The sequence below is a fragment of the uncultured Microbacterium sp. genome (assembly GCF_963528945.1).
In the GTDB taxonomy this organism is placed as follows: Bacteria; Actinomycetota; Actinomycetes; order Actinomycetales; family Microbacteriaceae; genus Microbacterium.
In genome coordinates this window covers 508,567-565,595 of the sequence record NZ_CAURWX010000002.1, presented here as the reverse complement: position 1 = coordinate 565,595, position 57,029 = coordinate 508,567, and the positions used below count along the sequence as shown (strand labels likewise).

Here is a 57,029-nt window from a genome sequence, read left to right as displayed (position 1 = left end):
CGTCACCTCCGCCGCACAGCTGGGTGTCGGCGGCACGGTGACCGGCACGGGCCCCGCGAACACGACGCTCGTCGTGACCCCCGCGGGCGGTACGCCGTTCGAGGTCGCCATCGGCGCCGGCGGCGCATGGTCGTTCCCCGCACCGGCCGAGGTGGGCGAGACCTCATACACGGCGTTCGCCCGGTCGGGATTCAGCGAATCCGCCGTCACCCCGTTCGACGTGCAGGTGCTGCCGCCCGCGCCGGCGATCACGTCGCCGGCGAACGGCGCCCGCATCGTCTCGGAGGTCACCAAGATCGGCGGGACCGGCGTGGCCGGCGCGACCGTCACCCTGAGCGGAGACGTCACCGGAGACACCACGGTCGAGCAGGACGGCACCTGGTCGTTCCCCGTCAACCTCGGCATCGACGCCTACTCCGTCACTGCGGTGCAGGAGGTCGACGGCGTCGACTCGGCCACCAGCACGTCGGCGTTCGCCGTCATCCCCACGGCCCCCGTCGTCGCCGCTCCTCTCGCCGGACGCACGTATTCCCTCGCCGAGTCCCCGGCCGCGGCCAACGGCACGGGCATCGAGGATGCCTCGATCAGCGTCGTGCGTAACGGTCAGGCCGTCGGCTCGACGATCGTCACGGACGGCGCATGGAACGTCGCGCTCACCGCCCAGGCCGGCGACACCGTGCTCGAGGTTGTGCAGACCGTCAACGGCCAGAGCAACAGCACGGTGGTGTCGTACGCCGTCGCGGCCGCACCGGTGGCCGGTGGCGGCGCGGGCGGCGCCGCGCCCGGCGCGGGAGCAGGATCGGGCGACGCGCTCGCGCAGACCGGCGGTGGCGACACGACCCCGTTCGCGGCGCTCGGCCTCGGGATGCTCCTGGTCGGTGCCGCTCTCGTGACCGCGCGCCGACTGCGCACGCGCGCCCGGGTCTGACCGGAAGGGAATCGTCGGCGGGCGGTGCGGGCTCCGGCCCGTACCGCCCGCCGTCTCCGTCTTGGGGAGCCGGGGAGGGTCGTGGGCGGCTCGGTCAGTCCTGGTGCTCGTGCCCGTCGATCATCTGCTTCCGCATGTCGGCCTCTCCCCCGGGCAGCGTCTCGCCGCTGACCTGTACGTCGGGCTGCGCCGCCGTACCGCCGATGCCGCACACCGCGACGCTCGGGGCGCCGTCGAGCGTCTTCGGAACGACCACGAACCAGAGGCTCGCCTCGTCGAGCCATTCGGTCGTGGCGCGCTCGGGCTGATAGGCCGCCGCGGGAGCGAGCGCCTGGGTCTCGGCGGTGCACAGCGCGACCAGTTCGTCGGCGGTGAATCCCGGATCGACGGGAGCCGGAGCGGGTGCAGGGGCATCCGTCGTGGCCTCGGCGGTGGGCGACGGAGCGGGACGGGGCGAGGCGGTCGTCGACGACGACCCGCTCCCGGACGTCGCCGTGGGTTCGGGGGCGCACGCCGCCAGCAGCAGAACGAGCGGGAGGGCGACGACGAGAGACCGGGCAGCACGCATGCGTGCAGAATACCGATCGCCGCCGCGTTCGCCTCGGCGCCGCGCGCTCACTCGAGTCCGGTGTACGAGCCGTAGCCCTGCCCGAACGGCACACGCGCCGAGAACGAACCGTTCCCCGCGCCGACGAACAGCACCAGTTCCCCGCTCGGCATGCGGGCCATGAGATCCGCGACACCGTCGCCGTTGTAGTCGATGCCGCCGGAGAGGGCCGTCAGATTCCACTCCGTGCCGACGATCTGCCGGTTACCGAATCCGCCGAGACCGCCGGGGTAGAAGTAGGCGAGGCCTGCGCGGTCGACGACGATCAGGTCGCCGCGGCCGTCTCTGTTGAAGTCGCCGCCCACCATTTGTGTGAATGCATCCCACCCGGCGCCCACCGTCACGACCGGACTCGATAGCCGCCCCTCGCCGTCACCGGGATAGATGCGCAGGATGCCATCGCGCACGGCGAGCACATCGTGGCGACCGTCGCCGGTGTAGTCCGCACCGGAAGTGACCTGCGTGAGACCGTTCCATCCCGACCCGATCACGGCGAATCCCGAGAACCCCCCGCCCTCGGCCGCGCTGCCCTGGTGGAACTCCAGAGACCCGTCGCTGCGAACCGCGAGCAGGTCGGAATGGCCGTCGTCGTTGAGATCGGTGTGGGTGAGGTGGGTGCGCAGACCCCACGCCGAGGTGATTGTCGCGGGTGCGCGGAATCCTGCTCCCGTGCCGCCGAAGAACTGCAGATCGCCGTCGGGCGCCACACCGACGAGATCGCCCCGACCGTCGCGGTCGAAGTCGCCGCTGAGGACCCGCGGGGTGACGACCGTGCCGAGCCCGGGGAACTCCATCGGGAGGGTGGCGCCGCGCGTGACGTTCGACAGACAGGTGAAGCCGTTGTTGATCGCGGTGTAGACCGACCCGTTGCGCCACACCTCGAAGTGCAGGTGGAGCGCGGTCGTGGCCCCCGTCTTGCCGACCACGCCGATCTGCTGCCCGCGGCTCACGGTCGTACCGACGCCCTGCATGCCCGGGGACTCCATGTGCCCGTACCGCGTGACGTACCCGCCCGGATGCTGGATGTCGACGTAGTTGCCGTAGCCGCTGTTCGTGGTGCGGGTCTTGATCACGCCGTCGTACGCGGCGAGGATCGGGGTTCCGCCCTGGTTCGAGATGTCGATGCCGTCGTGCTTGCGGTAGTTGTCGCGGCAGCCGTCGCCGACCTTCGACTGGATGTTGCCCGAGGCGGGCACCACCATCTTCCCGTCGGTGGCCGCTGACGCGGATTCGCCCCCTGCGGCGGGGATGAGGGACCCGAGAGCGATCGCGAGAACGGCGACCGCGCCGATCCGGGCGAGGCGCGAGCGTGACGCTGCCTTCATGACTCGTTGTTCCTCGTACTCGATCGGCCCCAGGGGACGAGGTGTCCTCCGAGGTCACGGTACCAGCGCCGACCTTCCGCGGAGGGGAATCCGCGCGCGCCGCCGTCACTGGACATCGCGGGGAGTGCCGGAAAGCCGTACATTTCACTTATGGGAAGACTCAAGTACGACGGCATCTCCGACCCGATCGTGATCGAGGACGAGACGCTGGCGCACCTCAAGATTGTCATCGCCACCAAGCTCCGCCGCCAGGAGAGCTTCATGATGACCTGGATGCCGCGCGACGGCGGGGCCGACCAGCGCGCCACGGTCTGGATCCACCCCGCCATCCCCCTCCAGTTCGGCTTCGACGAGGCCCGCGCGCCCGAGATCGACCCCCGACGCGTCTCGGAGCTGATGAAGCACCTCAATGCGACCGGTGAGCTCGTGCTCGATCACGTGCTCAGCCCCGGCTGATCTCGCGGGCGCTGACCCGCCCGCTACGCTGTGCCGGGTGGACAACCCGACCTACATCCTGCTCGGTCTGCTCGTGCTCGCGATCATCATCGGCGCGCCGTTCCTGCGTCGGTGGGCGAACGGGAAGGCGTCCGCGGCGGGCGAGCGGGCCGGGCGACGGTTCGCCGCCACCCAGCTCGTGAAGGTCCTCACGGAGTTCGGCACGACGCTCGTCGTGCACGCGCCCGAGCACACGGCGCACGAGATCGTCAGCGAAGCCGTGGCCGCGAGACCGAAAGACTTCTCGGTACGCGCTGACGGTGGCTACGGCATCCGCTTCGTCGAGCACGACGACACCACGCTGCGGCTGGTGCCCGACCCTGCGGGGAGCCGCGTGCAGATCGAGACGTTCCGCGAGTACATGGGCTTCCCGCAGACCGCACTGTTCTGGACGGAGCTGCGCGAGCGGATCGCCGCGGCGGCCGCGGCCCGCGGGGTGACGGTCACGGATGGCCCGCACCTGGAGTTCCTCCGGGGTGGGCTGCTCGATGCGAAGAACGCCCGCTGGACGCTCGACCGCTGACGTTCCGGACGACCCGCCGATCCCGCCGGCCTCGGGGCGTGAACAGGTTCGCGCGACCGCCGACGGGGTGTCCGACTCCCAGACGACGTGACTAGGCTGAGGCGGTGTCAGCGACCGCCGGTACGGCCGGTCGACGTCCTGGCACCGGCCCACACGACATCCCTCGGTCCCCGCGACCTGCGCCAGAGAGGCATCCCGCATGAGCGACAACACCGGATCCGCCGACCGTGACGACGACCGCTCCCCCGATTTCTTCGATCAGCTGATCGAACCGACGCCCTCCGGCTCGGTCTCGAACGGGGCGCCGTCGGCGTTCACCATCGGCTTCCGTGGCTACGACAAGGGCGAGGTCGATTCCGCCCTCTCCGCCCTGCGCAATCAGCTGCAGCAGGCGAAGGCCGACCTCGCCGACGCCGAGGTGCGTCACGCCGACGCTCTCGACGCGCTGCGCTCGGAGGAGGGCTCGGCTCGCGACGAGCTCGAAGCCGAGCTGACCACGCTCAAGGCGCAGACGGCGACGCTCGAGCAGCAGGTCGCCACCCTCACCTCCGAGCTCGTCGACGCCCCCGCGCCCGACGGGGAGGAGGCGCCGTCACGACAGCAGTTCGAGGCCATCCTGCGCGTCGCCGAGGAGCAGGCCAACGTGCTCATCCAGAACGCAGCCGTGCAGGCCGACCGGCTGATGGCGGCGGCACGCGAAGAGGTCGCGTCGCAGCGCGCAGAAGCCGAGGCCGATGTCGCGCGCATCATCTCGCAGGCCGAACGCGATGCCGACCAGGTGCGCCTGAAGATGGACACCGAGTACACCGCTCACGAGGCGCGCATCGAGCGCGAGTCGGCACATGCGGCCGAGAAGGTGAACCAGGCCTCGCAGGAGGCCACCGCCATCCGCACCGAGGCCGAGAAGGGCGCGGCCGCGCTGCGTTCGCTCGTGACCCGCGAGACGTCGCAGCTCCGCGCCGACGCCGAGCGCGACGTGCGCGAGATGAACGCCCGAGTGCTCGAGTTCGAAGAGACGCTCACCCGCCGTCAGGACGACGCGCAGCAGGAGTTCCTCGTGCTGCACAACCAGGCGGTCGCTCATGCCGAGCGCATCACCAACGATGCGAACGAGCAGGTCACGGCATCGCTGGAGCACGCACAGCGCATCTCGGCGAAGGCCGACGACTACGAGCGGCTCATGCGATCGCAGGCGCAGTCGATCGAGGCCGACGCGCAGGTGCGGGCTCGCGAGACGCTCGATCGCGCGCGGGTGAAGTCGCAGAAGATCGTCGACGCCGTCACCACCCACACGAACACGGTGCTGCGCGACGCCGAGGACCGTACCCGTCAGCTGCGGTGGCAGCAGCAGCAGCTGTCGAGCTTCATGGCCGAGGTGCGTGAGATGATCCGCCCGGATGGCGTCTTCCCCACCGACGGCGGTCAGCCTTCCCCCGCGACGGCCGGCACCGGTATCGCCGGCACCGGGATCGCCGTCACCGGGATCGCCGTCACCGACGACGCCCCCGTCGAGGAGTTCCTCGGTGACGAGGTGCTCGACGACGAGGCGGCCGGCGACGGACCCCTCGAGCGGATCACGATCGAGGTCGTCGAAAACGACGACGACTCCCGCTGACGCGTCTCATTGCATGAGAAAGGCCCGGACGTCAGCGTCCGGGCCTTTCTCGTCTGCAGCGCTCGCTGGCGCTATGCGCGCCGCATCTGCGCGGCGGCCGGGCAATCGAACGGATCGCGGGCCGCGAGGCCGACGCGGTTGAGGTATTCGATGACGATCGCGTAGGAGCGCAGCAGGCTGGTCTCGGTGTACGGGATGTTGTGCGCCGCGCAGTAGTCGCGAACGATGCCGCGAGCCTTCGACAGGTGCAGACGCGACATGTTCGGGAACAGATGGTGCTCGACCTGGTGGTTGAGGCCACCCATCAGCCACGTCGCCCACCAGCCGCCGTTGACGTTGCGCGACGTGCGCACCTGCTTCGAGAAGAAGTCGAGGCGCGCGTCGGGCGCGATGACGGGCATGCCCTTGTGGTTCGGGGCGAACGACGCCCCCATGTACACGCCGAACACGGCGAGCTGCACGCCCATGAAGGCGAATGCCATTCCGAGGGGCAGGAAGAGGAAGACCGGCACGATGACCAGCGACAGTCGCGCGGCGATGAGCGACAGCTCGATCCAGCGACCCTTGACGTTCTTCTGCGTGATGAGGTGCTTCAGGCTGATGAAGTGCAGGTTGAGGCCTTCGAGCAGCAGCAGGGGGAAGAAGAGCCAGCCCTGTCGGCGGGTGATCATGCGCACCAGGCCGCGTGACTGGGCGGCGTCGGTCTCGAGGAACGAGATGGTGTCGACGTCGATGTCGGGGTCCTTGCCGACCTGATTGGGGTTGCCGTGGTGGCGGGTGTGCTTGGAGTCCCACCAGTGGTAGCTCATGCCCACCGCGCCGGCGGCGAGGATGCGCGCGAGGCGCAGGTTCGCCGGGCCGGAGCTGAGGATCTGCCGGTGCGCCGCCTCATGGGCGAGGAAGGCGACCTGGGTGAAGAGGATGCCGAGGGCACCGGCCATGAGCAGCTGGAACCAACTGTCGCCCAGCAGCACGAAGCCGGTGATGACACCGCCGAAGCCGAGGGCGAGGCCGCCGGCGACGACGGAGTAGAAGACGGGCGTGCGCTGCATCAGCCCGGTCTCTTTGACCACCTGCTGCACGTCGCGGTAGGCGCGCGCCATCGGCGGGAAGTCGGCGTTGCCGGAATACGTCTGCCGCACCGGTCCGAGGGTGGATGTCGTCTGGTCGAGCTGAGTGGTGGAGATGATGCACTCCTGCCGATCGGGAGCCCTGGAGCCATGGAAGCCAAGGGCGGATGCCGTTCGCTGACCTCAGGCTAACCCCGGGTACATGCGACCGGGGGCATACGAAACCCCTCCGGACTCGGGTCCGGAGGGGTTGCGAGGCGATCAGGCCCTGACGCGCCGCGGCCTGCGGCGGAAAACCGCGGTCCACGGGTGGAACCTGGGCGTCTCGTGGGAGATCTCCAGGGCGTTCCGCGCCGCGGCGAGTGCCGGGAATGCGCCCAGCTCTGCGCCGTGCGCATCGCGGACGAGATGCGCCGAGCCGTCGTACTCGACGAAGCCGGCGTACTCGCCGCCGCGGGTGGCGACGTGGACATCGATGTCGGCCTGCTTCCAGGCCAGGGGGTCGGACGGATGGATGGTGGTCGTGCTCATGATGATGCTCATTGCTTCGTGGCGGGCGCGCGAGCGCTCCGCGATGGAGGATCGGGGCGGATGCCGCGCGCATCGATGCGCATGGTCCGGAATGGCCCTGATCAGTGGCTACGTGGGCGCCGAGAGGGGCGATGCACGCACGTTGCCTCTTCAGTGTAGCAGAGCGGTCAGCGACCGGGCCGGGCCACCGACCCCCGCACCACCAGCACGACGACGATCGCCGCCACGATGCCCGCAGTGAGGGCGACGGGCACGGGCAGGACGGGGTCGAGCAGGACGAGCACCGCCCCGCCCGGCACCACGATGTCGATGACCCGATCGCCGACGGGGCGGATGACCAACCACCAGACGCAGAGCAGGAAGACGGCGATCGGCACCGTCACCGTGAACGACGCGGCGGTGCTCGACAGGGCGCTGTCGCCGGTGAGAACGTCGAGTTCGGTCTCGATGCCCGACGAGAAGGCGGCGGCGGCCGCGAAGACGAAGTAGTGCAGGTACCCGTACCTCAGCGAACGACCGAACGATCCGACCGCCGTGTGGTGCTCGGGCCAGAAGTAGATCCACCACAGCGCTGCCGTCACAACCAGCGTCAGCACGGAGATCGACAGGAAGGGCAGGAACGACTCGGCCTCGTGCAGGGCGTCGATGATCGCGTTGGCCGACGCGAGCAGACTCTCGCCCAGCACGATGAGCGTGAACAGCCCGTAGCGCTCGGTGATGTGGTGCGGGTGCCACGGCGTGCGCACCTCGCGCTCCGCGACGATCGGGACCGACATCTCCATCAACGCGAAGACGACGAACGCCACGATCTGCACCGCGCCCGCCGGCAGGAGCAGGAAGAGGACCCAGAGCACCTGCACCCCCGCGATTCCCGCGGCGTAGCGCAGGGTCGCCCGTCGCAGCCGCCCTGCACCTCGCGATGCGCGCAGCCACTGCGCGACCATCGCGATGCGCATCACGACATAGCCCGCCACAACGATCCCGTACCGCCCGTGCTCGAAGGCATCGGGGATCCCCGCCGCGAGCACCAGCACGCCGCCCATCTGCACGATGGTCGTCACGCGATAGAGCCAGTCGTCGGTGTCGAATGCGGTGGCGAACCAGGCGAAGTTCATCCACGCCCACCAGATGGCGAAGAACAGCATCGCGAACGACGTGAGCCCGTGCAGCACGTGCCCCGCGCTGAACGCGTGGTGCAGCTGGGCCGATGCGTTGCTGACCGCGACGACGAACACCAGATCGAAGAACAACTCGAGCGAGCTGGCCACCCGATGAGGCTGTCGCGCATCCCGGGGGATCATGCGCGCGAGGCCGCGCCTCGCGGGAACGCTGTTCGTCATCACCGCGCCAGATTAGACCCGTTCGGCCCGTGCACCGCCCTCGCCGGGCAGCTCGTCGCACGGCGCGCCGATCACACCTTCCGTCGACCGCCGCCGTGGGCTATGCTGACGACGTCTGCAGCTCTCGCTGTACGCATCCACCGTGTGGGAGGGAGGATGCACCGACCGTGATGTGGGATCACGGACGAACGCGAGACCCGAGGGGTCGGGAATGCAGACGAACCCGTGAGCGTGGGGCTCGCGGACTGGGGAACAACTGGGGAAACAATGGCGCACTGGGGATTTTTGCGTACATTCATGGCTCGAGGGGCCACGGCATGACCTCCGTAGAGGATGCCGTCGGCATCGCTCGCGCAGGCTCGGCATTCGTGCCGGTCGCCGCCGCTCCACGAGCCGCAATGCCGGTGCCGCGCTCGGTGGTCTCACCGCGCGTCTCCGCAACGCTGGAACGCCGCCGTCAGTGGGAACGGCGATATCGGATGCGACTGCGGACGACGGATGCGGCTGCCATCCTGCTCGCCGTCGCCCTGACGGCGGCGATCCAGCTGACCCGAGGCGATGCCTCCGTGCAGGTGCTCCTCGCGAGCGTGCCCCTCGCGGGGCTGTGGTTCGTGATGCTCAGCGCCCTGCACACCAGAGACGCGGCGCTGTTCCGCGCCAGCGCGACGGAGTACCGCGGTGTCGCCCACGCGAGCGGCCTGGCCTTCGGACTCGTCGCGTTCATCGCCGTGATCGTCGAGTGGGAGTCGATGCGGGTCGTTCTGCTGGTCGGCTTCCCCTTCGGGCTCATGCTGCTGCTCCTGACCCGATGGGTGTGGCGGCACTGGCTGGTCGCCGAGCGACGCGAGGGACGCTTCGCCTCCCGCACGCTCGTCGTCGGCGACCGCCGCGCCGTCGACTACGTCATCCGCACGCTGCATCCGATCGGCGCCTCGGGCTATCAGGTCGTCGGGGCGACCCTGCTCGACGGCAACGCCCGCGACATCGAGGTCGACGGCATCCGCTTCCCTGTGCTCGGCAACTCGCGCACGGTGGCGACCGTCGCCGGCGAACTCGGCGCAGACACGATCATCGTGGCGAGCCACCCGGAGGGTGACGAGGACTTCGTCAAGCACCTGAGCTGGGAGCTCGAGGGCGCTGCCGCCGAGCTCGTGCTCTCGAGCCGCCTGACCGATGTCGCGGGGCCGCGCATCTCGTTCGCCCCGGTCGAGGGCCTGCCGCTGATCCAGGTGCAGATCCCGACGTACGAAGGCGGCAAGCACGTGATGAAGCGGGCGCTCGACATCATCGTCTCCGCGATCGCTCTTGTGCCGATCGGTCTGATCCTGCCGGCGCTCGCGCTCGCCATCAAGCTCGACTCCCGCGGGCCCGTGTTCTTCCACCAGGAGCGCGTCGGCCGCGACGGGCGCCGTTTCCGTATGGTGAAGCTCCGCTCGATGACGACGGATGCCGAGGAGCAGCTCGCCGCCCTGCAGGCGCAGAACGAGGGCTCCGGCCTGCTGTTCAAGATGAAGGCCGACCCGCGGGTGACCCGTGTGGGCCGCGTGCTGCGCAAGCTGTCGCTCGACGAGTTGCCGCAGTTCTGGAACGTGCTGATCGGCGACATGAGCGTCGTCGGCCCGCGCCCGCCGCTGCCCAGCGAGGTCACGGCGTACGACGGCACCGTGTTCCGTCGGCTGTACATCAAACCGGGCATCACCGGGCTCTGGCAGATCTCCGGGCGCAGCGACCTGTCATGGGACGAGAGCGTGCGCCTCGACCTGCGCTACGTCGAGAACTGGTCCGTCATGAACGACCTGCAGATCATGTGGCGCACCGCCAAGGTCATGGTGCAGCCGAGCGGGGCCTACTGACAGCGAGAGGGGGTGCACCCGCCATGCGGGTGCACCCCCTCTCGTGAGCACTGCGGTCAGTCGCGCGCGTTCACCCACGGATCGAGTCCCGCCTTCTTGAAGGCATCCACCATGCCCGCACCGTTGTCGATGCGCATGTCGCACGAGGAGTTGCCGGACCCGGCATCGAAGCGTACGAGGGCCTTGATGTTCGGGTACCGCTGGAGCACCGACGGAATGTCCTTATAGAACTGCGTCGAACGTCCCGGGTTGGCCTCGTCGAACTCGGTGCCGTACTCCATCAGGATCTGCGGCTTGTCGCCCCAGCCGTTCTCCACCATGAAGTCGTGCGGCCCTCGTACCTCGTTCTCGAACGTGGTCCAATTGCTGCCGTTGCACGTATAGAAGTTGTACGGGTCGAAGCCGACCCAGTCGACGTACGCGTCACCGGGGTAACCGGATGCGATCTTGTCGTCGTTGCCGGCGCCCAGGTATCCGGTCGAGACCCACAGCCAGGCGACGTTCGATACGCCCTTCGCCTCGAACCGGTCGTGCACGCGCTGATAGGCGTCGATGTACTCCGCCATGGTGCCCTTGTCGAAGCGGTCGAACTCGGGGTCGAACGCGATCATCACCGGCTCCCCGAACGCCTTCACCCGGTCGGCGGCAGAGTCGATGTACTCGTCCCACTCCCCCCGGGCGATCGCAGACCAGCGGATGTCGGTGTTGCTGCTCGCCACCCGCGCCTGCCACGCGAAGAGGAGCGTCCGGTCCTGACCGAGCGCCTGCTCGTGGGAGTCGGGGAAGAGCCCCTGATGGGTGCTCTTAGAGAAGTCGTGATAGCGCAGTGTGACGTCGAACTGGCGTCCCACGCGCGCTTCGAGATCGGTGATGGCCGACGTGAGCGTGTCGCCCTTGATCGTGTAGGCGCCCCAGAGCGCGCCGCACGCGGGAGCGAGGTAACCCTGCGCACCGCACTCGTCACCGGTTCCCGGCTGCTCGCCCGGTGCGGGAACCGGGTTCGGGTTGGGAGCGGGAACGGGGTTCGGAGCGGGCGCCGCTTCGCTCGTCGCGGTCAGTTCCGCATCGAAACTCACCGTGGGCGTAGACCGCCAATTCAGATGCGTCGACGCCGCGATGACATTCTCCCCGGCATGCAGCGCAGACGCGGGGATCGTGACGGTACGGAGCTGTGCCGCCGCGGTGGCGTTCGGGGCCCTCGTGGCGTACGTCCTCGATGAGAGCGTGCCGCCGGGGAGGTTCACCCGGCTCACCTCGACGCCGTTGACGTAGATCACAGCGCCGTCGTCCGCGCGGAACGACAGCTCCACGTCCGAGAGTCGGACTCCGTCGGGGACCGTGAAGTCGGTCCGGAACTGGATGCTGAGCGGCTTGCGGGTCGCGCCCGCCTCGGGTGCGGTCTGCGTCCGCGCATCCGGTCCCCATCCGAGGGGAGCGGTCCCGCTCTTCCAGGCGGAGTCGTCGAATGTCGGCGACTGCCACCCTTCCGCCCAGGCGTCGGCGGAGTACCGCCAGTGCCATGCGGAGCCGCTCGGGATGAGCGTGAGTGGCCCTGTCGTAGCGGCCGCCACCGGTTGCGCCGACGACGCCACCGGTGGGGCGGATGAGGTGGTGGCCGCGGCTGCGGGTGATGCGGACAGGGCGGCGCCGATCAGCACCGTGGAGGCGATGACGGCGGATGATGTCGTGATGACTTTTCGGAGCGCGCGGAAGCGACTTCTGCGGTCTGTCAAGAGGGGTCCTCAGTGTGGGTAGACGGTCTCATCGATTCGCGGAATGCGATCTCGACGCGAGCGCCACGCCCCCCTCCGGGCCTGACTGGGCGATCGTTCCGGAGAGTCAAACATACGAATATCGATCTCGCAACTTTCGGGTTACGGAAAGATCACGACTCCGTCAGGACGAAACCTCTCACCGAGAGGCTCGCCTCCGTCGGGAAACGGCCAGCTCAGAAGGGGAAACCGCCTTGTCTTGCTGCCGCGGGTGCGACCGCGTCAGACCCACGACGACCGGCTTCTCCCGTCCGTCCAAGGCCTCCCATACCGCCGCCACGTCGGCGAGACGCGAGCGCTCATCGACGAGGAGCGTCACGACATCGGCCTGACCCACCAGCCGTGCGAACACCCCGAGGGAGTGCGGGCCGGAGGAGTCGACCACGCGGAGGGTCTCACCGTCGAGGCTGCGGTCCGGCCCGTGCTCGGGATCGCGCTCCGCATCAGGAGCGGTATCGGTATCGGCATCCGAGGGCACGACCGCGCCCTCGGATGCGCCTCGCGCTTCCCACGGGTCCGTCGCGGCGAGCACCCCGGCTCTTGCGACGGCCTCGAGCGCCTCCTCCAGCCGCGCAGCCGAGGGCGTCGACCCCGGCACGCCGATCTCGCGCAGCAGGACGCGCGGCGACTGGGTTCCCGACGACGTCTCGACCACCCGGTCGGCGAGGTCGACCCAGAACGTCGGACTCGTCGACGCATCGACCACGGATGCCTCGCCGACCACACGGCCGAGGCGGTCGGCCGAGCGCACCCGAGGGTCCGTGCGTTCGCGCAGCAACGCCGCCGCGACACCGAGCAGTAGGCCGCCGACCAGTCCTCCCGCGAGCGAGACCGTCAACCCCGGCGTCGCGGCACTCGACGGCACCTCTGCCTCCCCGATGATGCGACCGGGCTCGGACGTCGTCAGCAGCAGACTCAAGCGCTGCTGCTGCAGCGTCTGGACGAGGCTGCTGGTCGCGGCATCCTGCGGCCGCCCCTGCAGCTCGACGAGTTGCGCGTCGATCTTCTCCAGATAGCCGTTCACGACCGTGTCGGCCCCTTCGCGCCGGAACTCGAGGTACGCCTCGCTGAGCGCGTCGGCCGCGCGTGCGGCCTCGGTCGGCGAATCGGCACTCACCGTCACCTGCAGCACCTGCGATCCCGAGGGGGCGGCCACGTCGACCTGCGAGAGCAGGAACGACCCCGGGTTCAGCGTCACCCCCAGCGCCTCGGAGGCCCGCTGCGCCACCTCGCGCGATCCGAGGATCTCCTGCTCGGTGCGGATGTTGACCTCTTCTTTGGTCCCGGTGAAGGGGTTGGAGACCCCCGCCGACACCACGAGACTCGTCGTCGCGGAATACCGCGTCGGCGTGGCCGCCCACAGAGCAACCCCGCCCAGCACACCGATCAGGGCGCACACCGCGATCACCCGCCATCGGCGGCGCAACACCTCCACAATGAACGCGAAAGTCATCGATTCCCCTCCCCCGAGTCGGCGTCCGACGCCGACTCCCCTGTCATGATTGTCGACCATCCACAGCCGATCCGGTCACCCGTTCGTCCAACTGGTCGAGAAGTCGTGCCGACCGGTGGCGGTCGACCTTGCGCACGAAGAACGCCCCGGAACGATCGATGCGATCGCGGTCGATGTCGGTCAGCACCTTCGGGTGCCCGAAGCCGTCGCTGTCGAAGTCGATGTACCGGCCGTTCGAATTGACGAAGTCGAAGCTTCCGTCGCTGAGGAGGATGCTCTGGAAGAACACCTCGTCGACGGCGAGGCTCGTTCGTCCCCACCGCATGATGTCGGGACGCGAGTCGACCGTTTGCAGGACGTGCCGCACGGCGCGTCGCGAGATCGTGAACCATGCGGACCCTCCATGCACCGTCAGCCCCCGCGGGAGGCGCGGGCGGCGAAGCGCGATCCGGAACGTTCCATACGCGATGTTGGTGCGGATGAGCGGCTGCAGGTAGTTGATGCCGTGCACCCAGTGCCACCGACGTCGAGACGACGCGCTGAGCGGCCAGAGGATCCACCACCGATAGAGGTACCGCTGGCGAGCCTCGTGCATCGACCAATCGCTGCTCTGCGGATCGAGCGCGGAGTGGTGGTGCAGGAAGCCGTCGCCGGCGTCGGCGAGGGCGTCGAGGAACTCCGCCACGGGGCGCGCGGGGTAGTCCATTCCCGAGAGCACGGTGACGTGGTCGGCGCCTCCGTCGGCCTCGACCAGCCGGAACAGCGAGACGATGCGTTCGATCTGGGTGAAGTCGCCGCGCCCGCCGGTCTCGCGGATCACGGTGCACCGGGGCCCCTCGAGGGACTCCACACCTGGTTCGCCGGCGATGTCATGACTGATGTACACCCGCACGTCGTCGGCTCCCGCCAGCAACCGTTCGACGAGTCTCGAGAGCTGCGGGACATCGGCATGGCTCGTGATCACGAACGCCGCTCGCATTGTCGCATCAGGCATGCGCACCTCCTCGGCGTCCGTGGCCGCGCCGCAGTACGGAGAGCAGGACGACGCCGTACACGGCCAGCACTGCGCCGAGTCCCGTCAGACGTGCGAACGTCGACGCGTCCGCGAACACCGCGCTGACAGCGAGGGCGCCGCCGAGCACCATCAGCACCGGCAACGCACCGGAGCGCACGACCTCACGGGCATCCGCCCGCACCCCGACAGCTCGGTGCACCTGGATGCCCGCCAGCAGCGTGTCGACGACGACTCCCGCCGCGTAGGCCGCAGCGGCGCCGACGATGCCCCACATCGGCACGAGGACGAGGCACAGGACGATCAGCACCGTCAGCTGCACCGCCTTGTTCATCAACTGGCTCGTGCTGCGGCCGGCCATGAGGAGCACGGTCTGCAGAGCGCCGCCGGTGTTGCGCAGGCCCATGGCGATGGCGAGCACGACCAGCGCCGTCGCCCCCTCGCGGAACGGCTCGCCGAAGAGCCCGAGGAGGTCGGGCGCGAAGACCGCGACGGCGATGTAGAACGGCCAGGACGAGAGGATGAGCAGGTTCGTCACCCGGCGGAACAGCGATCGCGCCTCCCCGGTGCGGCCTTGGGCGACGGCGGAACTCATGCGCGGCCCGAGGACGATTCTCATGGCCGCCTCGAGCATGGAGCCCGCCTGGACGATCCGGGTGACGACACCGTACACGCCGCCGGCAGCGGGACCCAGGAGCGCGATGACGATGAGGACGTCGGCCCAGTCGAGCGCGCGCTCGAGGATGACGGCACCGCCACGCGGAAGCGAGAACGCCCAGAACGCTCGACGTTGCGCGACCGATTCGACCCGGTCGAGGGCGGCGGGCGCGGGCGCGTCGCGGGAGATCTGGCGACGAAGCGCGAAGGCGGCGAGCACGGCGGCGAGCAGCAGAGGCGCGGCCCACGCCCAGACGGCGGCCCATGCCGAGCCGATCCACACGACGGCGGCAGCGACGGCAGCCAGGCGCAGGACCGGGATGAGCAGATTCTGGATGAGCGTGTAGGTCGAGATCCGTCCGAGGCCGCGCGATCCTCCGAGGAGCACCCCGATCAGGGCTCCGGGCAGCAGAGCCAGGGCGAGGATCCGAAGCGTGTCGACACCGTCCGCGTCGAGCCCCATCCAGGAGCCGAGCGCCGGCGCCGCGGCGAACGTGGTGGCGCCCAGGAGCGCACCGACAGCGAGCACGGGGAGCACGGCGGTCCGAACGGTCGACCGCAGGAGTCGGACCTCGCCGAGGGACTTCTGGCGCGACAGCGCCCGCATGAGGCCGGTGTCGGCGCCGAGCCCGACGACGCTCGTCGCGATCATGAACCAGGACGTGAGCTGGAAGAACTCTCCCGTCGCCGTCGCCCCGAGACCGGAGCCGATCAGCCACGTGACGACGAACGCGAGCGCGGCGTTCACCGTGATGCCACCGAACGTGAGGAGCGACTCCCGGCCGAGGCGTTTACCGTCGGACACGCGGGAACACCTCCTCCCGGTCGACGCTGGCCCTGCTGAGCACGGCGGCAGCGAGGAGGAGGATCAGGCACTGCGTCACGGCCAGGCCGTAGAACCAGATCGTGACCCCCACGGTGACCATCAGACCCTGCATGACGAACGCCGCACCGCCGCGCAGATGTCGACTGGCGACGAGAACCCGCGCGAGGAAGGCGAGGAAGAGAACCAGCCCGACGAAGCCGTAGCAGAACATCAGGGTCCAGGCGTAGCCCTGGGTGCCGAGCGAGATACCGATCGACGCGTCCATGGCGGGGGTCGCCCATCCCACGAGCGGGGATTCGAGGACACGCTCGATCGTCGCCTGGTAGATGGTGCTCCGCCCCGTCGTCGTGTCGGAATACTCCTGGCGTCCTGCGATGGCCGCGAAAACGCCGAGCCACGCGAGCACCATCGCGCCCGCGGCGAGGACGACGGCCATCGCCGCCCCTGCACGCAGCATCCCGGCCGCCAGGAACCGAAGGCACATGAAGATCAGGAAGGCCCCGAGCGCGATGAACATGCCGCGATTGCTGGTCTGCGCAGCCGGGTAGAGGGAGCCGACGAGCGCCACTGCGAGGAGCGCACGCACACTGCGACGCCGGAGGCGCGTCCACACGAGCGCCATCACGGGAGTCAGCAGGGCATACGCCATGCCCCAGGAGTTGGTGTACGGGAAGGGAGCGGCGGGACGCACGAACGGCTCCTCGGCGCCCCACGGCTGCTGCACTTCGGCGAGCCGCGGCAGCACCAGTTCACGCACAAGCTCATTGCTGAGCAGCGACCCTGGAAGCACCTGTGCGAGCGGTGTGGAGATGCGCACATCGGGGAAGAAGGTCGCGAGCGTGCCGAGCACGACGACCGTGCTCCAGATCACCGCGAATCCCCCGAAGATCTTGGCCGGCGAGATGCGTTCCCGCGCGTTGACGTAATAGAGGAAGGCGATGCCGACCGCGAACAGGTCGACGGTGCGCTGGAGGAATCCGATCGCTTGCATGAACCCGGTCAGCGAGACGGCGCACACGACCACCCATCCGAGAAATGCACCCCAGACGAGCACGCCGGGGGTCGCCCTGAGCCGCCCGCGCAGGAGCAGGAACGCCGCCATGAGGGATCCGAAGGCGATCGGCACGAAGAGGGAGAAGCCGGTGACCCAGTAGAGCGGGAAACCGTAGATCCATGCGAGCAGCGGCCATCCGGGCAGCACCTGCGCCCCGGCCGGAAGGGAGGCCGGGGGCGCAGGTGAGTACCGTGTGCGAACAACGGTGGACGGGGCGTTCACGTCCCGGAAGGCGGCGCGAGCACGCCGGTCAGCTCGAACCGGGTCTTCGGCTGGGCCGGATCCGCGGCGTGGACCTCCACCGCGATCACGTTGCGACCCGGCGTGAGAGCGGCGGGGGGAACGATCACCGTGGTCGGTGCGACCGCCTTCGTGCTGCCCTTCGGGTGCGCCGGTGTCGCGGCGGAGACGGGGCCCTCCGGCATGTCGAGACGGCCGACCTCCACGCCGTTGACGTACACGACGGCACCGCCGTCGACCTGCGGCGTGAGCACGATCGGCCGACCGCTCGTTCCCTCGCCGAGGTCGACGCTCGTTCGCAGGTAGGTGGTCGGCGACGCAGTCGCGTCGTTGCCGACGGCCGTCCCTGCGGCACCCCGCGCAAGGGCGGCTCCGCGGAGGAACGGCGCGGAGCCCGTCGCCCACGTCGAGTCGTCGAACGTCCCGCTCGTCCACTCGGCAGTCGGATCGACTCGAGTGCTGAGCGACCAGACGGCCTCCACCGGCAGCACGGAGGTCGGCGCCGGGGCCGGCTCGGTCGGAGTGACCGGAGCCGGTGCGGGTGCCGGAGCCGGTGCCGGCGCCGGTGTCGGGGCGAGCGGTGCCGGTGCCGGAGCGGGTGCCGGAGCGACCGGTGCAGGTGCGGGTGCATCCGGCGCCGACTCCACCGTCAGCGTGCTGTCGGCCTGCCTCCGTTGTTGAGCGCCTGCCGTCAGCGGATTCGCGGTCGCCACGAGCTCGAAGCTGTGGCTCGGGGTGGAGCGGTAGTTGGAGTGCACCTCGACGCTCACGCTGTTCTGACCGACGCGCAGCAGCGACAGCGGCACCTGGTACACCACGGGATTCGCGAGCGCGTTCGCCGCGCTCACCGCCGAGGTGGCGTATGTCGTGTGTCCGACCGCGCCCGCGGGCAGGTTCGTGCGTCCGACCTCCGTGCCGTTCACCAGCACGCGGATGCCGTCATCGGCCCGCGTCGTGATGACGAAGGAGCCCAGCCCCGACACGTCATCGAGCGTGAACAGCTTGCGGTAGTACGAGGAGATCGGCCGCGTCGCGGACGCCTCGAGCGTCGTGCCGAGGCTCGCCTGCCCCCACCCGATCGGCGCTGCACCACTGGGCCAGCCCGAAGAGTCGAACCCGTCCGACGCCCATGCCGCCGCCGGAGCATCGGTGGCGAAGTAGTAGGACCATTGCGATCCCGCCGCGACGACGTCGACCGGCACCGGCTCCGGCTCGGGCTCCGGCTCGGGGTCCGGCTGGGCGCCCAGGGTGAGCACACCGGTCAGCTCGAAGCTGTGACTGGGGGTCGACCGGTAGTTGGAGTGCACCTCGGCCGTGACCACATTGGCGCCGCTCTTCAGGAGCGAGCCGGGAACGGTGAACGTGACCGGGTTCGCGACCGCGTTGGCCGCGGTGACGGCCGAACTCGCGTACGTGGTGAAACCGACGGGCCCGGCGGGCATGTTCGCCCGACCGACCTCCGTGCCGTTGACGTAGACGACGATGCCGTCATCCGCCCTGGTCGTGAGAGTGAGCGCCTGCACACCCGTGGCGTCCTGCACGTCGAACGTCCGGTGGTAGTACGACGCGATCGGTCGGGTGCCGTCGAACGTGAGCGTGGTGCCGAGCGACGCCTGCCCCCACCCGAGCGGAGCCGCACCCGTCTGCCACGACGACACATCCGCATCGGGCTGCTGCCATCCGACCGCGGGCGCGGTCGCCGAGAATCGGTACGACCAGGTCGCCCCTGCCGCGAGCACGTCGACGGGCTGCGCCAGCACCGTGGGGGTCACCACGGCTGTGGTGGCGGACCGATTGCCGGCCGCGTCGATGGCGCGGACGAAGTAGCGCGTGCCGGGTGCGGCTGCGGGAACGGAGTAATTCGTCTGCACGGTCGTCGCGATGGTGCGGTCGTTGCGCAGCACCTCGTAGCTCGCCCCCTCCACCGCGTTCCAGGTGAGGGTGTCGGTACCCGCGGCGTGCGAGGCGGCCAATTGGCCCGGGGTCGCCGGAGCCGTGGCGTCGCGCGGGCTGAACCGGGCGAAACCGCCGGTCCACCGATTGGTGGCGTCGGCCTGCCGTACGTGCGTGATGTCACCGCCGAGCCACAGGGTGCCGTCGGCTCCCTGTTCGATCGCCCACACGCCGTAACCGACCCGGAGCGTCAGGTTCGGGTTGAAGTCGGCGGCGAACTCGCCGTTCGCCGCATTCCAGAACCCGGCCTGATCGATGTGCTCCACTCGATAGAAGTTCGTCGGCGTCGGCCAGGTGAGAGCGCCCTGGTACACGTTCTCCGAGCAGTGGCATCCGGCCACGAGGTAGCCGTTCCAGGTGTTGATCGCCTGGAAGTCGCCACCGTTCTGGGTGATGTTGCTGGTGTCGAGGGCCATCGTGTCTCGGTTGTAGCTGAACAGCATGTGCTCAGAGCCACCCAGCCATACCCGGTCGCCGATCTCCTTGACCGCCTGCTGGTAGCCGGTGCGGTTGTTCTCGCGGTTCGAGAACTTCGGTGTCCAGGGGACGACCGAAGCGTCGCTCACAAGGTAAGCGCCGCCACGTTCGGTGACCGTGTCCCAGTTGCTGAGCCCGAAGTACCCTGCGGCGTACACCCGATCGCCGCGCGCCGACGCGTCGACAGAGACCACGGTGCCGTCGAGCAGCGGGTTCCACGCATCCGGCGCGAGGGTCGCGACGTTCAGCCGGCCGAGGTTGCGCATGTACACCTCGCGGGTGACTCCGCTGCCCGTCGCGTGCGTGAATCGGCCGCCCACGTAGAGGTAGCCGTCCTGCACGTCGAGCGTTCGGATCAGCGGCGCCGTGCCTCCCGTGTAGTTGATCATGCGGGTCGTGACCGACGGGTCGATGGCGCCGGTGCTCGGGTCGAGGACGGCGAACGCGGGAGCCGCGACACCGTTGACCGTCGTGAACGCGCCGCCGACGGCGAGACGCCCGTCCGGCAGCGCGGCGAGGGCTTTCACCTGATTGTTGAGCTTGGGGCGGAACGTCGAGATCCATTCCCCCGTCGACGCGTCGAATGCGGCGATGTAGCTCTGCTCGATCTGACCGCTGCCTGCGGCCGTTCGCTGCACGTAGCGGAAGTTGCCGCCGACGTACATGACTCCGTTGATCTGCGCGAAGTCGGAGACCTCGGTGTTGAGCTCTCCCGAACCCGCTGCTCCCAGGCCGGACACCCCCCACGGGTTCGTCGCCGCATAGCTCGACGCGGTGGCCGCGACGGTCGTCTGCGGCAGACCCGCGTCGGGGATGGGAGTCGCGAAGATGTCGGCGCTCATCAGCCTCGGGCGCAGGAACACCTGCGTGAACGGGCGCGGATAGGGCGACGCCGTGTCGACCTGCCAGAGGTAGGAGGTCGCGTCGGGGTTGCCCCGCGCGCTGGAGCCGAACTGGAACCCGCGCTCCCAACCGCGGGTGCCGCTGCCCACGTTGGTCTCGACCCGGCGGTAGGTGCTGTCGCGGCCGAAGCTGCCGGTCGTGCCGCCTGTGCCGGTCTCGCCGTTGAACGAATAGGAGCCGATCTGCTGCAGGCCGGCGAACTGCCAGGACCAGGCGTCGCGCGGGGTGCGGTACTTGAACCGCACCTCCTGCCAGGTCGTACCGGCGACGTTCTGCGCACGACGCAGCCGCACTCCCTCTTGGAGCGCATCCACGCGCCCGCCGTTGAGCAGACCGGTGACCATGTCCGTGGAGAGCTGCGCGGGAGAGAACGCTTCGGGGCCGGTGGGGGTCTCCCAGACGTCGCGCGGCGTGAGCCGCCCGACGTTGCCCTGCAACCAGTTCTCGCGTCCGCGTCCGATCAGCACCCACCCGCCCCCGTCGGTCTGCTGATCACAGTAGAACTGCTGCGGGGCGCCGAGCTTGGGGGTGTTCAACCAGTAGACGCCCGAGGCCGACCCCGGGTCGCGCTGCTTGATCTCCCAGCACGACGCTGCCGCCGTCTCCTGTGATTGACCGACCGACGTCGCCGTGAGTGCGGCGGCGGCGATCGGAGCGGCCTGCGGCGTCGCCGCCACCGCCGCTCCCGGCGTGAGCAGCGCGCCAACGACCGTTGCGGCTGCGACGGCGGCGAGCGCCAGCAACGACCGCCTGCTCTTTTTCTGCTCGGTGTTCCCCAGCGACATGATGACTCCCCAGAATCAAATGGAATGTGGACCGCTATTGGTGTCGGGTTTCGATATCGGTCGATCGCGCTCGTCGCCGAGTGCGAGGGTCGGTGCGTTATGTATGGATGTTCGTGCGGGGCCCCAGCCCCCGGAACGTCAGCAGGCGGGATCGTCTGCGAACGTCTGACGGATGATCTTCCACGCGCCGTCGGCCTGCTCGAGCGTGTAGATGTTCCAGGCCCGGGGTGAGCCCCCGGGCACGACGTTCCCGTCGGCGTCGTGGATCACGACATCCGACGAGTCGAGGCACGCCCGGACGGTCGCGGTCGACGGCGCCGCGGTCGCGTCGTAGGCGAGGGTCTCGACCCCGTCGATGCGGACTTCACCGGTACGGGTCCAGCCCTGGTCCTCGAGTTCCGCGCGCTCCGCCTCGATGCCGCTCAGGAAGGCCGGCGATGCGACCGCCGCCAGGCTGGTGAGCACGGCGTCGACGTCGCCGTCGGCGACGGTGGTCACCACCGGAAGCACGCTGGCGAGCAGCTGCTCCGCTGCCCCGCCGACCTCGTCGGCCGTGGCCTGTGGTGCCGTCGTCGGAGGCGCCACCGGGGGCACCGCGTTCGGGGTGGCGGATGCGGCGGCGCTCTGCGACCCCGGGCCTGCACCGGCGCCGACGGTGGATGTCGTGGCGACGACCGCGAGCGATGTTCCGGCGAGCAGCACCGAGGCCGCAGCGAGGCCGACGATCCACTTCGTGCGCTTTCTCATATCCCTCTCCCCCGCTGGTTGAGCGTGGCGACGATGCGCTGGGGCGAGACCAGTCCCGAGAGCGCGATCCAGGTCAGGGCGACACGCGGCTCGGTCACTCGGTGCCGGCGTGCGCGCTTGAGCCATGCCCGGGCGTCGGCGGATTCCCCTGCGGCCGCGTAGGCGAAGGCGACCTGGCCGCACATCCGAGCGGCGTTGCCCCGATCGAGCAGGAGGTCGCCGTGCTTCTCGAGGAGGAAGCCGAGTCCCTGCGCCATCGGCTTCCACCGGCCGGCGAAGTACGACGTGCGGTCCCAGTGGATCACGACCAGCGGGCGGGCGACGCTCACGATGTCGCCGCGTTCGGTGAGCTGCAGCAGGAGGTCGTAGTCCTCCCCGTACGAGTGCGGGATCTCTTCATCGACCCCGCGGGGGAGGTCGAGCAGGTCGACCCGTCGGAACAGCAACGAGGACGGGTGGATCTCGCCCACGCGCGACAGCAGGAAGTCGCCCCGAGTGGTGACCGCTGCCGGGACCCGGACGGTGGTGTCCGACTGGGTCACGATCTCGATGCCGGTGCTGACACCCACCGCCTCCGGATGCTCCGCCCACAACTCGACCTGCGCGCGGAGCTTCTCCGGCTTCCACTCGTCGTCATCGTCGCAGAAGGCGATGAGATCGCCCGACGCCGCCGCGATGCCGGTGTTGCGGCCGCCTGCCAGCCCGGGCGTGCGCGCGTTCGTGATCGTGCGGAGCGAGACCGAACCCGCCTCCGGCGCGATGTCGGTGAGTTCGTCGATGTCGCACTGGTCGTAGACGATGACGATTTCGAGGGCCCCGGCGTAGTCCTGACCGATGATGGACCGCACGGCACGTCGGAGCAGTTCCGGACGGCCGCGCGTCGCGATGATCGTCGTCACGGAGGGGGCGAGGGCGCTCATCGTGCGCTCCCCTGCGCGAGCTCGCGCCAGCGGCGGCGAGAGGAGAGCACGACGTGGGCGGCGTTCGCGGCGAGGAGCGCGAGGTAGCACGCAGTGAAGAGCGGCAGCACCGCCCAGAGGGCGAAGACCCAGCACAGCACGCCCGGGTCGGTCGGCAGGAGGATCCAGGACTGGAGCCTGCGCACCTCCGTGCGTTGGACGCGTGCGCCGTCGCGGAGCAGGCCACCGACGTTCTGACTGAGGAACGACGCGGAGGCGAGCACCGAGAAGGCCGCGGCGGCGACCGCGAGCACCGGTAGGCCGATCCAGAGGAAGGCCACCGCCACCACGAGATGCACGGCGGGAAGGCGGATCGCGTCGAGGGTGTGATCGAGCCATTCGCCTTGCAGGCTCGAGCTGCCCTGCAGCCGGGCGAGCTGACCGTCGGCGGAGTCGAGGGCGTATCCCACGGCGAGCAGCACGGCGGCGCTCAGTCCGGCGAGCGCGGGTGATACGGGCTGCAGCACCAGGAAGGCGGCGAGACCGAGTCCGGTGAAGACGATGCTCACGACCGACACCATGGACGGCGTCGCGCCGATGCGGGAGAAGGATGCCGCGAACACGCGAGCAACGCGGCGATTGACCCACCGCGTGTACGCGGGTACGCCGGCTCCCGGCTTCTGCGCACTGTCGAGTCGCTGCAGTGCGGAACGAAATGAATGCGGCGTATCAACGCCGAATTGAACCCCAGTCATCAGACCGTGTCTCCCCAGATTCCCCAAAAAGACGGAATTCCCACGTTCCGTCCGTCGCCTCCCCTAAGGCGATGTTTTCGCAGACTACCAGAAGATCGGTCCGGTGCACCCACGACTTTCCTCCAGACGTCGGGCGCCCCCGCACCGCTTGCCGCGGCCTCCCTATCGACCACGGCTCGGGGCATACTGAGACGCACCATGGCAGACAGCACCCAAGGTTCGGACCGCCTCAAGGTCCTGCTCGTCGCGTCGACGGGCGGCCACCTCACGCAACTGCTCGCGCTTCGTGACTGGTGGGGCGCGCACGACCGCGCGTGGGTGAGTTTCGACCACCCTCATGCTCACGCGGCACTCGTCGGCGAACGGCGCACGTGGGCGTTCTCGCCGACGACGCGCAACATCCCCAACGCCGTCCGCAACGCGCGCCTCGCCTGGCGCGTCCTGCGTGACTTCCGCCCCGATGTCGTCGTCTCGACGGGGGCCGGGGTCGCGGTCCCGTTCTTCTGGGCCGCGCGCATCCTCGGCATCCGCACCGTGTACCTCGAGGTGATCGACCGCATCACGACCCGAACCATGACCGGTCGCCTCGTCTATCCGACCGTCGATGCCTTCGCCGTGCAGTGGCCGGAGCAGCGCTCCCTGTACCCCGGCGCCCAGGTGATCGGAGCGACGCTGTGATTCTGCGCGTCTTCGTGTCGGTGGGCACCGACCATCACCCCTTCGCCCGCCTCATCGACTGGATCGACGCGTGGGCCGCCGAGCATCCCGATGTCGCGTTGACCGTGCAACACGGATCCTCCCCCGCCTCGGTCGAGGGGGAGAACCACGTCATGATGACGTCCGCCGAGCTCGATGAGCAGTACCGCGGCGCCGACATCGTCGTCTCGCAGGTCGGCCCCGGAACCATCGCCGATGCGAACCGCGCCGACCGCATGCCGATCGTCGTGCCGCGCGATCCCGCACTGGGCGAGGTCGTCGACGGCCACCAGTACCCCTTCGGGGAGTTCATGGCCGCACAGGGCAGGTGCGTGATGGTGACCAGCGAGGCTCAGCTGCGCGAGGCTCTCGATCGCGCGACCTCCGCGCCGGCCACGCTCCGCTACGAGGCGGCCGTCGGGGGGTCGGATGCCGCCGCTGCCCTCGGCGACCTCGTCGCATCTGTGGTGGCCGCGCCGCGTCGACGACTGTCGTGGGACCGGATGGCGGCCATGCTCCGCCGCCCCGACGCCTAGAGCTCGCCCGGACGCATCGCTTCGTCGTCGATCGCACGGATGATGCGCTGCGCCGCGGTGTCGGGCTTCGGTTCGGCGTCGTCGCGACGCCCCCGGGGTGCGTAGACCACGAGCGAGTGGAACAGGAACCGGGCGAAGAACGCGACGATCAGCGATAGCCCCGTGGCGAGCACGCTGGAGATGTGCCAGGTCTCGACCATGAGCGCCATCACCGGGATGCGGAGCGCGGCCTCGACGTTGTTGAACGCGAACGAGGCGCCGAATCGCAGCCCGATGCCGCGGGCGTCGCGGCGCATGTCACCGAAGACGAACCGCTCCTGCAGCAGGAAGTTGCCGATGATCGTGACCTCGGCGCCGATGATCGCGGCCCAGATGTACGGCATCCCGAGCGATGTCAGCGCCCACATGATGGCGAGGTTGGCCACGGCACCGACGATGCCGATGAGTGCGAAGAGCGACATCTTGCCGAATCGCAGCCGCGCGAGGTGGGCGATGAAGGTGGCCCCCTGCCGCAGGCTCGCCTTGGAGGTGCCGTACCGGCGCTCGCCGAACTCCATCGGCACCTCCGCCGTGCGCAGATCGGTACGCGCGAGGATCTCGAGGAGGATCTTGAACCCCTGCGGACGCAGCGCGGCGAGGTCGAGGCGGCGGCGGTCGACGAGGAAGAACCCCGTCATCGGGTCGGTGGTGCGGGCGAGTCGCCGGGGGAACATGGCCCGGGTGAGCCAGGTGGCCGCCCGAGAGACGCCGAAGCGCACGGCCGTGCCCAGACCACTCGTGTCGCCGCCGCCGATGTAGCGCGACGCCGTGACGACGTCGGCATCGCCCTCGGCGTAGCGCGCGAGGAGCGCCGGGAGCAACTCGGGCGGATGCTGCAGGTCGCCGTCCATGACGATGCACACGTCGGATGCCGCCGCGACGAGGCCCGCGACGACCGCGCCGCCGAGTCCGCCGGTGTTCTGCTCGCGGTGGATCACACGTACCGGGAGCGGGGCGTCGGCGGCGACGCGGGCGATCTCGGAGGGGGTGTCGTCGGTGCTGTCGTCGACGAAGAGGATCTCGGCCGGATGGTCGGCGAGCGCCGCGCCGATGCGTGCGACGATCTCGGCGACGTTGTCGCGCTCGTTGAACGTCGGCACGATGACCGTGACCCTCGTGCCCATGTCGACCCCTCCGCGCTCCAGCGGCATCCATCGTGTCATGCGTTCCTGTGCCGACGGAAACAGCCCGACCGGTATGCAGGTGTCGCGCCGGGCGTGTCGCGGGGCTAGACTGACGCGAGCGGCTGTGGGAGTCGCCGGCGGATGGGGATCCGCCTCTGGGGCATCACTGATCTGGGGAGATCATGGGCACGCGTATCGGCTACGCCGCGGGAGCATTCGACCTGTTCCACGTCGGCCATCTCAACCTTCTGCGCCACGCGAAGCAGCACTGCGACATCTTGATCGCCGGTGTCGTGAGCGACGAGATGCTGCGGCAGGTGAAGGGCATCGAGCCCGTCATCCCGACGGCGGAACGCGCCGACATCGTGCGGCACATCTCGTTCGTCGACGACGTGCACGTCGAGACGACGCCGTCGAAGATCGACGCCTGGCGCGAGGTCGGGTTCACGCACTTCTTCAAGGGCGACGACTGGCGCGGCACCGAGAAGGGCCTGCGGCTCGAGCGGGAGTTCGGGGTGGTGGGCGTGGAGGTCGTGTACTTCCCCTACACCGCGCACACATCGAGCTCGGCGCTGCGCCGTGCGCTCGACGCGATCACAGCGAGTGCGGCGGCCGTGACGGCATCCGCTCCCGCGATGCTCGCGACGTCGGGGTGACGGTTCGTCAGTTCGCGACGCCGAGCAGACTGCGCGCCATGCGGGCGACGTGCGGCGGCGTGTGCGGTCCGAGCCACACGGTCCACTGCGCGGGCGGCTCGCTGCACGTCCATTCGACGCACCACGAGTGCACGGCGTTCGCGAGCCGTTCGCCCTTGGTGTGCGCGGTGAAGCCGTCGCTGCGCACGAGCCACCGTACCGACACTCCCTCCGGTACGTCGATGTGACGGATCTGGATGCGGGCCGCGGCCTCGAGCAGCACCACGCCGGTGGCGTCCCACGGAAGTCGAGCGGCGATGCCGGCGATCAGGCCGGCGTCGGCGGCGTCTCCCGCGATGAGCACGACGCCTTCGATGTTCGCCCAGTCGGGATCGTCCAGATGCTCGCTCGCGGTGCCCATGCCACGAGTATAGGTAAGGCTGCCCTTACTCGACAACCATTCCCGGCCCCTACCCGGCCGGCCCGCCGTACGCTTGTCGTATGACTTCTCCTGCTGAATCCACCATCACCATGTTCGGCGCCGACTGGTGCCGCGACTGCATCCGCACCAAGAAGCAGCTCGACGAGCTGGGCGTGGAGTACACCTACGTCGACCTCGTGGCCGACCCCTCCGCAGCCGACCTCGCCAAGGAGATCTCGGGCCGCACGAACATCCCCGTGGTCGTCTATCCCGACGCCTCGCACCACGTCGAGCCCTCGAACTCGGACGTCGAGTCGAAGCTCCGCGAGCTCTCCCTCATCTGACCTCCAGGGCGCCGCTACACTGGCGCGATGAGCACCGAGGCTCGGCCGACGCGAGCGTCCACCCCGCTGCCCCCACGGACGATCGCGCTCTACGCGGCGGGGTCCGTCGGGACGGGCGGCTACGCCACCCTGCCCGGTCTCGTCCTGACCTATTTCCTCACCGACAACCTCGGCGTCTCCGCGCTCGTCGCCGCCGTCATCGTGACGGCCGCGAAGGTGTGGGACGTGGTCATCGACCCCGTGATCGGAGCGGCCTCCGATCGGCAGCTGGCCCGTACCGGCTCCCGACGGGGGCTCATGGTCGCCGGTGCGCTCGCGCTTCCGGTGTTCTTCGCTCTGACGTTCGCCGTCCCTCCATCGTGGGGTCCGGTCGCCGGAGCGGTCGGCGTGCTGCTGGCATTCGTGGCGACGGCGACGGCGTTCAGCCTGTTCCAGGTTCCCTACGTCGCCCTGCCCGCCGAGCTCACCTCCGGCTACGACGCGCGCACGCGCCTGCTGGGCTGGCGCGTCGTCGTGCTGACCTCCGGCATCCTCCTGTTCGGCGCGGGCGGACCCGCCCTGCGGAGCATCGGCGATGACCCCGTCGTCGGGTACCTCGTCATGGGTGTCGCCGCGGGCGCGGCCATCGGTGTCGGGATGCTCGTGGCGACCCGTTCCGCGCCCGCGTCGCCACGGGAGGTCACCCGGCGCGGCGCGAACCCGCCCGGGCTCCGCGCGCAGTACGCGGCCGGCCTCCGGGTGCTGCGCGACAGCCGCCCGTTCCGCGCCCTGCTCGCGACCTTCCTGCTGCAGGCGCTCGCAACCGGAGCCATGCTGGCCGGGGCGCAGTACGTGGCGACGTGGGTGCTGCGCTCCGAAGACGCGGTGACGCTCGTCTTCCTTGCGCTCGTCGGACCTGCGCTCGTCGCCGCCCCCGCCTGGACGGCCGTGGCCCGGCGGATCGGCAAAGAGCGCGCCTTCACCCTCGCGAGCGTGCTCTTCGCGGCCGCGGCCGCCTCGTTGACGGCCGCACTGTGGTCGCCCGGCGGATGGATGTACGTGTCGGTGGCGGTGGCGGGGGTCGCATACGCCGGCTTGCAGTCTCTGCCGATGGCGATGCTCCCCGACGTGATCTCGCACGACGGCGGCGAGCGCGCGGGCGCCTTCACGGGCGTCTGGACCGCCGGGGAGACCGTCGGGTTCGCGCTGGGCGCGGCGGTCGTCTCGCTCACTCTCGCTGCGACGGGCTACGTCTCGACCGTCGCGGGTGTCACCGCCGTGCAGCCGGATGCCGCGATCACCGGCATCGTGCTCGCCTTCAGCGTCGTGCCCGCCGCGCTCATCGCGCTCAGCCTCCTGCCGCTCTCGCGCTACACCCTGCGCCGCGGCGACATCGACCGCGCACCCCTCGCGTGAGCATCCCCTCCCCCGCTGGTCGAGCCGCCTTCCCGACTCGCGGCATAGGCTGGGGGTCCGTTCGAAGGAGCCGCCGATGACCTCTACGCACGCCGCCGGTACACCGGCTGACACCGCACGCGCCTCGGAGCACGACGGGGCCGAGGGCTCGTCCGGAACCGCGCCGGCCGGGATCTCCGAGAGCGAGAGCACGCGACTGGATGCTGCGATCGATTCCCTGCGCACCGGAACGCGGATCTGGTCCGCCCTGACGATCGCACAACGGGCGACCCTGCTGCGGCAGGTCCGCACGAGCGTGGCCGCCGCCGCCGAGGACTGGGCGACCACCGCCGCCGCGACGAAGGGCCTCGACGGAGGGCATCCGCTGCGCGGCGAGGAGTGGCTCAGCGGCGCCTACAGCGTGCTCGGCGCACTCGACGCCTACATCGAGACCCTGACGCGGCTCGCCGACGGCCGCAATCCGCTCGACGGCGTGCGGATCGACCGAGCGCCGGGCGGACGCACGCGTGTGCACGCGTTCCCCCTGACGCGCATCGACCGGTTCCTGCTCTCCGGCTTCACGGGCGAGGTCTGGCTCGAGCCCGGCACCACCCCTCGCGCCGCGCGCGCCGCCGCGGGCCTCGGCCAGCGCACCCCCGCGGAGTCGAACGGCGTCGGACTCGTGCTCGGGGCGGGGAACATCACCTCCATCCCCGTTCTTGACGTGCTCTACGAGCTGCTCGCCTCGAACCGCACGGCACTGCTGAAGGTCAACCCCACGCAGGACCCCCTGGTGCCGATCTACAAGCGCGCTCTCGCGCCGCTCATCGAACCGGGCTTCCTGCGCATCGTGCGGGGCGGGCCCGCCGTGGGTGCCCACCTCACGGCCCACCCCGGGATCGATCACGTGCACATCACCGGCTCTGCGGCGACGTTCGACGCGATCGTCTGGGGGCCCGCACCAGCGTCGGGCGCCCGCCGCGACTCCCCCGCGATGACCACGCCGATCACCGCCGAACTCGGCGGGGTGTCGCCGATCATCGTCGTGCCCGGCCGTTGGACCGAGGCCGACCTGCGGCATCAGGCCCAGCACATCGCGACCATGCGCTTGCAGAACAGCGGACACAACTGCATCGCCGGGCAGGTCGTCATCGTCTCGTCCGACTGGGACCAGGCGGATGCCTTCCGCGCCGCGCTGCGCAGCGCCTATGCTGCAGCTCCCGAGCGGCCCACCTGGTATCCCGGTTCGGCCGAGCGCATGCGCCGGGCATCCGAGTCCTACCCCGACGCCCTCGTGCTCGGCGACCGTCTGCTCGTCGAGATCGACGGCGACCCGGCGGGCCTCCAGAGCACGGAGTACTTCGCACCGGTGCTCGGCGTCGTGACCGTTCCCGGCACGGGCCAGACGTTCCTCGACGCCGCGGTGGCCTACGCGAACGAGCGCCTGCAGGGCACCCTCGGCGCGAACCTCCTCATCGACCCCGTGACCGAGAAGAGCCTCGGCACCGGGTTCGAGCGCGCCGTCGCCGCTCTGCACTACGGCTCGATCGCCATCAACAGCTGGACGGCGTTCGGATTCATCACCCCCACGCTCACCTGGGGCGCCTTCCCGGGCAACACGATCGACGACGTCGGCAGTGGTATCGGGGTGGTGCACAACGCCCTGCTGCTCGACCGCGTGGAGCGCTCGGTGCTGCGCGGACCGTTCCGCCCCTTCCCGCGCTCGCTCCCCTGGCGCAACGGCGGCGGCCGGTTCACGATCCTCCCGATGCCGCCGTGGTTCGTGGCATCGCGCACGGGTGCCGAGGTGAGCGAGGGGCTCACCCGATTCCGCGCTGGCGGGGGGATCGGCGGCCTGGCGACGACGCTCCTCGCCGCCCTGCGGGCTTAGGCCGGCTCAGGGGTTGAGGCCCGCCTCCGAGCGCGTGAACGTCTCGGCGCACACACCCAGCCCCTCGGTGTAGCCGAGCGCGAACCAGTACTTCCGCTGCTCGCTCGACCCGTGCGTCCAGCTCTCGGGGTTCTGGAACCCGGCCTGCTCCTGGATGTGGTCGTCGCCGACCGCTGACGCGGCATTGAGGGCGTCTTCGATCTCGGTCTCGGTCGGCTTCTTCAGGTACGCGTCGCCGTCGGCATCCGTCTGCTCGGTCATGCGGCCGATCCATGCGCCGGCGTAGCAGTCGGCCTGCAGCTCCGTCCGCACGCCGTTGCTGCCCGGACCGGTTCCGTTGTTGGGGTACTGCTCCATCGTGCCGATGAGGTTCTGGATGTGGTGGCCCCACTCGTGCCCGACGATGTAGAGCTGCGCGAGGTTGCCGGCGGATGCTCCGAACTGCTCGCGCATGAGCCCGAAGAACGTGGGGTCGACGTAGACGCCCTGCTCGGGCGGGCAGTAGAACGGACCCACCGCGTTCGAGGCCGTGCCGCACTGGGTCGGCGTCGAGCCGTCGACCACGGTGAGGGTGGGCGCGACGTACCCGTCGACGTTCTCGCCCCAGAAAGCGTCGAGGGCGACCTGGGCGCCCGCCATGCGGCAGTCGACGTCTTCGTTCGCGTCCTGCCCGGTCTCGCAGTTCTCGATGACCGACCCCTCCGACGACCCCGGCGCGCTGCCGGTCGAACCGCCGAACAGCCCTGAGAGGTCGATGCCGAGCAGCGGTCCGGCGATGAGCGCGAGCAGGCCGAGCACGCCCACACCGCCGCCGCCCGCGATGGCGGCGGTGCGCCCACGCCGGCGGGTGGTGTTGTTCGACAGGTCGGCGTCGGGATTGAACGTCATGGATCGAGGGTACTCCGGGCCGCGACGGTCGTAGGCTCGGGACATGACGACCACGATCACCCTCACGGGGGCCGGCGGGCAGATCGGCTACGCGCTGCTGTTCCGCATCGCGGCGGGCGACATGCTCGGAGCAGACAAGAAGGTGCGGTTGCGACTGCTCGAGATCCCGGCGGGGCTGGGCGCTGCCGAAGGGGCGGCGCTCGAACTGCAGGACGGCGCGTTCTCTCTGCTGGAGCACGTCGAGGTGACCGACGACCCCGCCGTGGCCTTCGACGGCGCCGACCATGCCCTGCTCGTCGGGGCGCGCCCGCGCGGCCCGGGAATGGAGCGCGGCGACCTGCTCGCGGCGAACGGCGGCATCTTCGGCCCGCAGGGTGCGGCGATCGCGGCGAACGCGGCGCCCGGCGTGCGCGTCACCGTGGTGGGGAACCCGGCGAATACGAACGCGCTGATCGCCGCGGCATCCGCCGACGGGGTGCCGGCCGAACGCTTCTCGGCCCTCACCCGTCTCGACGAGAACCGTGCGCGCGCTCAGCTGGCGCAGACCCTCGGCGTGCCCGTGGGCATCGTGCAGCGCGTGCCGATCTGGGGCAATCACTCGGCCACCCAATTCCCCGATGTGTCGCACGCCACCGTCGGCGGCGAGCCGGCTTCCGCCGCCCTCGCGCAGATCGTCGGCGATGTGCCGAGCTGGATCGACGGCACCTTCATTCCTCGGGTGGCCAAGCGCGGGGCCGAGATCATCGCGGTGCGCGGGTCGTCATCGGTGGCCTCCGCCGCGAATGCGGCGATCGAGCATGTGCGCGACTGGGTGCACGGCACTCGGGACTGGACGTCGGCCGCCGTCGTCTCGCGCGGCGAGTACGGCGTGCCGGAGGGGCTGGTGTCGTCGTTCCCGGTCGAGGCCGTCGACGGCGAGTGGCGCATCGTCGAGGGACTCGAGATCGGCGACGACGCGCGTCGCCGCATCGACGTCTCGGTCGCAGAACTCATCGAGGAACGCGACGCGGTGCGGGGTCTCGGACTGCTCTGAGCCTCCACTCTTCCGGCCGCGAAGCTGTGGAGAACTCGTTCTCCACCGTCTCCGTGCGAGGACGGAAAGGCGTCGTACGGTTCTGGACTGACGACGCTCCTCGGAGCAGAATGGACCGGTGACCTTGTCTGCTGACACGATCGGAATGATCATCGCCCTCTTCGCCTTCATGGTGTCGCTGGGCGGGGGAATGGGCGCGATGTTCGCCCATCTGTCGAAGCGCCTCGACGCCCGCTTCGACCTCGTCGACGCACGCTTTGCGCAGGTCGACGCACGCTTCGACCAGGTCGACGTACGTCTGGATCGTATGGACGCACGGATGGACCGTATGGACCTGCGCTTCGATCGGATGGACGGCCGGATGGAGCGGCTCGAGCAGGGCCAGGTCGCTCTGGAGCACGAACTGGTCGAGGTGAAAGTCGCGATCGCCCGCTGGGAGGGTCCGCCGCGGCGCTTGCAGCACCTGTAAGACTGCGTGTCCGCGCCGGAACAGAAGCGTTCGTGACGCGCAGAAGTCCCGCACGATGGCGCGGAAAACAGGGCACAATGGATGCGGGAGGTGCGCCGATGAGCGATGCAATGGACCGGACGACCGGAGGGGCGTCGCTCGATGACGCCCTGACGAGCCCCCTGCACCTTCCGCATGCGGCAGCCGAGTGCCCCAAGTGCTTCACCGAGCTGCAGCAGAACCGTAACTTCTGGCTCGCCCGCCCCGACGGCTCACGCCTCGTTGGGCTCGTCGTGTCGCGCGAGGGGATGCCGCCGGTCGTTCAGCAGCGCGCCGATCTCACTCGATTCGGCGTACCGATCGAGGGCTTCCGTCACCCCGCGCCCGACATCCTCGAGAGCTGGGGCGACCGCATCAGCCGACTGCTCGACACCCTGCGTCCAGGAGACGTGCTCGTCGTCGCCACCACGCAGGCCCTCGGCCGCGACAGTGAAGAAGAGGCGCGCACGATCACCGAACTACGCCAGCGCGGCATCATCGTGAAGGTGCTCAACCACGACGCTCGCCACCTGGCCGACCTGGCGCGCTGAGCACGCCCGCCTCTCGACCGACGAGAAACGACGTCAGTCGGCGTCGGTATCGGGCTGGTCGCGCAGCGACTCGTCGTCGAGCAGCGGAAGGTCGGCGCGCGTCACGACCTGCGACGTCACCGCGTACTCGACGAGGCGGGCGCGGCGGTTCGTCGCCAGCTTGCCCGCACCCCCGCGGAGCCCCTGCACGCCCATGCGGTCGAGCTTGTCGCAGACGTTGTCGAGTTTGCGGTTAAACTTGCTCATCGTCCATCCGAGGCGCTGGGCGGCCGCGCTCGACGAGGGCAGCTCGTTCATGCTCACGCCTTCGCGGCGCAGCATGGGCTCGGCGAGTGCCACCATCAGTTGCTTCTGCAGGGGGGTGAAGCTCGCGGGCATCACGGTGGTCTCGCCGCTCATCGACATCTCCACCTGCCGCGAGACCTCGTAGGGGGCCTCCTCGGTGTGCAGACTGAGCTCGTACGTGACCGGTCCGGCGGTGAAGACGATCACCGTGCGCTCGAAGACCAGCGGCATGCGGGCGCCGGGCGACAGCCACGACTGCACGGCGCCGCCGGCGCTCGACACGGTCGCCGCGAGGCGCACACCCACATTGGCGAGCCACCAGAGTCCCTCGCGGTACTGCAGCTCGAGGAAGTGCCGGTGCAGGTAGAGGTTGTCGTCGATCTCGAGGTCGCCCTCGCGTCCGATGATGAACGGGCGATCCGGCGGTAGGTCGTGCCACTCCCCGGCGAACTCGAGCCGCAACGGCACAGGCGCCTTCGTCGTCGCAGCATCCTCGGGCCCGAGACCCACCGCTGCACTCGCATCGCTCACGTCGTTACCCCCTGGCCAACATCCTGCCATGCGGAGGCGCACCGACGTGCGCACGACGGTCGGGGATCTCAGTCGCGGGCCACCTCGACGCTCACGAAGCGCGAGCCGGGCATCTCACGGATTTCGATCGATGCACCGTCGAGCGAGCCGGGATCGATCCCGAAGCGCGCGGCGAGCTGCGCGGAATCCAGGGCGGCGAGCCTGGCCGCCTCGCTCGCCGGCGCGAGGAAGCGCATGTCCCCCGAACCCGACGACCCGTACTTGTCGGGATTGTCCTGTCCGATCGCGTCTTCGTACAGCTCTTCCACGAACTGCTTGGGCACCTTCTTCGGCACCCCCTTCACCTCTCCGAGAAGGTCGCCGGGAAGGCTGCGCACCCCCTGGCCGACCGCACCTCCGAAGTCCCGCGCCGCGTTGTAGTCCGGGTTGCGATGACGCCCGACGTGCCCGAGGGTCTCGTAGCCGCGCCGCGCCTCCTCGCGGATGTCGTACTTCTTCGCATGGGACGCCGGCTTGTCATCGCGGCGGTGCTTCGGCACGCTGTCGCGGTTGCGGCGATCGAGGCCGCGGATCGCGTCGGCATCCGCTCGGTGCTTGCCCCCGCGTTTGCGGAACGCTCCCGAGAATCCGCGCTTGAACTCGTGTCCGGCCCCGTCGACCGCGTCGACGAGATCTCTCATCAGCTTCTTCAACGTCATGGCTCAGTCCCCCGAGATCTGCAGGTTGGCGATGTCGGCCAGCAGCCGGTCCGTGAGCTCCTCGACGTCGGCGGCCTGGGCATCCATCTCGTCCGCAGCCTGGTCGAGGGCCTCGAGGTCGGCGAAGAACTCGTCGGAGTCGCCGATCACCCCTTCGACGACCGGGGCGTCGAGCAGCGCGTTCACGATCGTCGGCACCTGATCGACGAGCGGCTCGATCGCGAGCGGAAGCACCTCGTCGATGACCTTCTCGAGTGTGATCTCCATCGCCATCGAGAACAGCTTCTTGCGGGCCAGGATCAGCACCGCGGCACCACCGGCGCCGAGCGGTCCGGCGGCGAGCAGCGGGATGAGCTGTGCGAGGGTGATCGTGATGTCGGCGATGACCTTGATCTTGAGCGCGAGCACGATGTCGGCCGCGATGTCGATGCCGACCGCTGCGGGCCCGAGCACGTCGAGCAGCTGCTGCACGTTCTCGGAGCGGTTGCGGTTCCACCCGTTGAGGTGGGCGGCGCCGGCCTCACCCCGCATCGCGGTCGCGATGTCACCGTTGATCCGCCGGTCGGCCGACTGGACCAGCGCCTCCATGTCGTCGCGGTATCCGCGCACATAGCCGGCGGCCTTGCGCACCTCGTCCTCGTCGATGTCGGGCCATTCCAGCCCGAGCTTGTCCATCACCCAGATGAGCTCGTTCGGGAGCATCATTCCCATGGCGACCACCTCCGGCGACGACGCTATCGATCATCATGCGGAGAGATCCATGGGGAGATCAGCCCATGGGGACTTCAGCCCACCCAGGCACGGTCAGTGCTTCGGCGCATCACCCGGCACGAAGTAGCGCGCCGGAGACAGACCGGTGCGCACGATGGCCTCGCCACCCGCATCGAGGAACTGCTGCATCGTCGCGACGCTAACCGCACCGGACGGGTCGGCGACGATCACGTTGTCGACCACCGGCAGCAGGGTCGCGGTGCCCTTCGGCCACGCGGCGAACGTCGTGGTGACGCCGGTGTCGAGCACCTGGATCTTCGGGTCGGCGAGGTGCACGTCCGGACGCTGCAGCGCCGCGGTCTGGGCCTCGTACGCGCGCACGCTGAACAGGCGCAGTACACGCTCGAACCGCATCTCGAGGGCCGGCAGCCTCTCGCGCCACGGGTAGGGCGCCCACGCGCCGTCGCCCCAGACGATCGGATGCGCGCTGACCAGCCGGCCACCTTCGTCGAACAGCTTCTCGGCCAGGTCGAGCACCCGCGCGACGCCGGATTCGTCCTCGGCACCCACGACCGCCACGGCCGCGCGCGAGAGCGCGAACATCACGGGCGCCCCCGCGAAAGCATCCGCATCGAGGAGCGCAGGGTTCAGCAGCACCGCGGATGCCGTCGCCTCGTCGTCGATGACGACGACGCCGTCGACCGGCGCCGGCACGTGGGGCGCCGACGCGGCGGCGTGCGCCACCACATTGCGGAAGGGCACGGTGCGGTCTTCGGTCCACTGCGTGACGGGGACGCCCTGCACATCGAGACCGAGGAACACCTCGCCCCCCAGGTACTCCACACGCGGGTGCGCGTCACCGGGCGCGGTGATCGACAGCACGCCGAGCTCGCTCGCCCCGTAGATCCGAGGTCGCGCGTCCGTCGCGGCGTTCCCGATTGCATCCGACATGCTCATTGCCCTCTCGTCGAGATCTCAGCCCAGACTATCGGCGCGGTGTGCGCCCTCCCGCGATCGATCACGGCGCCCCTGCCGGGGTCATCGCGCATCGGAGAGGGAGACGACATCCGCCCAACTCCACCGCACGTCGATTCCGGGAACGGGCTTCGCGCCGCCGTACCGTTCCGACACCCAGCTCGCGGGCACCAGATGAAGAGCCAACGATGCATTGCCCGCGTCGTCGGAACCCGCCCAGACCAGCGCCATGCCCAGAGTCTCCGACAGCGTCCACACCCGCGCGGCGGTCGCACCGGCCGCTCGCAACGCCGCGGCGTATGAGGCGAGGCTGTCGCCGTTGTGCTGCTCCAACTCGTCCAGGCTGCGCCACCCGCCGGTGAGGTAGAACCCCAGGTCGGTGATCTGCGAGGCGAACGCCGCGATCTCCTCGGGCGACACAGACGAATCGTCACGCGACGGATCGCCCCGCCACGCCAGCGGCAGGATGCGCGCCTCTCCGCGCACGAGCACCGGATTGTCGGGTGACAGCCATCCGTCGTGCTGCGCGGCGAGCGCGTCGTCGCGCAGCCCGTCCGGTTGCAGCAGCCGCGCGCGGCCCTCGTACGGCAGCAGCGCTCCGGTCGCCACCGTCTCGGGCGCGAACGACGAATCGGCGTCGCGTCGGATATCCCTGTCGAGGTCCATCAGCCGTCCGATCAGAGACTGAACGGCCGCGGACTGCCGGGCCACTCACCCGGGTTGTAGATGCCGTTGTTCGTGCCCTTGGCGTAGTCGGGGATGTCGATGACCGCCTCGGGGATGCCGCTCGGCAGGTAGCCGCCGGGGATCCACTTGTCGGCGTCCGTTCCCCCCTCGTTGCCCGAGGGCATGCGCAGCCCGTCGAGTTCGTGCGGCGCGAAGTCGCGCACCTGCACGTCGCCGCCGGCGAAGAAGTCACGACCGAGGCCGAGGGCCTCGCCGAGGTCTTCGGGGCTGTCGACCTGCTGCATGAGTTCGTCGAGCTTGTCGGTCGGGAAGATGTAGGTGGTGTTGCTGCCGTCGGCGGCCATGTTGTTACCGGGGCCGTAGCCCTCGAGGCTGCCGGTGCGGTAGAAGTGCGTACCGCCGTTCTGGAACTGGTCCAGGTGCGTGCGGATGTAGTCGTCGTCGAGGTAGTCGCTCGGGTTCGGGCGGTCGCCCTTGCCCGCGCCGACGACGTCGTTCGGCGTCCATCCGTCCGGCTTCCAGCCGTCCTTGAGCGGATGCGTCACATCGGTCGCATCGAGGTTCTGCACCTCGCTCGTGTTGCGGTCCTGCTTGCGGCCGTGCTTGCGGAACATCTCGGCGAGCTGGCGCACGTGCACGGGCACACCGTCGAGCGAGTCCTTCAGGGGCCGGATGACGGCCTTTCCGATGCTCATGGTCAGTCTCCTCCGATGTTGAGGCTGGCGAGATCCGACATCAACCGCTCGGTGAGGGTCTCGACGTCGGCGGCGTGCTGATCCATCTCGCCCTGCGCCTGCTCGAGCGCCTGCAGGTCGGCGTAGAACTCATCCGGGTCACCGGCGACGGCCTCCACGATGGGCGAGTCCAGCGCGGCCATGATCACGGCCGGCAGCTCTTCGGCCATCGGCTCGATGACCATCGGCAGCACCTGGTTGAGCACCTGCTCGATCGCGATGTCGACCGCGGCGTTCAACAGCTTCTTCTTCAGCAGCAGCATCGGCCCCGCGCCCAGCGCGGTGACCGGGTTGGTCAGCATGCCCACGAGGGCGATCATCGTGGTCGTGACGTCGGCGATGACCTTGAGCTTCAGCGCGAACACGGCATCCGCCGCGATGTCGACACCGGTCGGCACCGGGCCGAGCAGGTCGATCAGGCGCTGCAGGTTCTGCGACCGGTTCTGATTCCATGCGCTCACATACGCCGGCCCCGCCTGGCCGCGCATGGCGCCGGCGAGATCGCCGTTCACCTTGCGGTCCATGACCTGGATCTTGTTCTCCAGATCGTCACGGAACACGCGAATCATCGACGAGCCGCGACGCAGCTCGTCCTCATCGATATCCGGCCATTCGAAACCGAGCTTCTCCATCACCCAGATCAGCTCGTTCGGCAACATCATTCCCACGGCGTACCCCTCCCACAGAAGACTTTACGAGGCCGGGGCGGTTCGGCGCGACGGGGAGAACTACCCGTGCGACGTTGCGCCACGGCATCCGATCACTTCGGCACGACCGCCCACTGCACGATGCTCGACGTGAGCGGGGCGATGGCGCCGGTGCGCGGCCCGATGCCCGTCACGTCCTTGTCGACGATGGTGAGGCGCGGGTTCACGGCGAGCGGCATCGCCACCGCCATCCGCACGATGGATGCCTCGATCTGCGCGAGCACCTCGCGCCCCTCGTACACATCGGCGGTGCGGGCGAGCTGCGAGACCAACTCGTCGCGGGCCGGGTCGGTCGCACCGATGGCCGCAGCCTTGCCGCTCGTGCCCCAGCGCGCGAGGATCTGCGCCGGACTCTGCGGGATCGCCTCGCGCACGATCGCGGCATCCCACTGTCCTGCATCGAGGGCGGCGTCGAGATCGTCGGTGCCGCAATCCTGGATGCTCCACCGGGCCTCGCCCGCCGACTGCGCCATCGCGGCGAACACTCCGGCCGCGAACGCGCTGGTGCGGTCGTAGAGCACGCACACCGGCGCTCCGGCCGCGACGCCGGAGAGCTCGCGTTCGGCGCCGGCGTCTCCGTTCGGGGATCCGATGCTGTCGGCGAACCCGGAGTCCTCGTTGACGATGTCGTAGGCGCGCGAGCCCGGCGCCGAGAGCATCGACGTGGTGCCGGTGTAGGACTGCGCCCACTCCCCCGCGCCGCCGGCGATGAGCGCACTGGCGGGGATGGAATGGAAGAAGGCGGTGCGCGCCGGCTGCTGGGTGAAGGCGCCGACCGGGTTGACGAGCACGGCCCACACCGTGCCGTCGTGGGAGGTGTCGACGGTGTAGTCCTGGCGTTCGAGCTCGCGGATCGGTTCGCGGTTCTCGGCCGTGGGGCGCATCTGCGCGACATCGAGGGTGTCGCCGATCGCCGCGACGGGGTCGTCGCCCGGGGGCGTGAGTTCGATGCGGGCGACCTGAGGGGTGACGGGGCCGCGGAACTCGCCGTTGGGCACGAGCGTGACGCTGTCGCCCTCGTCGCCGACCTTCTCGATGCGGAACGGACCGCTCGACAGCAGCAGGTCGGCGGAGAGATCGGACGAGTCGTCGACGATGAAGCCGTCGTTCCAGATCTTCGCGAGCGAGGCCAGGTCGCCGGCGTCGCCGCTCTGCACCGCACGGATGACGGCCTGCTTCGCCTCCATCGGATCGTCGATGTCGAGACCGCGCTGGCCGACGATGTGCGCGGGCACGGGGACGGTCACCCGCTGCTGCCAGTCGATGACGGGCTGCGCGTAGGTGACCTCGATCGAGCGGGCGAACTCGTCGACCTTCGTCACCTCGGGTGCCGCGGGGTCGGAGGCGACGACGGCGTCATCGGGTGCGAACTCCCCCGCCGCCCCCGCCCACCCGAGCAGCAGGTCGGCGGCATCGAGCGGGATGCCGTCGGACCACACCGGCTCGGCGAGGTCGTAGCGCACGGTGAACGGGTCTTCGCTGACGATCGAGACGGTGCCGAAACCCTCGTCGGGTACGAACTCGCCGTCGACCACGTCACCGAAATCGGCCCGTACCGCCTGGGCGATGTCGATGTTGCCGGGCGTCGGTGCCGCGGCGGCGTTGAGGGAGGTGAGCTCTCCCGTCCATCCCGCGGTGATCTCCGTGCCCTGCACGACCGTCTCCGGCACAGCCGGCGCACAGGCGGCGAGCGTCGCCACGACGACGATCGCGACCGGCGCGGCGATCCAGCGCCTTCCCCCCATCGCGCGTGTCACACGAGGTCGGAGTCGTCGGCGCCTTCGGCCATCGCGCGGAAGGGCTCGCTCTCTTCGCTCTCGAGCCACGCCCGGGCGTGCTCGAGCAGGATGGCCGGCGCTTCCTCGGCCTCCTGCGCCGTCGCGAACGGCCCGATCGTGTCGTCGGAGGGGCGCTCGTCGGCGCGCACGACCGACTGCGTCGAGAGGTTGTACCAGTAGGGCTGCGATCCGCTCATCGGTCTGCTCCGGTCATGTCCCTGATTCTATGGGGCGCGCAGATCGCTCCGCGCAGAGAGACGGGGCCGTGGCGCGGCCATCGGCCAGCAACCACGACCCCGTCGGAGAGTGCGAAGCGGGGTTCAGCCGCCGGCGAGCTCGGCGTCCTTGTCGCGGATCGAGTCCGCCATACGGTCCAGCGCCTGCGCCATGTCGTTGACGGCCTCAGCGGCGTCGTCGAGCGACGTCGTCAGCTCCGAGTACGCCGTCGAGTACGCCTCCGACGCGTTCTCGGTCTTGAAACCGTCCTGCACCAGGTCGTCGATGACGCCCTGAAGCTCCTTCAGCGTGTCGGTCACCGTGCTGCGACCATCACGAAGACGCGCCGCCGCGCTCTCCATCTCGCTGTACGTTGCTCCGAAATCATGTCCGGCCATGAGAAACCGCCTCCCCGTTCGTCTTCAGGCCCGATGGCCTCTTGCTACGAGAGTAGAGGGCATCCGCCGCCGCGCCAACGGGGAGTCCTACCCATGCTCCGTTCAGCGCCCGAACGTGCCCGTCTCGAACTTGGTGAGCTTGCGCTGCGTGTAGGCGATGATCGCGTCGACGTAGTCCTCGAAGGAGTCGAACGCCTCGATGATCCCGGAGGGATCGAGCGAGAGTACCTGACCGACCACGCGACCGTCGACCACCGGCATCGCGGCGTGGAACGGCATCTCGAAGTCGACGGCGATCGGCAGCAGCGTCGCCGACGAGTATCCCTGTTCGCGAGCCTGCGGGGGCGCCGAGTCGATCCAGGCGGTGAAGACGTCGCGGTGCTCGCCCGACGCGAGTTGCTCGACGCTCAGCAGGTCCTGGGTCTCGAAGAACGCCCGCCACCCGTTCGCAGCCGCGAGGAACGACCGATGCCCCGGGTCGAGCGTCAGACCCGTCCCCTGCTCGTACGCATCGAGCCGAGCAGCGAATGCTGCCACCGACGGCATTGTGTAAGGAAAGATGCGATCGACGTGGATGCGCGCGCACCGGCAAGCGCTCCTCACCCTTCGATCAACTCGCCTTCGGCTAGCCAGTGCACGCGCGGATCGACCCGGCCGTGATCACCGACGGGCATCACGAACACATCGGCCTGTGCGAGGCTCGCGGCGATCGGCAGCAGGAGTGCCGGAGACCATCCGTAGTCCTCCAGGAGCTCCGGCGCGTACTCGAAAGATTGGAGAGCCGCGGCGCGAAGTGGGCCGTCGACGAGCTCCCGCGTACCGGGAGCGAGACGTTCTGGTGAAAGCACTTCCACCCATCAGCAAAGCTAAGGAACCTTACGTGCTCACCATCAAGCACGACGCCCAGGGCGTCTTCCGCAGACTGGATTGCCTCCGGCTCCGCTGCGAGTTCGGGGAGATGATTCGGGAAGATCCCACGCGGATCCCATTCAGCAAGCTCCTTCTTCGCCATGACCATCTCGATGATGGGTGGACGCCAGTCGTCGATAACGATCAATTCCCGCTTTTCGAGCCCCGCTCGCGATCAGGGTGGAAGAAATCATCCCAATCTCCGAACTCGGGAATCTCAAACCAGTTCGCGCTCACATCCACGTCACGGAACTCACGCGTTTCGACCGTGTCCGGCTCGCCGAAACCGTTCTTCGTCACGCGATCTTCCTTCGCATAGCCCTGCGGGGTGAACGTCATACCGATGCTCCCGGTGATCGCTGTACGCCGGAAGAACTTTGCGCCCTCGGGATAGACGTACCAGTAGATCGAGCCGAGGAACACACGATCATCATCTCCCTCGTAGGCCTCATCCTCGGAAACCGAGTAGTACGCACCCCACGTATACGAAGCCGCGATCGATCCGTGCTCCGTCAGCTTGTGCAGCACTACCCCATTGGCTCGCGGGCACATCTGAAGGTAGGCACTGGGACGGTCTTCGCCCGGTTCGATATGCACGATACCGAACCAATCCTCGCGCAGCGCCGCGTTGCGGTTGTACCTTTCCTCTGCCTCCGCAACCGTCAGCTCATCACTGAACAAGCCCCACTTCTTGTCCGGATGCGCCGGCCCGGCACCGACCTTATCGACATAGATGTAACTCATGACGGTCTCCTCTGCACTGAGAACCCTCCGGGAGACGAAACGTCGGCCTCAATCATCCGATTCACAGCCCGACGCGCTGCTGGGCTCCCTTCTGCTCTTCATCCTCCGTCGCCTGGTTTCGCAGGCTGCAGAACGGTGGTTAGTCGAACCGAGGGCGCAGCTCCTCGCGGAGCGTCTTGAAGGTTCGAGGAGTGACTTGCCACCGCGTGTCATCCATGTCCTCGAAGGTGACTTCGAAGCGCCCCAGACTGCGGTCGAACTGAACGAGGAACTTGACGGGAAGCGGCGCACCCGCCGTGTAGTGACTGTCGGTGTAGTCCGCTACAGCGGACTTGACGGCCCACGGGTCTACGGTCACGGCTGCAATCGATCCGTCGGGCGAGTATGCATATCCGGCGGCACCGCTGAACTCGCCCTCGAAGAACGAGACGATCATCGCGAACGATTCCCAGTCCTCCGGGGCGTTCTCCAGGTTCTCGACCAGTGCGCGGATCAGTCCGGTAGTGGCATCGCTTGACATTGTCGCCCTTCGTTTCGTTCTCAGTTCATGTCAGCAGAGTAGACGCGATCGAACGTACCACCCGCACTGTTGGGGAACGTCTCTTTGTTGTTCCACACGATCTCCCCCGTAGAGGGATCGGAGACGACGTATTCGACTTTGAAGTTGTCTGGCCGCACGGCCCCGGGTGGGTCGACGTCGATACGGTAGTCAACCTGGTGTCCGCTCCCCACCCAGTCAGCCCACTCGTTCTCCATCTTCTTCCATGCGCCACGGTTGAGGTTGGCCGCCTGAGGCACGATTCCCTCGTCGGGTGTGTCGCCGAAGAACCGATGGGCCCCGAGATGACCGCCGTCGTCACCCGGGTCGCCGAGCCGCCCGACCTCGGTGGCGTTGTCACCGCGAGGAGTGCTCCCGAAGTCCTCGTAGATGGTGCCTCGCTCAACCACCGGGCGGCCCGTCTCCGGGTCCCACACCGTCGTCTTGGTGTTCTGGTTCCGCGAGGTAACGGTGTGGTTGTACGTATCGATGTCTTGGACGCCGTCGTTGTTTCGTTGCTGCTTCTGCCCGTGCTTGCGGAAGAGTTCCGCGAGCTGGCGCACGTGCACGGGCACACCGTCGAGCGAGTCCTTGAGGGGCCGGATGACGGCCTTTCCGATGCTCATGGTCAGTCTCCTCCGATGTTGAGGCTGGCGAGATCCGACATCAACCGCTCGGTGAGGGTCTCGACGTCGGCGGCGTGCTGATCCATCTCGCCCTGCGCCTGCTCGAGCGCCTGCAGGTCGGCGTAGAACTCATCCGGGTCACCGGCGACGGCCTCCACGATGGGCGAGTCCAGCGCGGCCATGATCACGGCCGGCAGCTCTTCGGCCATCGGCTCGATGACCATCGGCAGCACCTGGTTGAGCACCTGCTCGATCGCGATGTCGACCGCGGCGTTCAACAGCTTCTTCTTCAGCAGCAGCATCGGCCCCGCGCCCAGCGCGGTGACCGGGTTGGTCAGCATGCCCACGAGGGCGATCATCGTGGTCGTGACGTCGGCGATGACCTTGAGCTTCAGCGCGAACACGGCATCCGCCGCGATGTCGACACCGGTCGGCACCGGGCCGAGCAGGTCGATCAGGCGCTGCAGGTTCTGCGACCGGTTCTGATTCCATGCGCTCACATACGCCGGCCCCGCCTGGCCGCGCATGGCGCCGGCGAGATCGCCGTTCACCTTGCGGTCCATGACCTGGATCTTGTTCTCCAGATCGTCACGGAACACGCGAATCATCGACGAGCCGCGACGCAGCTCGTCCTCATCGATATCCGGCCATTCGAAACCGAGCTTCTCCATCACCCAGATCAGCTCGTTCGGCAACATCATCCCCATGACCACACCTCCTGCACCGACTGTACGGTGCAGCATCTTATACACACCATGGGTAGCGCTCCCCGTCCGGGCACGCGCACCGAAGACGGCCCTCCGATTCGAACGGGACAAAAGCAATCGCCGGTCGCACACAAAAAAGCTGCGACCCGGTCGGAAGACCGGGCCGCAGCCGTGAAGTGCGAGGCGGGGTTCAGCCGCCGGCGAGCTCGGCGTCCTTGTCGCGGATCGAGTCCGCCATACGGTCCAGCGCCTGCGCCATGTCGTTGACGGCCTCAGCGGCGTCGTCGAGCGACGTCGTCAGCTCCGAGTACGCCGTCGAGTACGCCTCCGACGCGTTCTCGGTCTTGAAACCGTCCTGCACCAGGTCGTCGATGACGCCCTGAAGCTCCTTCAGCGTGTCGGTCACCGTGCTGCGACCATCACGAAGACGCGCCGCCGCGCTCTCCATCTCGCTGTACGTTGCTCCGAAATCATGTCCGGCCATGAGAAACCGCCTCCGAATCGATCGTCTTCAGGCCGTCTCCGGCCTCCTGCACACGAGGTTAGCGGGCGAACCCGCCGAGGTGAACGGGGAGCGGTACCCATGCACCGCTCCCCATCCGTCTAGCTCTTCGGCGCCTCGTCGGCGACGAACGGCATCTGCATCGTGACGGCCCGACCGGCCTGCACGAAGATGCCTCGACCCACCGGGAAGTCCGAGCGCTTGACGCGGCCGAACGGCGTCTTGAAGATGCCCTCGCCGTCGTACGTGTCGGGCTTCAGCACGATGCCCTGACGCCCGGTCTTCCACTCACCGAGCACACCGATGCTGCCGCTCGCCCGCGTGATCTCGGCCTCGCCGATGAGCAGGTGATCGCTGTTGTTCATCGCCTGGAGCAGAGCGCGCATCGGACGGTCGGCCGGACCGTCGGCGAGGTGCGGCACGTCTTCGATGACGATGAGGATGCGCGCATCGGGATTCTCGGCCACGACGAGCTCGGCCAGCTCGGCCGCCAGCTCCTTCTCGTCCTCCGGCTTGGTCGCGCTGCGCACCCAGGGGCGGAAGTCCTTGAGCTCGGCGCGGCGGCTGCCGAAGTGGTACATCCGGATGTTCGGATCGAACCGCTCCATGGCCGTGACGAGCGACCGCAGCGCGTTGGTCTTGCCCGATGCGGGCGGACCCGAGATGACGAACGAGCCGATGGGCTCGAAGCCGTGCGGGGCGAGCGTGTCGTCGGCAACGCCGAACACGGGCATCCCGTCGACCGTCGCCGGCATCTCGTCGGCCGGCACGAGCGTCGGCAGCGCACCGATCTCGGGCAGGTCGCGCACGCCCTGGGCGCGCAGCCTCTCTCCGAGGGCGGCGAGCGCCTTGGTCTGCTCGACCACGTTCGTCGTGCCGCCGAGCACGGCGATCTGCGCCTCGTGCCCATCGACGACCGCGCGCCCCGGGTTCGACTGCTCGTCGAGCACGTCGCGCGGGGCACCCAGCAGCATGTACTGGCTCGGGTCACCCATGCGCAGGATCACCCGTCGCGAGATGTTCGCCGCCACCGCGCTCGGCACGGCGTTGCCGCGGTCGGCGGTGATGACGGTGTGGATGCCGAGCGTGCGACCCTCGCCCAGGATCCGCATGAAGATCCGGTAGAACGGGCCGCGGCCGGGCGCCATCTCCCAGTCCTTCTTGAACTCGGGGTAGTTGTCGATGAGCACGAGGATGCGGGGCATCCGCGCATCGCGCAGCTCGCGGTACTCCTGCACCGATGCCGCACTCGCGGCCGAGAACGCGGCCGCCCGGCGGTCCATCTCGGCGTCGAGCGTGCGGAGCAGACGCTGGATGCGCTCGACGTCGCCGCTGTCGACGACCGAGCCGACGTGAGGCAGCACCGACAGCGCGCCGAGCGCCCCCGACGCGAAGTCGAGGCAGTAGACCTGCACCCGGCCGAGGTCGGGGCGCATGCCCGCCGCGGTGGCGATGGTCTTCAGCAGTGTCGACTTGCCCGATCCCGAGGTGCCGTAGACGACCATCGAGCCGTCGCGGTCGGGCAGGAACACCGCCGACTGCTGCAGCTGCTTCTCGGGGATGTCGGTCAGCGCGATCGGGATGCGCGTGTCGCCCTCGTTCGTGAGGTCGTTCAGGTCGACGACCGTCGCGAGGTCGTCGAGCCACGGCCGCCGCGGTCGCTGCAGCTGCGCACGATCGGCGGCGTTGATGAGCGTCGACACGATGCGCTTCTGGTCGTTCGGGCCGAGGTCCTCCTCGTGCACGTCCGACTCGACCAGGCCCTCGGGCTCCCACTCGCCGCTCGCGCCGAAGCGCAGCTCGGCGACCCGCACATCGGCGGTGGTCGACTCGTCGTCGGTCGTCCACCCGCCCGCGTACGCCGACTGGAACGGCACCAGACGCCCGGGCCCCGTCTTCGCGATCGCGCGACCGGGGATCGATGCGGGGAACGACGCCGCGATGTCGTCGTCGACGACGTCGCGCGAGTCGGCCTCGTCGGCCATGCGCAGCGCGATGCGCAGGTTGGTGTTGGCGCGCAGGTTGTCTTTGATGACACCGGCGGGACGCTGCGTCGCCATGATGAGGTGGATGCCGAGCGAGCGACCGCGCTGCGCGATGTCGACGACGCCGTCGACGAACTCGGGCATCTCCGATGCGAGCGCCGCGAACTCGTCGATCACCAGCACGAGCGCCGGCGGGCACTCCGGGTCCTGCCGCTTCTCGAGTTCGAGCAGGTCCTTCGCCTTCTTGCGGTTGAGCAGGTGCTCGCGGTGCTGCAGCTCGGCGCGGAGGCTGGTGAGCGCGCGGCGCACGAGGTGCGGGCTCAGGTCGGTCACCAGACCCACGCAGTGCGGCAGCTCGACGCAGTCGGCGAACGCCGACCCGCCCTTGTAGTCGACGAACAGGAACGTCACCCGGTCGGGACTGTGCGCGGCGGCCATGCCGAGCACCCACGCCTGCAGGAACTCCGACTTGCCCGCGCCCGTCGTACCGCCCACGAGCGCGTGCGGACCCTGCGTGCGCAGGTCGAGCGCCATCGCGTCGGATGCGCCCTGCCCGATGATGGCGCGGAGCGTGCCCGACTTCTTCAGCCGCGGCCGCGGCGTGGGGCTGCGATCGACGATGGTGTTGTTCTGCCGCCACCGCTCGATCACCACCTGCGGGTCTTCGGCGATCGCCGGGTCGACGAGCTGCAGGAACATCACCGATCCGGGGATGTCGGACGCGTCGTGCACCACGGTGCTCGCGTCGACCACCGGCGACAGGCGTCGCGCGAGCATCTGCATGTAGGCGTTCGACACACCCTCGACCTGCACGTGCTCGAAGTGCTCGCCGTTGCGCACCAGACCCACCTGCGCGTCTTCGAGACCGGTCGTGACGTCGATGTAGCTGCGGCACACGGCCGGCAGCGACTCGACGGTCGGCGAGACGAACACCGCGTGCACACCGTGATCGGCGCCGCGCTCGAGCACCTCGGTGAGGCGACCGCGATCGACCGGGGCGTCGTTCGTGACGAACACGATGACCGAGATCGGGGGCGTGCTCTTGTGCTCGCCCGCGGCGCGCGCGACATCGGTGCCGTACAGCAGCGGGTTCCAGTCCTCCTTGAACGGACCACGGGGCTCGCCCGACCCGCTCGCCGCGACGGCACGCGACACGTGCTCCTCGAGCGTGCTCAGCAGGGCCGCGCTCGTCGGCGCGGAGTCGGCGAGCGCCATGTCGCGGAACGGGCTGCGCTCACTGGAGGTGTGCGGCATCCACTTAAGCCATTCCAGCTCGGGGGTCCACGCGGAATCGGCGAACGCGACGGCCACGACGTCGTTCGGGGCGTGCAGGCCGAACAGCTGCACGGCCACACCGCGCATGGTGTCGGCGACGGGGCCCTGCGGTCCGGCGATACCGACCGATCCGGCATCCGCGAGGGTCTCGAACACGGGCACGTCGTCGACGAACGCGTAGCGCTCGCGCAGCCGATCGACGCGGTCGATGAAGTCGGGCAGGCCCTCGGGAGAGTCCTGGTCGTCGATGCGGTTGCGCGCGGGCAGGCGGCACGTCCCCAGCCGCAGGGCGAGGAAGTTCCAGTGTTCGGGGCGACGCGTCCACAGCAGCGGACCGAGTCGCATCGCATGGTCGAACACCTCGGCGACCGGGGGCGCCTCGGCGTTGCGGGCCTGCTCCTCCTCCGGCTTGCCGCGGAAGAAGTCCTCTTCGAGCTGCTCGTACTGCCGCTCGAACAGCAGGATCTCGTGGTTCTCGCCCTTCTTGCTCTGGGCCGTCTGGTTGATGATGTTGCCGAACGCCATGAGCGGCGTCATCACGATCATCAGCAGCGAACGGGGATTGCCGTTCAGGGCGTACAGCGCCATACCCATGAGGATCGGTGCGATGAGGATCGGCCAGGGGAACAGGCGACCGATCTTCTCGGTGGGCAGACGCGGCACCTTGAACAGCGTGCCGGGATAGCGCACCTCGACCCGGGGGCTGCGGTTGAACAGCAGTCCGCCGCCGCGCTCGATGATGGGCTCGTCGCTGGGGGTGCCGTCGAACGAGCGCACGAGCCGGAGCACCAGCGTGGTGCCGCCGATCACGAACGGCTCGCCCTCCTCGATGCGCACGCGCTGCACGGCCACGCCGTCGACCAGCACACCGTTCGCGGAGTTGAGGTCGACGACCTCGATGTGGGTGCCGACTTCGAGACGCGCGTGCCGCTTCGACACCATCGGGTCGGGAAGCACCACGTCGTTCGCGGCGTCACGGCCGAGGAAGACCGTGCCGGCGGCGATCGGGAACTCCTGCCCGGCGAGCGCGCCGGCGGTGGCGATGAGCACGCCGGCCACATCGCGCTGACCGCCGAACGCGTAGCCCGGACCGTGGTTGACGATGGATGCCGCGAAGCCCGAACCGATGGGCGCCTCGCCGAGCGGCACGTCGGGCTGCAGCGGCACGAGGCGCTCCCCCGTGGGCGGCGCGACGGCGAGCGTCAGCACGTCGCCCTCGGCGACCGGCACGGAACGCGTGGGATCGGCCAGCGCGATGTGACGGGCGACATCGCCGGCCGTCGCCGTCGAGTCGGTCTTCACCACGATGTCGACAGGGTCTCCGCCCTGTCGATGCAGCGTCAGTTTGAGTCTCATCGGTTCCCCCCGATCACGCCGGTCAGGCCGGCGACGGACATCCGTCGTTCACAAGCAGTCATACCGCGATCACCGCGAAGACGCGGTCGCCGAGGCGGATCGTATCGCCCGCGGTGATCGCCACCACGGTGCCCGCAGGCATCGCCATGTCGATCCCGTTGCGACTCAGTGCCGAGCCGTTGGTCGAGTGCAGATCGACGACCTCGAGACCACCCGGCACCGGACGCACGAGCAGGTGCGTCTTCGACAGCGAACGGGTGTCGTCGGGCAGCGGGATCGCGCGGGAACCAGGATGCGGCGTTGCGTCGGGGTTGCGCCCGAGCAGGATCGGGCCATCGATACGGATGCTCTCGCCCGTGTCGAGACGCAGCCCGAAACCGGTGGGCGCCGCCGGAGCCGCGGGCGCAGGAACCGCAGGCGCAGGTGCCGCGGGCGCGGGGACGCCAGGCGCCGGAGCCGCAGGCGCGGGAGCCGCAGGGGCCGGAACGGCAGGGGCAGGAGCCGGAGCGGCGGGAGCGGGAGCGGCAGGAGCGGGAGCGGCGGGCGCAGGGACTGCAGGCGCAGGGACAGCAGGCGCAGCAACCGCAGGAGCCGGAGCCGCAGGCGCGGGCGCCGAAGACGGGGACACGGGAGCAGTCGGAGAGGGAACCTGCGCCGCCGCAGGCGCGAGCGGGTCGGGCAGCGCGTAGGGGTCGGGGGTCTCCGACGGCGCGCGCACGACGCCCGGAGCAGGCCGCGGCATCGCGGGGAGCGGCACGGCGGGGTCGGCGGGGAGCGGTTCGATGAGGGCATCCGCCCCCACCGCGTCGATCGCCTCACGCTCGGCCTGCACCGCGCGGTACCCGCCGAGCACCGGCTTGCCGGTCTCGCCCGGCACCGGCTCGGCCGAGACCGGGGGCGTCGACGGGGTCGCGAGCGACAGGCCGACGGTCGGCCGCTCATCGGGGTCGTACGGACGGGCGACGCCGAGCACGCCGGCGCTCACGCGACTGCCCGGGCGGTACGCCGGGCCGGCGGACGGGTCGACGGGGGTCGCGAGAGACGGCAGCGCCGACCGCTCGGGGGCCGGATCGGCCTTCACCATCTTGCGAGCGACGCGCATGCGTTTCTCGTCGTACGGGTTGAGTCCCTTGCGCACGTCGACGAGCCACACCCCCGTGGCCTTGTCGTGCAGGCCGCGACCCCGCCGCTCCGGGTCGAAGGTCGGCGACGCGAGCATGAGCGCGGTACCGAGCACCGGCACGATGCCGGCCGCGCCGACGAGCAGGAACCGCAGCAGCACTGCCCCGACCCGCGGGCGTTCGAGGGTGCGCACGTTGACGCTGCGGAGGCCGAGGAGCCTCTTGCCGATCGTCCACCCCTTGAGTCCGTGCAGGATCAGCTGCACCACCAGGAACACGAGGCTGAGAAGCGTCGACACCGACGCCATGACGATCGCGAGCACGAAGTCAGGGTGGTTGACAAGGCCGTAGGCCGAGATCGACCCGCTCAGGAACTTCACCAGCAGCGGCACCGCACCGATCCATAGGGGCAGCTGCAGCAGCATCCAGATGCCGCCGTCGATCACGAACGCGAGCGCTCGCCGCCCGAGCGGAGCACGCAGCAGACCGAGCGCCGTCGCATACGCAGGGTCGGGCCGACCGGAGGCGTCGAGCCCCTCGATCGTCTCGGTCTTCTCGTCGATCTCCCAGATCATCCGACGCATCCTCGCATCGGTTCGGAGGCCCGGCCGTCAGCACGCCGCAAGATCACGTCGATACACACCCTTTCCGCAGATTCGACCGTCACGGTCGGTACATCGGTCTGCCGCTGTGCGTCGGGATCGTCCGAGTACACGTCTCGCCACAGGTAGCTGTCGCCCTCCTCCGGCGAGGGATTCTCCCACGTGAACGTCACCGTGGCACCCTCGCGCACACCCGCCGGCTCCGACACCGCGGGAACGAAGTCGGGCACCACATCCTGCGGTTCTGCCGTCTCGGATGCCTCGGGCGCAGGATCGCTTCGGATGCCCGCCGCGAGCAGATTGAGGCCGATGATCGCCGCCACCACGACGACCACCACGCCGGCCGCGATCAGCGAGACCCAGAGACCGGTGCGGCGGCGGGGTGGAGCGGCCGACGCCGGCGACGAGGCCGCGCCCGCGTGCGGAGGAGCGGTCGGGTACGAGGGGGCCGTCGCGTACGCGGGTGCCGGCGGCGCCGAAGAGGCCGCGAACCCCGGGGCGGGCGGACCCGCCGGCGAGACGACCTGCGGCGGGCGCAGGAGCGTCGGCTCGTCGTCGACCGTCGGCGGCGTCGGAACGACCGGCCCGCGCACCTCGGTGCGATCGTCCACCGGCTGCGCCGGCGCAGGGTCGAAGCGCGGAACCGCCGGGGCGGGCTGACCGACGTGCTTCTGCGTCGTGGCCGACGGGCGGGTGAAGGCCGAGGCATCCGGGTCGATGCTCACGACCTCGCGCACACGGGTCAGTCCGTCGTCGTCGTCTTCGAGCTCGTCGGCGTGCGGATGCTCGTCGACGATGTCGATCGGCGTCACCGAGTGCGACAGTTCGATCTGCACCTTCTGCAGCGCCCGCGCGAACGCCACCGCGCTCGGATAACGGTCGTCGGAGTTCTTCGCCATCGCCCGCTCGAGCACCCGCTGCAGGCTCTCGGGCGAGTCGGGGCGGCCGAGGTGCGGCACGGCCGCGCGCTCGATGCGCTCGATGAGGTCGGCGCTGGAGTTGCGCTCGCCCGGGCGCTCGAACGGCGACCGCCCGGCGAGCAGGGTGAAAAGCGTGGCGCCGAGCGCCCAGACATCCGACCGGGGTCCGCTGCGCGGCGGCTCGGCGAACGACTCGGGCGGCGACCACGGGATCGACATGCCTGAGGCCTCGGTCGTCGCACCGGTGGTCGATGCGATGCCGAAGTCGGTCAGAGCCGGACGGTTGTATTCGGTGACGAGGATGTTCGCCGGCTTGATGTCGCGGTGCAGCACGCCGGCACGATGCGCGGTCTCGACGGCACCCGCGACCTGCACGCCCACGCGCAGCGCCTCGGCGACCGAGAACGGCTCCTTGCGCGATCGCGTCTGCAGGTTGGGGCGAGGGCAGTACTCCATGACGAGGTAGGGCCGACCGTCGCCCGCCACGCCCGCCTGGTAGATCGTGACGATGGCCGGATGCGTCGACAGCATCGCCATGACGTTCGCCTCGTCGGCGAACTCCTGTGCCGCCCCGCTCGACAGCCGGTCGGCGAGCAGCACCTTGACGGCGACCCGTCGGCGGGGCATCTCCTGCTCGTACAGGAAGACGTCGGCGAACCCGCCCGCGCCCAGCGGCTCGACGTACGTGAAACCGGGGAGGACGGGAGGCGAGGACGGCGGTCGTTTCACGGGAGGTCCTCGAAGGCGATCGTGATGCCGTCTCCGAGGTCGACCACGTCGCCGGTGAGCACGAGAGTCTGCTCCCCCGGGTGCAGACGCACCGGGTCGGCACCCGGGCGCAGCAGCGTCGAGCCGTTGGTGGTGTGCAGGTCGATGACGACCACGGTGTCTCCCTCGGGGCGGACCTCGAGGTGGCTGCGCGAGATGTCCTGCTGCGGGCTCTCGACCGCGATGAGGTGGGGCAGGTTCGCGCCGCTGGCGCGCGTGGAGCGCGGACGACGACCGATGATGACCGTGCGGTCGAGTGCCACGACCTGACCCGACGACACCCGGATGCGCCCCGCCGAGGCGGTGGGCACGTCGGCGACGGGGATCACCGCGGTGGGTGTCTCGTCGGCCGAGGCGGGCTGCTGGCGCATCGCACGCAGTTCGTCGGCCGAGATCGTCGAACCGTCGTGGTCGCCCTGCGTCGGGAACGGGACGGGCGGCGCGGGCGGAGCCGAGATGCGCGGCACCGGCGGAGCGGTGTGCACGGTGTCGCCGAAGAGCAGATCGAAGTCGTCGTCACTGGCCGCGAGCGTCGCCTCGGTCGGGATCAGGGTGACGCCGTCGACCTCTGGCGCGACGAGCTCGGCGACCACGGGCACCTCGTCGAGCTGCTCGGTCGGCGCGTCGGGCGCGGACGCCGGGGCGGCGGGCACCGCGTCGTCGTCTGCGGAGGCGACGGTGCCGGGTGCGTCGGATGCGCCGGAGACGTCGGATGCGTCGGATGCGCCGGATCCGCCGGATGCGTCGGATGCGTCGGACTCATCGTTCGCATCCGGTGCGTCGCTCGCGGCGGCCGCGTCGGGTGCGTCGCTCTCGTCGGTCGCGTCGGTCTCGTCGGTCTCGTCGGTCGCGTCGCTCTCGTCACTCACGGCGGCGTCACTCACGGCGGGAGCGTCGGCGACGTCGGCATCCGCGGGCGGCACGGGCACCGCGCCGAGCAGCGGCGCGCTGATCGCGGCGTCTGCGTCGGACTCGTCGCGCACGCCGGCCGCCCCCGTGACGGAATCGTCGCCGGGGGTGGAGGTGGAGTCGTTCGACTGCTCATCCTCATCCGGCCCGGTTGCGGCACTGGATGCCGTCGCCGCTGCGAGAGACGTCGAGGCCTCCGTGCCCGCGAAGCTCGCGAGTCGGACCGCCGCACCCGACAGCACAGATGCCGATATGCCGTCCGCCGACGCGGCGACGACCGGAGCGGGCCCGAGGGCACCGGTCAGGGGCGCGGCATCGGCCGACTCGAGCTCCGCGCTGACGGCGGATGCCTGAACGACCCCGGTCTGCACCGGCAGACGCACCTCACCATCGACCGCCTCGACCGTGATCTCCACGCGCGTGGCGCCGCCGACGAATCGCTCGCTCCAGGTCGTCACCTCGGCGCCGTCGAGCTCGTGCGCGCCGTCGGCGGCCGTCACCCGTGCCGAGACACCGCCGCGCAGCGCGATGCGCACGTCCGACCCTTCGGCGACCGCCGCCGCGAAGGGCGGCAACGCGGTGAACGATCCCGCCTGCGTGGTGAGCACGTCGATCACGGTCGCGAGGGTCTTGCGCGCGGGCAGACGCTCCCACAGGCTCGCGACGATCTCGGCGGGCGCGTCCGGCGGCAAGGCGACGAGCGCCCCGGGCATCACGAGAAGGTGCCAGTGTCCCGGTCGATAGATGGTCTGCATCAGCGAACCCCTCCTGCTGCGGCCTCGCGCGGGCGCGTGTCCATGTCGATGTCGTCGTCGGTCTCGAACAGCGTTCCCGGCCGCGAGGCGACCGACACGGCGTCGGCCACGACGACGGTGATGTTGTCGCGACCGCCCGCCTCGACAGCCGCGTCGATCAGGACATCTGCGGCGCGCTGCGGATCGGGCGTCGTGGTGAGGATCTCCCGGATGCGCGCATCCGACACCTCCGAGGTCAAGCCGTCGGAGCACACGAGCATGCGATCGCCGAGTTCGGCCGGGAACATCCAGTAGTCGGCGTCGCCCGTGCTGGAAGCGCCGATGGCGCGCGTGATGATGTTGCGTCGACGGTCGTGCAGCGCATCCTGCGGCGACAGCTCGCCCGCGTCGATCAGCTCCTGCACGACCGAGTGGTCGACCGTGATCTGCTCGAGCTCGCCGTCGGCCAGACGGTAGGTGCGGGAGTCGCCGATGTTGACGGCGAGCCAGTAGCCCATTCCGTCGACCGTCGCGACGACCACTCCGCTCAGTGTCGTTCCCGCGCGGCCGCTGCCCGAGGTCGAGAGCTCCTCGACGCGCGCCCGAGCCGTCTCAAGGGCTCCCCGAACGTCGTCGAGTTCGAGGGCCGGCCGCCCGACGCAGTGCGCGAACTCGGCGACGACCGCCGCGCTGGCGCGATCACCGGCCTCGTGGCCGCCCATGCCGTCGGCCACGATGAACACCGGGGTCGAGGCGAGATACGCGTCTTCGTTCAGCGCGCGCCGCAGACCGGCGTGCGTGGCGGCGCCGGCCGAGACCACCAGACCGGGCCTCACGCGTAACCGCCGATGGTCACGATGCGGTCGCCGATCTCGATCGCGTCACCCAGACGCACCGGCACCCGCTGGCCCGGAGGGCACGCGAGCCGCTGCCCGTCGCGCACGATCGTCGTTCCGTTGGTCGAGTGCCGGTCGAGCACCCAGCCGCCCGACACCTCGGCCGCGGCCTCGAAGTGCGTCTTCGAGAGCGACAGCGTCTCGTCGCGCACGGCCACCACCGCTGCACCCTCCTCGGGGGCGGGATTGCGGCCGAAGATCGTGCGCCGCGACACCGGCGTGCGCGTGCCGTCGTCCCAGGTGAGCACGAGGCGGTGCCCCGGGATGCTGATGCGGGTCGACTCGATGTCGATGTCGCCCGACGCCGGCCCGGGCGACACCTCGGGCGCCGAGGCGGCGGCGGGCGCGGCCGCGGACGGCGCCGCCCACGGGTCGCCGGCCGGAGCCGCGGGAGCCTGCGCGGCCGGAGTCTGCGGGGACGCCGGGACCTGCGCCTCCGGAGCCTGGGGGGCGGGGGCCTGCACCTCCGGAGCCTGCGGGGACGCCGGAGCCTGCATCTCCGGAGCCTGCGCGGCCGGAGCCTGCGCGGCCGGAGCCTGCGCGGCCGGAGCCTGCGCGGCGGGAGCCTCGGGAGCCTCGGGAGCCGGGCCGGCCGGGGCGGCACGTCGCGGCGGAGCATCCTGCGTGATGCCGGGAACGAAGGCGATGAGATCGTCGTCGGTGCCCACCGGTGCGGCCGGAGCGGCGGCGGGGAACGCCGGCGCCGCCGCTGACGGGAAGGGCGCCGCAGGGGCGGGCGTCGCGGCCGGCGCGGGGACATGCCCGCCGCCGGGCCACGGCGGGGCGGCCGCCGGCTGTGCGGTCGGTGGCTGGGGGGCCGCGAAGCGCGACTCCTGCGGGTCAGCCGCACCGGTCGGAGCCGGCTGCGCCAGCCCCGG

The 57,029-nt window shown here is 69.7% G+C and carries 54 protein-coding genes (2 of these 54 only partly in view); 14 read left to right on the top strand and 40 right to left on the bottom strand.

The window, feature by feature from the left end; translation table 11 throughout:
• Positions 1-928 carry the 3' end of a S1 family peptidase gene (locus RWS82_RS09755; protein ID WP_314649427.1) on the top strand. It extends 1,046 nt beyond the left edge of the window, so 928 of the gene's 1,974 nt are visible here — the last part of the coding sequence; the start codon falls outside the window, past its left edge; the stop codon is at positions 926-928.
• Positions 929-1,022: 94 nt separating this feature from the next.
• Here the strand turns inward: RWS82_RS09755 and RWS82_RS09750 are convergent, their stop codons facing one another.
• Complete coding sequence (locus RWS82_RS09750) at positions 1,023-1,496, bottom strand: hypothetical protein (RefSeq protein WP_314649424.1); 474 nt, start codon at positions 1,494-1,496, stop codon at positions 1,023-1,025.
• Positions 1,497-1,543: 47 nt separating this feature from the next.
• Positions 1,544-2,860 carry a VCBS repeat domain-containing M23 family metallopeptidase gene (locus tag RWS82_RS09745; protein ID WP_314649423.1) on the bottom strand — a complete coding sequence of 439 codons (1,317 nt, stop codon included), beginning with the start codon at positions 2,858-2,860 and terminating at the stop codon, positions 1,544-1,546.
• Between the two features lie 150 nt (positions 2,861-3,010).
• On the opposite strand from RWS82_RS09745, the gene RWS82_RS09740 reads away from it, so the two are divergent.
• From RWS82_RS09740 to RWS82_RS09730, 3 genes are all read left to right on the top strand, one after another.
• Positions 3,011-3,316: a hypothetical protein gene (locus RWS82_RS09740; RefSeq protein WP_314649420.1), complete on the top strand. Its 306-nt coding sequence runs from the start codon at positions 3,011-3,013 to the stop codon at positions 3,314-3,316.
• 37 nt (positions 3,317-3,353) lie between these two features.
• Positions 3,354-3,878 carry a hypothetical protein gene (locus RWS82_RS09735; protein WP_314649417.1) on the top strand — a complete coding sequence of 175 codons (525 nt, stop codon included), beginning with the start codon at positions 3,354-3,356 and terminating at the stop codon, positions 3,876-3,878.
• Positions 3,879-4,077: 199 nt separating this feature from the next.
• Entirely contained in the window at positions 4,078-5,493 is a 1,416-nt protein-coding gene (locus RWS82_RS09730) for a cell division initiation protein (RefSeq protein ID WP_314649415.1), read from the top strand.
• Between the two features lie 71 nt (positions 5,494-5,564).
• Here RWS82_RS09730 and RWS82_RS09725 read toward each other — a convergent pair whose 3' ends face one another.
• From RWS82_RS09725 to RWS82_RS09715, 3 genes are all read right to left on the bottom strand, one after another.
• A complete protein-coding gene (locus tag RWS82_RS09725) occupies positions 5,565-6,635 on the bottom strand; it encodes a fatty acid desaturase family protein (protein WP_400190078.1) in 1,071 nt (356 codons plus the stop codon).
• A gap of 189 nt (positions 6,636-6,824) precedes the next feature.
• The gene (locus RWS82_RS09720; protein ID WP_314649412.1) at positions 6,825-7,094 is read right to left on the bottom strand and encodes a hypothetical protein; all 270 of its coding nucleotides are present in this window, start codon (positions 7,092-7,094) and stop codon (positions 6,825-6,827) included.
• A 167-nt stretch (positions 7,095-7,261) separates the two neighbouring features.
• Positions 7,262-8,395, bottom strand: coding sequence for a low temperature requirement protein A (locus tag RWS82_RS09715; protein WP_400190083.1), 1,134 nt, complete (start codon positions 8,393-8,395; stop codon positions 7,262-7,264).
• Between the two features lie 356 nt (positions 8,396-8,751).
• Between RWS82_RS09715 and RWS82_RS09710 the strand changes: the two genes are divergently transcribed.
• Positions 8,752-10,287: a sugar transferase gene (locus tag RWS82_RS09710; protein ID WP_314649410.1), complete on the top strand. Its 1,536-nt coding sequence runs from the start codon at positions 8,752-8,754 to the stop codon at positions 10,285-10,287.
• A 56-nt stretch (positions 10,288-10,343) separates the two neighbouring features.
• Here the strand turns inward: RWS82_RS09710 and RWS82_RS09705 are convergent, their stop codons facing one another.
• From RWS82_RS09705 to RWS82_RS09665, 9 genes are all read right to left on the bottom strand, one after another.
• Positions 10,344-12,020: a glycosyl hydrolase gene (locus RWS82_RS09705; RefSeq protein WP_314649407.1), complete on the bottom strand. Its 1,677-nt coding sequence runs from the start codon at positions 12,018-12,020 to the stop codon at positions 10,344-10,346.
• Positions 12,021-12,198: 178 nt separating this feature from the next.
• On the bottom strand, positions 12,199-13,512 hold the full coding sequence (locus RWS82_RS09700; protein WP_314649404.1) for a Wzz/FepE/Etk N-terminal domain-containing protein: 1,314 nt from the start codon (positions 13,510-13,512) through the stop codon (positions 12,199-12,201).
• A gap of 43 nt (positions 13,513-13,555) precedes the next feature.
• A complete protein-coding gene (locus tag RWS82_RS09695) occupies positions 13,556-14,506 on the bottom strand; it encodes a beta-1,6-N-acetylglucosaminyltransferase (RefSeq protein WP_314649401.1) in 951 nt (316 codons plus the stop codon).
• The gene (locus RWS82_RS09690; protein ID WP_314649399.1) at positions 14,499-15,986 is read right to left on the bottom strand and encodes a lipopolysaccharide biosynthesis protein; all 1,488 of its coding nucleotides are present in this window, start codon (positions 15,984-15,986) and stop codon (positions 14,499-14,501) included. Before RWS82_RS09690 ends, RWS82_RS09695 begins: the two co-directional genes overlap by 8 nt.
• Positions 15,973-17,208: an O-antigen ligase domain-containing protein gene (locus RWS82_RS09685; RefSeq protein ID WP_314649397.1), complete on the bottom strand. Its 1,236-nt coding sequence runs from the start codon at positions 17,206-17,208 to the stop codon at positions 15,973-15,975. The genes RWS82_RS09690 and RWS82_RS09685 overlap by 14 nt, the downstream gene beginning before the upstream one ends.
• Before the next feature lie 71 nt (positions 17,209-17,279).
• The gene (locus tag RWS82_RS09680) at positions 17,280-21,419 is read right to left on the bottom strand and encodes a fibrinogen-like YCDxxxxGGGW domain-containing protein (protein ID WP_314649395.1); all 4,140 of its coding nucleotides are present in this window, start codon (positions 21,417-21,419) and stop codon (positions 17,280-17,282) included.
• A 138-nt stretch (positions 21,420-21,557) separates the two neighbouring features.
• On the bottom strand, positions 21,558-22,166 hold the full coding sequence (locus RWS82_RS09675) for a hypothetical protein (protein ID WP_314649393.1): 609 nt from the start codon (positions 22,164-22,166) through the stop codon (positions 21,558-21,560).
• Positions 22,163-23,086, bottom strand: a complete 924-nt coding sequence (locus RWS82_RS09670; protein WP_314649390.1) for a glycosyltransferase family A protein — start codon at positions 23,084-23,086, stop codon at positions 22,163-22,165. The genes RWS82_RS09675 and RWS82_RS09670 overlap by 4 nt, the downstream gene beginning before the upstream one ends.
• On the bottom strand, positions 23,083-23,820 hold the full coding sequence (locus tag RWS82_RS09665) for a CDP-alcohol phosphatidyltransferase family protein (protein WP_314649387.1): 738 nt from the start codon (positions 23,818-23,820) through the stop codon (positions 23,083-23,085). The genes RWS82_RS09670 and RWS82_RS09665 overlap by 4 nt, the downstream gene beginning before the upstream one ends.
• A 198-nt stretch (positions 23,821-24,018) precedes the next feature.
• On the opposite strand from RWS82_RS09665, the gene RWS82_RS09660 reads away from it, so the two are divergent.
• Both RWS82_RS09660 and RWS82_RS09655 read left to right on the top strand, forming a co-directional pair.
• On the top strand, positions 24,019-24,498 hold the full coding sequence (locus RWS82_RS09660; RefSeq protein WP_314649385.1) for a UDP-N-acetylglucosamine--LPS N-acetylglucosamine transferase: 480 nt from the start codon (positions 24,019-24,021) through the stop codon (positions 24,496-24,498).
• Positions 24,495-25,052, top strand: a complete 558-nt coding sequence (locus RWS82_RS09655) for a glycosyltransferase (protein ID WP_314649382.1) — start codon at positions 24,495-24,497, stop codon at positions 25,050-25,052. The genes RWS82_RS09660 and RWS82_RS09655 overlap by 4 nt, the downstream gene beginning before the upstream one ends.
• On the opposite strand, the gene RWS82_RS09650 is transcribed toward RWS82_RS09655, so the two are convergent.
• Positions 25,049-26,254 (bottom strand): glycosyltransferase, encoded by a 1,206-nt coding sequence (locus RWS82_RS09650; protein ID WP_314649379.1) that lies wholly within the window; start codon positions 26,252-26,254, stop codon positions 25,049-25,051. The genes RWS82_RS09655 and RWS82_RS09650 overlap by 4 nt on opposite strands.
• Positions 26,255-26,397: 143 nt before the next feature.
• Here RWS82_RS09650 and RWS82_RS09645 point away from each other — a divergent pair, with 143 nt between their 5' ends.
• On the top strand, positions 26,398-26,871 hold the full coding sequence (locus RWS82_RS09645; protein WP_314649377.1) for an adenylyltransferase/cytidyltransferase family protein: 474 nt from the start codon (positions 26,398-26,400) through the stop codon (positions 26,869-26,871).
• Positions 26,872-26,878: 7 nt separating this feature from the next.
• Here the strand turns inward: RWS82_RS09645 and RWS82_RS09640 are convergent, their stop codons facing one another.
• A complete protein-coding gene (locus RWS82_RS09640) occupies positions 26,879-27,271 on the bottom strand; it encodes an SIP domain-containing protein (RefSeq protein ID WP_314649374.1) in 393 nt (130 codons plus the stop codon).
• Positions 27,272-27,351: 80 nt separating this feature from the next.
• Here RWS82_RS09640 and RWS82_RS09635 point away from each other — a divergent pair, with 80 nt between their 5' ends.
• The 3 genes from RWS82_RS09635 (at position 27,352) to RWS82_RS09625 (ending at position 30,880) form a co-directional block, all read left to right on the top strand.
• The gene (locus RWS82_RS09635) at positions 27,352-27,615 is read left to right on the top strand and encodes a glutaredoxin domain-containing protein (RefSeq protein WP_314649372.1); all 264 of its coding nucleotides are present in this window, start codon (positions 27,352-27,354) and stop codon (positions 27,613-27,615) included.
• A gap of 27 nt (positions 27,616-27,642) precedes the next feature.
• Positions 27,643-29,010 carry an MFS transporter gene (locus RWS82_RS09630; protein WP_314649370.1) on the top strand — a complete coding sequence of 456 codons (1,368 nt, stop codon included), beginning with the start codon at positions 27,643-27,645 and terminating at the stop codon, positions 29,008-29,010.
• Positions 29,011-29,086: 76 nt separating this feature from the next.
• Positions 29,087-30,880, top strand: coding sequence for an aldehyde dehydrogenase family protein (locus RWS82_RS09625; protein ID WP_314649367.1), 1,794 nt, complete (start codon positions 29,087-29,089; stop codon positions 30,878-30,880).
• Between the two features lie 6 nt (positions 30,881-30,886).
• Here the strand turns inward: RWS82_RS09625 and RWS82_RS09620 are convergent, their stop codons facing one another.
• Entirely contained in the window at positions 30,887-31,768 is an 882-nt protein-coding gene (locus tag RWS82_RS09620) for a neutral zinc metallopeptidase (protein ID WP_314649364.1), read from the bottom strand.
• Positions 31,769-31,811: 43 nt separating this feature from the next.
• Between RWS82_RS09620 and RWS82_RS09615 the strand changes: the two genes are divergently transcribed.
• The 3 genes from RWS82_RS09615 (at position 31,812) to RWS82_RS09605 (ending at position 33,839) form a co-directional block, all read left to right on the top strand.
• Positions 31,812-32,801 (top strand): malate dehydrogenase, encoded by a 990-nt coding sequence (locus RWS82_RS09615; protein WP_314649362.1) that lies wholly within the window; start codon positions 31,812-31,814, stop codon positions 32,799-32,801.
• Positions 32,802-32,946: 145 nt separating this feature from the next.
• Entirely contained in the window at positions 32,947-33,270 is a 324-nt protein-coding gene (locus RWS82_RS09610; protein WP_314649360.1) for a response regulator, read from the top strand.
• A 98-nt stretch (positions 33,271-33,368) separates the two neighbouring features.
• The gene (locus RWS82_RS09605; RefSeq protein ID WP_314649356.1) at positions 33,369-33,839 is read left to right on the top strand and encodes a recombinase family protein; all 471 of its coding nucleotides are present in this window, start codon (positions 33,369-33,371) and stop codon (positions 33,837-33,839) included.
• 33 nt (positions 33,840-33,872) lie between these two features.
• Here the strand turns inward: RWS82_RS09605 and RWS82_RS09600 are convergent, their stop codons facing one another.
• From RWS82_RS09600 to RWS82_RS09490, 23 genes are all read right to left on the bottom strand, one after another.
• A complete protein-coding gene (locus RWS82_RS09600; RefSeq protein ID WP_314649526.1) occupies positions 33,873-34,586 on the bottom strand; it encodes a hypothetical protein in 714 nt (237 codons plus the stop codon).
• A gap of 137 nt (positions 34,587-34,723) precedes the next feature.
• Positions 34,724-35,353, bottom strand: coding sequence for a hypothetical protein (locus RWS82_RS09595; protein ID WP_314649354.1), 630 nt, complete (start codon positions 35,351-35,353; stop codon positions 34,724-34,726).
• A 3-nt stretch (positions 35,354-35,356) separates the two neighbouring features.
• Positions 35,357-36,064 carry a hypothetical protein gene (locus tag RWS82_RS09590; protein WP_314649352.1) on the bottom strand — a complete coding sequence of 236 codons (708 nt, stop codon included), beginning with the start codon at positions 36,062-36,064 and terminating at the stop codon, positions 35,357-35,359.
• 93 nt (positions 36,065-36,157) lie between these two features.
• Positions 36,158-37,015: a hypothetical protein gene (locus tag RWS82_RS09585; protein ID WP_314649350.1), complete on the bottom strand. Its 858-nt coding sequence runs from the start codon at positions 37,013-37,015 to the stop codon at positions 36,158-36,160.
• An 87-nt stretch (positions 37,016-37,102) separates the two neighbouring features.
• On the bottom strand, positions 37,103-37,705 hold the full coding sequence (locus RWS82_RS09580; protein ID WP_314649348.1) for a hypothetical protein: 603 nt from the start codon (positions 37,703-37,705) through the stop codon (positions 37,103-37,105).
• 11 nt (positions 37,706-37,716) lie between these two features.
• Positions 37,717-38,421 (bottom strand): hypothetical protein, encoded by a 705-nt coding sequence (locus RWS82_RS09575; protein ID WP_314649344.1) that lies wholly within the window; start codon positions 38,419-38,421, stop codon positions 37,717-37,719.
• A gap of 2 nt (positions 38,422-38,423) precedes the next feature.
• Positions 38,424-39,122 (bottom strand): hypothetical protein, encoded by a 699-nt coding sequence (locus RWS82_RS09570; RefSeq protein WP_314649523.1) that lies wholly within the window; start codon positions 39,120-39,122, stop codon positions 38,424-38,426.
• A gap of 98 nt (positions 39,123-39,220) precedes the next feature.
• Positions 39,221-40,912 carry a hypothetical protein gene (locus RWS82_RS09565; RefSeq protein WP_314649339.1) on the bottom strand — a complete coding sequence of 564 codons (1,692 nt, stop codon included), beginning with the start codon at positions 40,910-40,912 and terminating at the stop codon, positions 39,221-39,223.
• Positions 40,913-40,920: 8 nt separating this feature from the next.
• Entirely contained in the window at positions 40,921-41,142 is a 222-nt protein-coding gene (locus tag RWS82_RS09560) for a hypothetical protein (protein WP_314649336.1), read from the bottom strand.
• A 123-nt stretch (positions 41,143-41,265) separates the two neighbouring features.
• Positions 41,266-41,559 (bottom strand): WXG100 family type VII secretion target, encoded by a 294-nt coding sequence (locus RWS82_RS09555; RefSeq protein ID WP_292685669.1) that lies wholly within the window; start codon positions 41,557-41,559, stop codon positions 41,266-41,268.
• Between the two features lie 102 nt (positions 41,560-41,661).
• Positions 41,662-42,096 carry an SMI1/KNR4 family protein gene (locus RWS82_RS09550; protein WP_314649333.1) on the bottom strand — a complete coding sequence of 145 codons (435 nt, stop codon included), beginning with the start codon at positions 42,094-42,096 and terminating at the stop codon, positions 41,662-41,664.
• A 62-nt stretch (positions 42,097-42,158) separates the two neighbouring features.
• Positions 42,159-42,413: a hypothetical protein gene (locus tag RWS82_RS09545; RefSeq protein WP_314649331.1), complete on the bottom strand. Its 255-nt coding sequence runs from the start codon at positions 42,411-42,413 to the stop codon at positions 42,159-42,161.
• Between the two features lie 199 nt (positions 42,414-42,612).
• Positions 42,613-43,212 carry a hypothetical protein gene (locus tag RWS82_RS09540; protein WP_314649328.1) on the bottom strand — a complete coding sequence of 200 codons (600 nt, stop codon included), beginning with the start codon at positions 43,210-43,212 and terminating at the stop codon, positions 42,613-42,615.
• A 139-nt stretch (positions 43,213-43,351) separates the two neighbouring features.
• Positions 43,352-43,732, bottom strand: coding sequence for a hypothetical protein (locus tag RWS82_RS09535; RefSeq protein WP_314649325.1), 381 nt, complete (start codon positions 43,730-43,732; stop codon positions 43,352-43,354).
• 20 nt (positions 43,733-43,752) lie between these two features.
• Positions 43,753-44,376, bottom strand: a complete 624-nt coding sequence (locus RWS82_RS09530) for a DNA/RNA non-specific endonuclease (RefSeq protein ID WP_314649323.1) — start codon at positions 44,374-44,376, stop codon at positions 43,753-43,755.
• Positions 44,377-44,378: 2 nt separating this feature from the next.
• Positions 44,379-45,083, bottom strand: a complete 705-nt coding sequence (locus tag RWS82_RS09525) for a hypothetical protein (RefSeq protein ID WP_314649321.1) — start codon at positions 45,081-45,083, stop codon at positions 44,379-44,381.
• Between the two features lie 190 nt (positions 45,084-45,273).
• Positions 45,274-45,567 (bottom strand): WXG100 family type VII secretion target, encoded by a 294-nt coding sequence (locus RWS82_RS09520; RefSeq protein ID WP_292685669.1) that lies wholly within the window; start codon positions 45,565-45,567, stop codon positions 45,274-45,276.
• Between the two features lie 119 nt (positions 45,568-45,686).
• Positions 45,687-50,201 carry an FtsK/SpoIIIE domain-containing protein gene (locus RWS82_RS09515; protein ID WP_314649315.1) on the bottom strand — a complete coding sequence of 1,505 codons (4,515 nt, stop codon included), beginning with the start codon at positions 50,199-50,201 and terminating at the stop codon, positions 45,687-45,689.
• A 58-nt stretch (positions 50,202-50,259) separates the two neighbouring features.
• On the bottom strand, positions 50,260-51,897 hold the full coding sequence (locus RWS82_RS09510; protein ID WP_314649313.1) for an RDD family protein: 1,638 nt from the start codon (positions 51,895-51,897) through the stop codon (positions 50,260-50,262).
• The gene (locus tag RWS82_RS09505; protein WP_314649310.1) at positions 51,894-53,573 is read right to left on the bottom strand and encodes a serine/threonine-protein kinase; all 1,680 of its coding nucleotides are present in this window, start codon (positions 53,571-53,573) and stop codon (positions 51,894-51,896) included. Before RWS82_RS09505 ends, RWS82_RS09510 begins: the two co-directional genes overlap by 4 nt.
• Positions 53,570-55,276, bottom strand: coding sequence for an FHA domain-containing protein (locus tag RWS82_RS09500; protein ID WP_314649307.1), 1,707 nt, complete (start codon positions 55,274-55,276; stop codon positions 53,570-53,572). The genes RWS82_RS09505 and RWS82_RS09500 overlap by 4 nt, the downstream gene beginning before the upstream one ends.
• Positions 55,276-56,091 (bottom strand): protein phosphatase 2C domain-containing protein, encoded by an 816-nt coding sequence (locus tag RWS82_RS09495; RefSeq protein ID WP_314649304.1) that lies wholly within the window; start codon positions 56,089-56,091, stop codon positions 55,276-55,278. The genes RWS82_RS09500 and RWS82_RS09495 overlap by 1 nt, the downstream gene beginning before the upstream one ends.
• Positions 56,088-57,029 carry the 3' portion of an RDD family protein gene (locus RWS82_RS09490; protein WP_314649302.1) on the bottom strand. Its footprint extends 558 nt past the window's final position, so 942 of the gene's 1,500 nt are visible here — the last part of the coding sequence; its start codon lies beyond the right edge, outside the window; its stop codon occupies positions 56,088-56,090. Before RWS82_RS09490 ends, RWS82_RS09495 begins: the two co-directional genes overlap by 4 nt.

Coding starts and splice junctions, on each gene's coding strand:
- RWS82_RS09670 (WP_314649390.1), bottom strand. CDS start 23,086: ATGAGCGCCCTCGCCCCCTCCGTGACGACGATCATCGCGACGCGCGGC.
- RWS82_RS09620 (WP_314649364.1), bottom strand. CDS start 31,768: ATGACGTTCAATCCCGACGCCGACCTGTCGAACAACACCACCCGCCGG.
- RWS82_RS09635 (WP_314649372.1), top strand. CDS start 27,352: ATGACTTCTCCTGCTGAATCCACCATCACCATGTTCGGCGCCGACTGG.
- RWS82_RS09520 (WP_292685669.1), bottom strand. CDS start 45,567: ATGGCCGGACATGATTTCGGAGCAACGTACAGCGAGATGGAGAGCGCG.
- RWS82_RS09660 (WP_314649385.1), top strand. CDS start 24,019: ATGGCAGACAGCACCCAAGGTTCGGACCGCCTCAAGGTCCTGCTCGTC.
- RWS82_RS09710 (WP_314649410.1), top strand. CDS start 8,752: ATGACCTCCGTAGAGGATGCCGTCGGCATCGCTCGCGCAGGCTCGGCA.
- RWS82_RS09700 (WP_314649404.1), bottom strand. CDS start 13,512: ATGACTTTCGCGTTCATTGTGGAGGTGTTGCGCCGCCGATGGCGGGTG.
- RWS82_RS09565 (WP_314649339.1), bottom strand. CDS start 40,912: ATGGGGGGAAGGCGCTGGATCGCCGCGCCGGTCGCGATCGTCGTCGTG.
- RWS82_RS09645 (WP_314649377.1), top strand. CDS start 26,398: ATGGGCACGCGTATCGGCTACGCCGCGGGAGCATTCGACCTGTTCCAC.
- RWS82_RS09540 (WP_314649328.1), bottom strand. CDS start 43,212: ATGAGTTACATCTATGTCGATAAGGTCGGTGCCGGGCCGGCGCATCCG.
- RWS82_RS09640 (WP_314649374.1), bottom strand. CDS start 27,271: ATGGGCACCGCGAGCGAGCATCTGGACGATCCCGACTGGGCGAACATC.
- RWS82_RS09575 (WP_314649344.1), bottom strand. CDS start 38,421: ATGAGCATCGGAAAGGCCGTCATCCGGCCCCTGAAGGACTCGCTCGAC.
- RWS82_RS09715 (WP_400190083.1), bottom strand. CDS start 8,395: ATGATCCCCCGGGATGCGCGACAGCCTCATCGGGTGGCCAGCTCGCTC.
- RWS82_RS09530 (WP_314649323.1), bottom strand. CDS start 44,376: ATGAGCATCGGAAAGGCCGTCATCCGGCCCCTCAAGGACTCGCTCGAC.
- RWS82_RS09695 (WP_314649401.1), bottom strand. CDS start 14,506: ATGCCTGATGCGACAATGCGAGCGGCGTTCGTGATCACGAGCCATGCC.
- RWS82_RS09630 (WP_314649370.1), top strand. CDS start 27,643: ATGAGCACCGAGGCTCGGCCGACGCGAGCGTCCACCCCGCTGCCCCCA.
- RWS82_RS09680 (WP_314649395.1), bottom strand. CDS start 21,419: ATGTCGCTGGGGAACACCGAGCAGAAAAAGAGCAGGCGGTCGTTGCTG.
- RWS82_RS09515 (WP_314649315.1), bottom strand. CDS start 50,201: ATGAGACTCAAACTGACGCTGCATCGACAGGGCGGAGACCCTGTCGAC.
- RWS82_RS09535 (WP_314649325.1), bottom strand. CDS start 43,732: ATGTCAAGCGATGCCACTACCGGACTGATCCGCGCACTGGTCGAGAAC.
- RWS82_RS09525 (WP_314649321.1), bottom strand. CDS start 45,083: ATGGGGATGATGTTGCCGAACGAGCTGATCTGGGTGATGGAGAAGCTC.
- RWS82_RS09625 (WP_314649367.1), top strand. CDS start 29,087: ATGACCTCTACGCACGCCGCCGGTACACCGGCTGACACCGCACGCGCC.
- RWS82_RS09610 (WP_314649360.1), top strand. CDS start 32,947: ATGATCATCGCCCTCTTCGCCTTCATGGTGTCGCTGGGCGGGGGAATG.
- RWS82_RS09675 (WP_314649393.1), bottom strand. CDS start 22,166: ATGAGAAAGCGCACGAAGTGGATCGTCGGCCTCGCTGCGGCCTCGGTG.
- RWS82_RS09615 (WP_314649362.1), top strand. CDS start 31,812: ATGACGACCACGATCACCCTCACGGGGGCCGGCGGGCAGATCGGCTAC.
- RWS82_RS09590 (WP_314649352.1), bottom strand. CDS start 36,064: ATGGGAATGATGCTCCCGAACGAGCTCATCTGGGTGATGGACAAGCTC.
- RWS82_RS09730 (WP_314649415.1), top strand. CDS start 4,078: ATGAGCGACAACACCGGATCCGCCGACCGTGACGACGACCGCTCCCCC.
- RWS82_RS09580 (WP_314649348.1), bottom strand. CDS start 37,705: ATGGACCTCGACAGGGATATCCGACGCGACGCCGATTCGTCGTTCGCG.
- RWS82_RS09740 (WP_314649420.1), top strand. CDS start 3,011: ATGGGAAGACTCAAGTACGACGGCATCTCCGACCCGATCGTGATCGAG.
- RWS82_RS09560 (WP_314649336.1), bottom strand. CDS start 41,142: ATGAGCGGATCGCAGCCCTACTGGTACAACCTCTCGACGCAGTCGGTC.
- RWS82_RS09665 (WP_314649387.1), bottom strand. CDS start 23,820: ATGACTGGGGTTCAATTCGGCGTTGATACGCCGCATTCATTTCGTTCC.
- RWS82_RS09585 (WP_314649350.1), bottom strand. CDS start 37,015: ATGTCGGATGCAATCGGGAACGCCGCGACGGACGCGCGACCTCGGATC.
- RWS82_RS09650 (WP_314649379.1), bottom strand. CDS start 26,254: ATGACACGATGGATGCCGCTGGAGCGCGGAGGGGTCGACATGGGCACG.
- RWS82_RS09595 (WP_314649354.1), bottom strand. CDS start 35,353: ATGACGTTGAAGAAGCTGATGAGAGATCTCGTCGACGCGGTCGACGGG.
- RWS82_RS09510 (WP_314649313.1), bottom strand. CDS start 51,897: ATGATCTGGGAGATCGACGAGAAGACCGAGACGATCGAGGGGCTCGAC.
- RWS82_RS09570 (WP_314649523.1), bottom strand. CDS start 39,122: ATGATGTTGCCGAACGAGCTGATCTGGGTGATGGAGAAGCTCGGTTTC.
- RWS82_RS09750 (WP_314649424.1), bottom strand. CDS start 1,496: ATGCGTGCTGCCCGGTCTCTCGTCGTCGCCCTCCCGCTCGTTCTGCTG.
- RWS82_RS09555 (WP_292685669.1), bottom strand. CDS start 41,559: ATGGCCGGACATGATTTCGGAGCAACGTACAGCGAGATGGAGAGCGCG.
- RWS82_RS09500 (WP_314649307.1), bottom strand. CDS start 55,276: ATGCAGACCATCTATCGACCGGGACACTGGCACCTTCTCGTGATGCCC.
- RWS82_RS09745 (WP_314649423.1), bottom strand. CDS start 2,860: ATGAAGGCAGCGTCACGCTCGCGCCTCGCCCGGATCGGCGCGGTCGCC.
- RWS82_RS09605 (WP_314649356.1), top strand. CDS start 33,369: ATGAGCGATGCAATGGACCGGACGACCGGAGGGGCGTCGCTCGATGAC.
- RWS82_RS09720 (WP_314649412.1), bottom strand. CDS start 7,094: ATGAGCACGACCACCATCCATCCGTCCGACCCCCTGGCCTGGAAGCAG.